The sequence below is a fragment of the Ottowia thiooxydans DSM 14619 genome (assembly GCF_000422885.1).
Lineage (GTDB): Bacteria > Pseudomonadota > Gammaproteobacteria > Burkholderiales > Burkholderiaceae_C > Ottowia > Ottowia thiooxydans.
In genome coordinates, this window is record NZ_AUGX01000032.1 from 1 (window position 1) to 57289 (window position 57289).

The following is a 57289-nucleotide window of genomic DNA, read 5'->3' on the forward strand; positions in this document are numbered from 1 at the left end:
CGCCAGGTTACCCCGCGCTGCCGCTCGACTTGCATGTGTAAAGCATTCCGCCAGCGTTCAATCTGAGCCAGGATCAAACTCTACAGTTCGATCTTGATAAATTTATACTCTTTCGAGTTACTCATAAAAAAGGAATTGAAGTGAACTTCACTTCTATTCTCATGAGCGTTTGATAGTCTAAAAGACTTGGCAATTAACCCACCAAACGCTCACGCTTATCGGCTGTATATTTTTAATGAACCCAGCAGCAAACTTGTCGTTTTCTGCCTGACTCGCTGCGATCAGCGAAGCCTTGAATTATCGCACAGATTTTAAAGACCTGTCAAACTCTGGGGTTTTTGCAGCCGAGTCCGAAAACTCAAAACCACCTAAACCCACCAGCAATTCAGTTAACTCGTTAACCTCCTTGCCACCCCACCGAACAACTTAGTTGTTATCAGCGAAGCCCTCGATTATGGCACAGTATTTTATAACCTTGCAACAACCGGGGTCTTTGTGCAGCTAAGTCCGAAAACTTAATACCACTAAAAACCCTGGCAATTGAGTTAACTTATTAACTCAATTGCCGGCTCACTTAATAACTTACTTGTTATCAGCGAAGCCCACGATTATGGCACAGTTTTTAAGTACTTTGCAACAACCCGGGGAGTTTTTTGCAATCCGGCCTAAACCGAAACACATCTAAGCTACCCCACCCGCAGACTTCGCCTTTCAGCTAGTGCCTGCTTCGCTCCCCATCCAACTGCTTGCAGTCATTGGGGAGGAGCGAGACTATAGCACCGATTTATGACCCTCTTCCTATAGATTGAAGAAATATCCGGTAGGCCGCTGATATACCTCTGGTCATGTGGGGTGGGGCCGTCGTGCGGGACAGAGTTCCTTCTAACTACGTTGTTGTTGCGATAGAGAAGGCTCTACTATCGCGATATCAACATTAGAAGGAGTGAGAGGATGAGCTTATTCAGCTGGCAGGAGAGGCCTTCGGCCGCGTTGCAGGAAGCGGGAGTGATCGGCCCAGATGAGCGTTTGCCCTGGCCGCAGACCACGGCCATGGGTCTGCAGCACGTGGTGGCCATGTTTGGAGCCACCGTGCTGGCCCCCATTCTGATGGGGTTCGATCCCAATCTGGCCATCTTGATGAGCGGCATCGGCACGCTGATCTTCTATTTCATCACTGGGGGCAAGGTGCCCAGCTACCTGGGATCCTCGTTCGCCTTCATCGGCGTGGTGATTGCGGCCACGGGCTATGCAGGCAGCGGGCCCAATACCAATATAGGTGTCGCGCTGGGAGCCATCATTGCGTGCGGCTTGCTCTATACCTTGATCGGTGTGGCGGTGCAAGCCGTGGGTACAGGCTGGATTGAGCGCTTCATGCCGCCAGTGGTAACCGGCAGCGTGGTGGCGGTGATCGGCTTGAACCTGGCTTCTATCCCGATCAAGAACATGGCCGCCAGCAATTTCGACAGCTGGATGCAGGCAGTTACCTTCATTAGCGTGGCCCTGGTGGCTGTGTTCGCTCGCGGAATGGTGCAGCGCCTCTTGATCCTGGTGGGCCTGGCACTGGCCACCGTGATCTACTTGGTACTTACCAATGGCATGGGGTTCGGCAAGCCCATGGATTTCGCGGGCATAGCTAACGCGGCCTGGCTAGGCTGGCCTAAATTCACCGCACCTGTATTTGAAGGCAATGCGATGTTGTTGATCGCACCAGTTGCACTCATCTTGGTGGCGGAAAACCTTGGACACATCAAAGCGGTAACGGCTATGACCGGCCGCAATCTTGATCCCTACATTGGCCGCGCGTTCATAGGTGACGGCATTGCCACCATGGTGAGCGGCTCCGCGGGCGGTACCGGGGTGACGACGTACGCAGAAAATATCGGCGTCATGGCAGCCACACGTATTTACTCCACCGCTGTGTTTGTGGTGGCGGCCTGTGTAGCGCTGGTGTTGGGGTTCTCGCCCAAGTTCGGTGCGCTCATCCAGGCCATCCCGCTGCCGGTGATGGGCGGGGTGTCTATCGTGGTGTTTGGCCTGATTGCGATCGCGGGCGCCAAGATCTGGGTAGATAACAAGGTGGATTTCACCGATCCCGTGAATTTGCTCACTGCGGCTATCACCCTGGTGCTGGGTACTGGTGACTTCACACTCAAGTTTGGCAGCTTCGCTCTCGGTGGAATCGGAACCGCGACATTTGGAGCGGTTCTCCTACATGCCTTGCTGCGGCGACGGTCCTAAGATCGCATTCAAAGACTTTCTCATCCATCAAACCAACGGAGTGCGGCCATATCGGCCCGCACTCCGCGAAAGTTATCACCATGACAGCCATTGCACATCTGGGTCGAACCACCATCATCTGCTCCGCTATTGGTCTGGGGCTGCTTGTGAGTGGGTGCTCCATTGGCCCTAGTACGGGCTCATTGCCTGAACAGGTTGCGCAAGCTCCGCTGCGCGCCACTCAGGTGGATCAACCTCTGGCCGCCAAACCAGTGGAAGGCATGATCCGTTTCGCGGCGATGAAGGACGGTGCCACGCGGATCACAGGAGAAGTGAAGAACCTCAAACCGAATGCGGTGCACGGATTTCACATCCATGAGCGAGGTGACTGCTCTGCCCCTGATGCGATGAGCGCTGGCGGGCACTTCAACCCTACTGGTTCGCCGCATGGAGCGCCGGGGCACGGGCATGTAGGCGACCTGCCCACATTACAAGCTGATGCGATGGGTACGGCGCGGGTGCAGTATGTCAGCCAGAGCGTCAAGCTAACCGGGCCCAATAGCGTTGTGGGCAAAGGCGTTATCGTGCACAAGGACCCTGACGATATCAATGCCCAGCCGGCTGGGAATTCCGGGCCTAGATTGGCTTGCGGGGTGATTGCGGGAAGCTAATTCGATATCACTCGTCGGCTGAGCGGGCGAGTCGCTCGCTTTTCCAATAGACGTCGTCGCCCACACTGCCGTCTGTGCGAAAGCGATTGAGTACGCGCGACAGAACAAACATTAGATCTGACAGCCGGTTCAAATAGTGGCGTGGTACTTCGCGTACGGTTTCGGCTTGGCCTAGCGCGACAACTGCACGCTCCGCACGACGGGCGACTGTGCGACATACATGGGCTTGTGCGGCTGCACGCGTGCCAGCCGGCAAGATAAATTCCTGCAAACGGGGCAGCTGGCTGTTGTGCGTTTGAAGCGCCTCATCCAGAGACAGCAGGGCCTCTGCCTTGAGCAGCTCAAAGCCAGGAATAGATAATTCGCCCCCCAGATTGAAAAGCTGGTGTTGGATATCAATCAACAATTCACGCACGTCGCCCGGCATGTCTTCGCAGAGCAGCAGGCCGATGTGGCTATTGAGCTCATCCACGTCGCCCATGGCGTGTACGCGGAGGCTGTCTTTAGATACCCGGGTGTTGTCGCCCAGGCCGGTAGAGCCATCGTCGCCGGTGCGGGTGGCGATTTGCGTGAGGCGGTTTCCCATATCAGTTCTCCATTGAGCAGGTCTTTGAAACGCGCTCACGTTCCAGGAATTGGTTTACTTTGAAGTCTCAAAAACTTTGAAGTGTGGTCAAACCAGCGGTACGGTCAGCCGCGTGATCACTTCGCGCGTATCAGGGCGTACGCCACGCCACCATTCGAAGGCTTCGGCAGCTTGCTCAACCAGCATACCCACACCATCAACCACTCGCGAGCGGCCCGCATCACGCGCCAAGCGCAGGAACGGGGTGAGCCCCTTGCCGTACACGAGATCGTAGGCCAGCGCGCCGGGCGCAAACACTGACGGTGAAATGACGGGCATCTCGGCGCCGAGCGATGCCGAGGTGGCATTGAACACAATGTCAAACACTTGGTCGTCCAGCGCATCAAGCCCGCAGCCCTGCACGGTCACGCCTTTGGCGTGGGGGGTGAAGTCTTGTGCCAGCGCGCGGGCCTTCTCTGACGTGCGGTTGGCGATAACGATGGTGTTTGCACCCGCGCGCGCCAGCGGCAGCAACGCGCCACGGGTGGCACCACCGGCGCCCAGCACCAGCACGCGTCGGCCGGCAATTGGCAGTCCCAGGTTAAGCTGTACATCGCGTACCAAACCGATCCCGTCAAAGTTTTGCCCCAGCACGCGGCCGTCTTCGAATTTCAGGGCATTCACGGCGCCAGCCAGTTGCGCATCAGGCGAAAGCTCGGTGGCATAGGCAAAGGCATCTGTCTTGAATGGCACGGTCACGTTCATGCCGCTCCCACCTTCAGCCCGAAATGCATCTACCGCACGAGCGAAGCCACCAGGACTGGTCTCGCCCAGCAGCGTCGAGTACTGCATGTCTTGGTCGGCGGCCTTTGCAAACAGGCCATGGATCAAAGGCGACTTGCTGTGGTCTATGGGGTTGCCGATAACGGCGTAGCGGTCAGTCATGCGCGCACTTTAGCGCACCTGCGGCACACCTTGGTCCCCTCCCCCTGCAGTTAGCCGTAAACTGGCCGGTATCTCGCCGATGAAGAGGACACTGTCATGAATGCCCCCACTCAAACCGCCCACATCACCCCTCAGTACCAGCAGCGCGAAGCGCCGCCCGCGTTAGTCGAGGCACTCTCGCAGCGTTTCGGTACCCAGCTGTCCACGGCGATGGCTGTGCGTGAACTGCATGGCAGGGATGAGTCGGCCTTCACCACCGTACCACCCCCCTCCGCCGTGGTGTTTGCCGAAAGCACACAAGATGTGCAAGACGCCGTGAAACTGTGCGCCGCGCATAAGTTTCCAGTCATTCCTTATGGCGTAGGCTCCTCTCTTGAGGGGCACCTGTTGGCGGTACAGGGGGGCATCAGCCTTGATCTGACACGCATGAACAAGGTGCTTTCGGTCAATGCAGAAGATCTTACGGTGACGGTCCAGCCCGGTGTTACCCGTAAACAATTGAACGATGACATCAAGAGCACGAGCTTGTTTTTCCCGATTGATCCCGGGGCAGATGCCAGCATTGGCGGCATGACCGCCACGCGCGCCAGCGGCACCAATGCCGTGCGTTACGGCACCATGCGCGAGAACGTGCTCGCACTGGAAGTCGTGACCGCCAGTGGCGAAGTCATTCGCACTGGCACGCGTGCGCGCAAGAGCAGCGCGGGCTACGATCTGACCCGCCTTTTCGTGGGCAGCGAGGGCACGCTGGGTGTGGTGACTGAGATCACGCTTCGCATCTACCCCCTGCCTGAAGCGGTTTCGGCTGCGATCTGCAGTTTTCCTAGTATTGCCGAGGCTGTGAACACAGTCATTTCCACCATACAGCTGGGTGTGCCTATCGCACGCGTGGAACTGATCGATGCCAACAGCGTGCGGGCCGTCAATCGGCACAGCAAACTCACTCTGCGCGAAGAGCCCATGCTGCTGATGGAATTTCATGGCTCACCCGCCAGCGTGAAGGAACAGGCAGAAACCGTGCAGGAATTAGCCCGCGACAATGGCGGCGCCGATTTTGAATGGGCTGACACGCCCGAGGACCGTACGCGCCTATGGACTGCGCGGCACAATGCCTATTTCGCCGCCGTGCAGAGCCGCCCAGGCTGCCGCTGCATCACTACAGATACTTGCGTGCCAATTTCTCGCCTTTCCGATGCGTTGCTTGACTCCGTGCGCGAGGCCGATGAAAGCGGCATCCCCTACTTCCTCGTGGGGCATGTAGGCGATGGCAACTTTCACATGGGTTATCTCATCGATCCTGATGACGACGCTGAACGCGCTCGCGCTGAACAGCTCAATCATCAGGTCGTGACGCGCGCCCTGCAACTGGGCGGCACTTGCACAGGCGAGCATGGGGTGGGCCTGCACAAGATGGATTTTCTGGTGGAAGAAGCCGGTGTTGGTGCCATCACCATGATGCGCACCATCAAACACTCACTGGACCCGGACAACATCATGAACCCAGGTAAGGTCTTCAACTGAGAAAGGCTTCGCAGAGGGTCCTTACGGGCTCACACTTTCCTGTAGGGAGGAATCGGCGACCGGTTACGAAGCATGACGGGAGTTGCATCGCGGAGATCTGAAATGCGTTTTTCTTGCACCTCTTTGTTCTCTTTCAGGTAGTCATCCACTTTAGCCAAAGCCGCGTCACGTGCTGATCCTGGGCCCATGGACTCATTGATTTCGTCTTTGAGTTTTCCGCAACGTGTTTGCATGAGAGCCCAATCGTCTTCGGCAACTAGACGCTGATGACCGGGCAAGCCACTCAGCACCTTGGCCTCGCCCGTGATGCTTGCAAGCCTGGCTGCGACGTCGACTTCCTTGCCTGTTTGCGCAAGAGCCGGCAGGGAAGAGCCGTGGGCTATACCGCTACTTGGCGAATTGATTTGCATACTGAGCTCCTTTTGACATTTATGGGTTCAAGCCTCATCACATTCAGTGCGCGTTCCTTACGCTCCGTAAAATTGCCCACTCCTTACCTGAGTAACTCACGCCGCGGAATGGTTCCCAAGAAAGTGTTCTAAGAAGCAGTGGCGCAGCGGCACGAGACTATCGTCAGAAAGGTGTCTTTAAGGGCGCCGGACTACTGCAGCAAGCCGGTCAAGCGCTTGGCGATAAGCTCGTGCGCTTGCGCCATGATGCGGTCAATGAGCTCGGCGCAGCTCGGCACATCATGGATGAGCCCTGCGACCATGCCGCAACTCCAGGCGCCCGCGTCCATATCGCCCCCAGTCATCACTTTGGGGTAAATGCCGGCGACCTGATCCATGATGTCGTCGATCTTCAGCGCGTCGCCTTTCTCGCGTTCGATCTGCATCAGCCGTTCCACGCCCACGTTGTTGATCACACGTTCGGTGTTGCGCAGTGAACGCATGATGAGGCGGGTGTCGAGCTCCGAGGCTTTGACGATGGCCTGCTTGACGTTGTCATGCACCGGCGCCTCTTTAGTCGCGATAAAGCGAGTACCCATGTTCATGCCTTCGGCACCCAGTGCGAGCGCCGCCACAAGGCTGCGGCCATCCGCCATGCCACCCGAAGCGACGAAAGGGATCTTTAGCTCTTCAGCAGCGCGCGGGAGCAAGATCATGTTGGGCACATCGTCTTCACCGGGATGGCCACCACATTCGAAACCATCTACGCTCACGGCGTCGCAGCCAATGCGCTCAGCCGTCAAGGCATGGCGCACCGAGGTGCACTTGTGAATTACCTTGATACCAGCCGCCTTTAGTGCAGGCATGTAGGCTTCGGGACTGCGACCGGCGGTCTCCACAGACTTAATGCCCCCTTCGATGATGGCCGCAATGTATTCTGGGTACGGTGGTGATGCGAACGTGGGCAGAAAGGTGAGGTTCACGCCGAAAGGCTGGTCGGTCATCTCGTGGCAACGCGCGATTTCGCGAGCCAGAAGTTCAGGCGTTTTCTGCGTGAGGCCCGTGATGATGCCCAGGCCGCCGGCATTGGAAACAGCGGCCGCCAATTCAGCGAAACCAACATAGTGCATGCCGCCCTGGATGATGGGGTGGCGGATACCGAAGAGCTCAGTAATGCGGGTTTTCAAAGCAGCCTTCCTTTGTTTGAGGGTGGATGCGTGATCTTGGCATAGATCTTCCTGACCTAATCAGGACGCTGACACGCTTCCTGGCTCGAAATTGAGTTGCTTCCAGCCCCCCAGTATCTCAATCTGACGCTCATTCAGCTTGAGAAGTGCATCTTTCATCGTCAACTGATCCTTTGTCTCCTTCAGGCGCTGCGCCAGTTCAGAGGTTGACGTATTGGAGTAATCCACTGCGGAGGGTTTGCCTGTATCGAGCCCAGTATTGCCCATAGCCATTAGCAGGGATCCCCACGTCTTGCTTGCATTGCCCAAAGAGGCATGAATATGCGCAACAGGCTCTTTAAGAAATCGAATACGTAGCCGGGGTGCACCCAGCTGGAGTTTGCCTTCCTGGTCCCGCAAGGGCTGGCCGTGTTCGTCCAGTTTCAGTTCGAACTCCTGTTCGAACTGCATGCTCCTTGCGCCATGGGGAAAACCAGCCCGATGGTCATCGATCATCTGGCTGCCAAGAGGCGCCTGTTCATTTCCCACGCCCACCATACTTCCAGAATAAACCCCCGGTACGCTCATCAAGAAGCCATAGAGCTTCCCATCAGGATCTGCCACCGTCATGGGGTCATCTGATTTTTCAGATAGCGTCTGACTCGATTTCGCAGCCTCGATGGAAAGATGCCAACTCAGCGCACGCGCCAAAGTCAGATTGACGGGCATGGAGTGGTGCGAGCCAACCTGGACGTCGATAAGGACTGGCTCAGAACTGCTGCGGACGAGGTCAGCTAGGCTTGCGCCCAGGCGTGCCTGGTATGCAGTCCCATCAAACGTCGTGTTGCTTCCTGGGTTGAAATGGTTTGCCCGTAGCGCTGCCTGCGTGATGTCTCCATTTGAAACCTCAATGCCGCTCCGGCTCACCAAGTCTTGAATGGTTTGGCGGTAAACCAGCATCTGGGCCTGCTCGAGCTTGTCTGCCTCCCTGCGCGCATAAGCTCGCCGAACGATGTTGGGCAGATCCGTTAGAAACCCACTCAAGGTAGACAATCCGCGAACGAGGGGCGCAAAGAGAGATTGAAACGCTGCCTTGGCTTCTAGTGCTCCGCTCAGAATTTTTTTGCTTAAGCCCCCAGAGCCGGTTTTGACAGCCGTGAATGGAACAAATGGAACACCTGGGCCGCGAACATTCATCTCGGCAGTGATCTTGTCTTTCTCGGCAGTCAACTGCGTTTGACCCAATTTATTCTCACACTCGACCACCTTCGCCAGATCAAGAACGGGCTCGCGCTTTTCCTCCTGCATTTTCAGCAGCATCTTGCTGTTCACCAGGCGAGTGAGCTCGGACATGCGCTGATCCACATGAATCTTGAATCCCTCCTTATTCAAGGCCTGAGGTAGCTGCGTGATCGCTGTGAACCCCTCCTTAAGGACACATCCCACCCCGACGGCCGTCAGCCCCATCGTGGCCAAGCCGCCAAACGTATAGGAAGCGAGATAACCGGCCACGGCAGTCGCCGTCGCGATGGCCCCTGCCTTGATGGTGGAGTCCAGGGTCTTGCCGACGGTTACCTGCAAACCAGCACTCCAGTCCCCCCAAGACAGCGTGTTGACTTCAGAGGATGCGTTCGTCGTAGCCAGGCTCCCGCTCTTCTGGAAGTGGCCAATCCCGTCCTTGATGCCTGCTTTCAAGAAACCATTTTCAAGATGCGCCCTCAGTTCCGGGTCGTCCTTCAGAACACGCAGAAGCGCGATCAGCTGCTTTCCCTCGTTGAGAATCTGCTGTTCGATCTCGTGGCTATTTTGTACGGCACTCTCAGCGGCGTTCGATTCGACCGGGATAGCGGCTGGCTGGACACTCGCAGCCACCTCGTGCTCCCCCACGGATTCGATGATTTCCAAAGGCCTCGCAGAACAACCGAGCAGACTCCTGCACCACGCACTCCAATCAGGCTGCACGCCGTCTTGGCGTGGACCCATGTTCTTGTCGCTCACCGTTGCCAGGCTGGTCACCGCACCTCGGGTCGAAGGCTTGGTACCGCCCGTGGAAACCCCGGCGAAGCGCGAGGGCAACAAATCGAAGGTCAAATCATGGAGGGGCATGGTGGATCTACTTCAAGCCAATTGCAGTTGCGGCTTTACTTTGCCCAGCACCACCTCACGCCACAAAGTGGCCACTGTCGCAAATCCCTGCAGTGCGGTGGAAAGTGATGCCGCGTCGGTCACTTCCAAGGACAAGCGTGCGCAGAGCAACACGACGCCCGTGCCCGCTTGCAGGCCCAGCGTGCAGCCTCCCGTACCCACCCAGAGGCCGTTGGCTTCCAGCATCAGTTGCATCAGCTGCGCTCGGTCGACCTCGGCCGATGGGCGCCCCAGAGAGGTAAAAAATGTCACGTCTCCAACATCTTCATCGCCTTCCGGCGCCAGGCCGATGGCGATGTCACCGAACACCAGTTCCTGGCTGGCCAGAAACTCCTGGGCCGGCAATCCGGTATGACGAGCGTAATCTTCAAGTAGTGCGGAGTAACGAGTCACGATTCAATGCTCCTGGCATAAAGAACGGAAATGCTTCGATGACCGGTGAACCGGCTATGGGCTCGAAGCGAAGGCCTGTCCTGTAGTGAGTAACCACCAGGAGCGGTCGGTTCCATGTGCCTGCTCCATATGCCACGTAAGAAGCTGCAGCTGTGTGCGCTTGAGTCACGCTGGGGAACGGGCAGGGGGAATGTGAGGTGCACGTGGTTGCCCTCCTCCCCAGGCACTGGCGCAAACCATACCCGGTGGGTTGATGTGCCAGCCGCCGTCACAAATCAGGATAGGAGTCTTCAGTTGCAAACACCTGCGCAGTGACAATGCGCCGAATCACGCAAACCTGACGGAAGACACTCCGCAAACAAAAACTCCCTGCACCGAAAGAATGCAGGGAGTTCTTCACTCACTCAATTGGATGCGTCAATCACGCTTGCGCAAACGCCGCGCGCCCAATCCAGCAGCACCGAGCGCCAGCAGCATGAGGCTCCATTCGCCCAGGGCAGGAACGGCAGTAACGACCGGGGGTGCAACGGGTGCAGGCGGTAATGGCGCTGCAAGACAATTGCCGGTGAACGGGGTCGGGGCGCTCCAAAAAGCGGGGAGCATGCGTATGCCGCCACTGTTGGCATCTACGAAGTTTGTTCCGGTATCCTCGTCGTAGAAGACGCTGTTAGCGTCATTGGCAAACCAATTTACGTAGGAAGTCAATGGAATGCCGCTGACGGTATATTGGCTTGGGGATACAAACTCGCTTGCTACCTCACTGAACAGCAAAGTCAGTGCACCACTGGCATCTGTAGTGACGACACCCGAAGTATCGGAGGCAGGCGCTGTGACGAGGTTCTGCGCGAACACCACGTTGCCCGCATTGTTCATCCGCCAGATCGCGCAGGTCAGGTTAGCCGTGGTCCAGGTTTGACTGTTTGCAGAGTTGCCTTGATTGTCAAAGACAAACGTCACTGTGTATCTTTGACCATTGATGATTTCGGGGAAACCCGAGACACCGATCGTGCCGGTATAGGTGATGGCATACGGAGCGGCAAGAGCGGCTCCGCTGGCGGCGCACGTGAGTGCAGCGGCCACTAAGGCCCGGCGCCAACGTGAAATTGGAGATTTTTTACGAGCAGGCGAGGCAACAGCGATCATCAAAACTCCTCCAAGCCCCAAGGGGGCCGTAGTTGTTACCCTTGCGGGCAGATTTTTTGGAAGCTTCTGCTCAATTCTTGGCGTACGGCGTAGGAGCTTGCGGATTAAGAAGGGTTTGCAACGCTGCAAAACGCTCAACCCCACGACTGCGTGCCCGCATGACGGCTTTGAACAAGCTCAAAAAAGCGCGATCCCAAGTGGCGTTCTTTGAAAGCGACGCTCCACGGTACTTGGCAATGCCCTTGTTGTAAAGCACTCTCCTTAAATGGATCTCTGACCGTTTTTCGTTTCGAAGCGAAGCTTTGCCCTGCGCAGCACAGCCTAAAGGGCCATAAAAAAGGCGATAGAAGCAAAACCTGCTTCTATCGCCCTCATTTCGCACTGCCGGCTACCCGCTATCCGACAACTTCAGGGATTCAACGCTTCAGCGCTTTTTCCGGCGATTCGTAGTGGCCGGTTTAGCGGGAGCGGGTGCGGTTTGCGGGGTATAGGTTTGCTGAGGTGCGGCGCCGCCATCAACACCCAGGCGGCCACCGCCTCCCAGGCCTTGGCCTTGCACGCTTTGCGCCTTGTAGTTGCGCAGTGCACGCACCATCTGGTTGTAGGCGTCCATGAAGGCAGCTGTGATGACCTTGCCTTGTGGGGTGTTCTGGTAGCCACCCAGACCGCCAGCGCCTGCCCAGCCGCCAATGCCGCCGAACAGGTTCATGTCAGTTTTGGAGGCGCTGCCTTCTGAGGCAGAAACCTGCACGCCCGAGCGGTTGTCGACCAGGGTCAGCATGGTGCTGGCCTCACGTGTCTTCATGCTGCCGCCGATGCCCGCCAGAGCGGCGCCACGACCGCCACCGATCAAGCCACCCAGCGCAGCCATGCCACCACCGGTATTGCCTTCGCTGAAGATGATTTCAGGTGACATGCCGTAATCAGAAGCAACCATCTGGCCACCGCCAAAATTACTGCCCTGGCGCGCTTGTCCAGATCCCATCAGTTCGCGCTCGCGGTTCATGGCACGCATGCCGGCGGCACTGCGCTCCACCACCACGAAGCAATTCGACTGCTGCACCAGCAGGCGCAGCAGGTTTGCCGTAGGGGGCAGACGGTATTCGTTGCGCAGGATGGTGTACCAGCCTGCGGTTTCGTTTTCGACCAAGGACACCGTACCGAGCGGAGACGCGCATTTCTCAAGCTGGCTGTTTTCGCCAGAGGTGGCGCTGCCGCCTGCTGCGCCGGTGGCCACAGTCTTGGCCTCCGGGTTACCCATTTTCATGTTGGTGGTTTCGCAGCCAGCCAAGAAAACAGCCACGCCAGCAGCCGCGAGAACGGCCAATTTCCTCTTCAACATCTGATCACTCCCTGTGTCTCTCGCCCGGAGCGCTGAATGCGATAAATCCGAACGATCGCGTTTCGATTCCGGCCCGCGGACGTTTCTATCCTGATACTCGCGGCCGGCCAGTTCCTCCCTCACCCGATCACACGGCCCGGCAAGGACGCTCATGATAGCGTTTACAAGGCGTATGCAGGAGTGCCTTTAGACACAAATCGTATCCGAATATGGCTGTTCTGAGGTGTGAAAAATCACGGCGGGAGGGGTGGGAGTGAGACAGACGCCGGCTGTGTGGTGGCGCTGCTGGCCCTCACCCTAACCCTCTCCCCGCGGGGAGAGGGAATGAAGACAGGCCCATCAAGGAACGAGGAACGATCGCTCCATTGAGGACTTTCCGAGCGGGATGAAGCGGCTGGACTGCTTCAATGAACCCGGTAAGCCCGGTAAGCCCGGTAAGCCCGGTAAGCCCAAAGAGCCTAATTAGGTGCTACGCCCAGTGCGCGCACCGTCTCTACGTCCAGATAGCCGTTCACTGGCAGGCCGCGTGATTGCTGGTACCGGGCGACGGCCTCCAGGGTGGACTGCGCCAAGGTGCCGTTTGTTGTACCTGGATCGAAGCCAGCGCTTTGAAGTGCCAACTGGATCTCCATGATCTTGAGCGGCGATGCGTTGGTCTCGCACAGAACCGAGCGCCGATCTTCACGCGCTTCCGAGACCTTGACCGACCAGGTCAGGTTGTCATACACCGCAGGCACATCGACCCAGCGCTTGCTGGCTGGCTGATCGACCACTTGGCGGGTTTCAGTGCGATAAACCGCAGGCACGATCTCCTCCCGCAGGCCAGCGGGCTGATCGATCACTTGGCGTGCGAGGGTTTGCGTCAGGGCTGGTACGGGAACTGTGCGCAGGGCAGCGGGCTGCTGCAACTCACGCTTGACCACGGTTTGCACCGCGCCCGGGATCATCACCTGGCGCGTGGTTTCGGGCGTATCCACCACCTGCGTGGGCACCATCTTGAAGCTGGCGGGCACAGACACGACCTCCGTGGTGGCTGGCTGCACTTCTACCCGGCGCTTGATGGTGCGGTACGCTGCAGGCACGTCGATCACCCGCACGCTGGATGCCTGCTCTGGCACATACCGGTTGACGTTGCGGTATTCAGCCGCGATCCGTACTTCTCGCACCCAGCCATCGGACGCGGCAGCGCGATCAAGCTGTACGCCGGGCTGCCCCGCCACCGCCGAAGCACGCCACATACGCTCCCCGCCCGGAGTTGCACGGGGTTCGCCGCTCGCATCTATTTGAAAACCAAGCTCGCGTGCGCGCTCAAGATCAATCTCGAGCCGATATACGTTCTGATACACCGCGGGCACTGTATCGATCCGCTGCGTAGCTGGACGCTCGATCACCTGGCGGGTGACCGCTTTGTATTCCGCTGGGACGACGATCTCGCTGGTGGTGGCCGGGGCTTTGAGCACTTGGCGCGTCAGGGTTTGGAATTGCGCCGGAATTTCGACCAGGCACATCACATCGTCTTCGAGCTGTGTGTTGTCAGAGAACGTGGCGCCCTGGTCAACCACCCCGCGGGAGATGCCACCCACTGCGGGAGGAACCGGCGTTTGCCCTGTGGCCACAGGATGGCCTTCAAAGCGCCCCTGGGGATCCACGAGAAAGCCCCGCAGCGGAACCACCTGAATGGCCTGGCCCACCCAGGCACGCCCACGCCGCCACTCGCGATACGCTTCGCTGACTTTGATCTGCTCCTTGACGATTTCATAGGCAGCCGGTATCTCCACGCGGCGCGTGGTGGCGGCGCGCACTTCTACTTGCTCGACATCGCCACGCATGAGCGCAGGCAGGGCCACGATGCGGGTGGTGGCCTCGCTACGCAAGCGCTGCTCGGCCACTTGGCGCATAGGTAAACGTACCGGCACATACTGCACCACTTCAGGGCGCACCAAAACCCGCTCGACCTCAGTTCGATAGCTTGGGGGTGCGGTCTCCGTGCGAGTGGTTGCCGGATGAATCAGCACCTGTTCTTCGATCTCCTTATAGACCGCCGGTATGACGCGTGTGATGTTGTGTTCAGGCACATCCACCACCCGTACCATCTCTGTTCGGTAGGTGGCAGGCACCACTTCCACCCGCGTAGCCGCTTCACGCGTGATGAACTGCTCAGGATTCGTCTTGAAAGCGGGGGCTAGAGGTTCTTCGCGAGTGCCTGCGGGCCGAACCACGACATCCTCCGTCACGGTTCTGAAGGTGGCCTGAACCGGTACCTGGCGACGGATTTCAGGGCTCACCAGCACCTGTTCCGTGATGGTCTTGTAAGTAGCAGGCACCAGCTCTTCGCGCCGTGTGGCTGGCGCCACCAGGACACGTTCGCTACGAGTTTCGAAGCGAGCCGGCGTCAAGATGGTGGCAAAGCATTCGTTGGGCGCAGCCGCCCGAGCGCCTGTTGCGACCACCAAGCCACCTGCGCACAGAACCGCTGCGCGCGCGATCATTCGAATTTTTGTGGGCTTGCTCATAGCGTTATGGTTGAACCTGGAAACGACAGTTGGACGCGCACGTGCGTAACTTCATCACCCAGAAAGTGAGAGCCAGCGAAGCAGCTGAAATTAGTGTTCATACGGCATTCATAAGGATAGCAAGCGGTGAACTGCCGTTTCTGGCTTTTACAGCGAGTGTCGTGAACGAGGAGTTGACTGAAACAGCAAATCGGTCGAGCTGGGGCTGAGGCCAGGCGCAATCCGCAGCCATACCGAGTGGTACGGAGGGGAGTTGCAACTCCTCATGGGGCCCATTCTCAGCGGATTTGTTCAAAGAACTTCCAATTCACGACATGAAGAGCATGTTTTAGATCTCCTGACAGAGAACCAAAACGCGCTTGAAGATGCTCGGAGATTACGCCAAATTGCTCAAATGCCCCGCTCCCCGCGGAAAAAAAACAACAAGTGAAACCCTTCTGGAGTCTGGGTGATTTCAGTGGAAATTCAATTAAATTGCACACAATTTAATTTGACACTACAATTCACTCCATGCCCGAAACAATCCCTGCCGACGATCTGCTCAAGCTGGACAATCAGCTGTGCTTCGCCTTGTATTCGACTTCGTTGGCCATGACCAAGCTCTATAAGCCGCTGCTCGACACGCTGGGGCTCACTTACCCGCAGTATCTGGTCATGCTGGCGTTGTGGGAGAAAGATGCGCAGATGGTTTCTGCTCTGGGACAACGGCTCTCACTGGATTCGGGCACGCTCACGCCACTGCTGAAGCGTCTGCAAACCGCAGGATTGGTTTCCAGAATTCGCGATGCCGCAGATGAGCGCCGTGTGCACATCGTGCTCACTGCCGAAGGCCGAAAACTCAAAGAGCATGCCGTGCAGGTGCCGAAATGCGTACTGGCCGCGACGACACGCTCCATAGACGAACTGGTCACCCTGACGCAGCAGCTGCGCGGGTTACGTGAACAGATCAAAGCCGCTTGAACCCGGTGCGACGCATTGAAAGTTCAAGTGATCCAATTTCTCCCCCGCTTCATCCGAAGCACCTCTCACCACCACTAAAGGAACGACCATGACTACCCAACTCGACAAAGTTCTCTACACCGCACAAGCCCACACCACAGGCGGACGCGACGGCAGCGGCAAGACCAGTGATGGCTCCCTGGATGTCACGTTGACCTCCCCCGGTTCGAACAAGCCAGGCACGAACCCTGAGCAGCTTTTCGCTGTAGGTTACGCCGCGTGTTTCATCGGTGCGATGAAGGCTGTGGGCCCGAAAATCGGCGTGAAGGTTCCTGAAGACGTGGCCATCGATTCCAACGTTTCCCTTGGCCCAACCAATGGCGGCGCAGCCTACGGCATTGCCGTGAAACTGACTATCACCCTGCCTGGCCTGGATGCAGATGCCAAGAAAAAGCTGGTGGATACGGCTCACCAAGTGTGCCCCTACTCCAACGCTACTCGCGGCAACATCCCTGTTGAGTTGGTGATTGCCTAAATAAGAATAGGGCCCCCACGCTTCCCCGCTTCGCGAGGTCCGCTGCCCCCCGAGGGGGCCGCATTTTCATCTTGGGAGCGGCCCGGCGATAAAAAACGCTCAGAACGTTTTCACGTTCTGAGCGTTTTTTCTTGAGTCCTGCCTCAGCCAGGAGCCGATAAGCCCCTAGCGACTTTCGCCGCGCAGACGATCAATCAGCCCATTCAGCTCGTCCAGCGAGCCAAAGTGCACGGCGAGTTCGCCCGACTGTTCAAGCTTGCCAGCGCGTTTGGTTTTTTTCTTGATTCGCACCTCGACCTGCGCCATGAGCAGATCCGAGAGCTCTTCTTCCACGTGGCGCACGTCGCCCGATTTTTCCGCCGCGCCACCTGGCTTGCGAGGAGCCGTGAGATTAAATTCAGCAGCGAGGCGTTTGACCAGGCTTTCGGTTTCCCGCACCGACATCTTCTTGGCGTTGACCTGATTGGCCGCCGTGATCTGCGCTGCGCCTTCTAGCGCCAGCAACGCCCGTGCATGGCCCATATCGATGTCGCCCGCCATGAGCATGGTCTGCACTGGCTCTGCGAGCTGCAGCAGGCGCAACAGGTTGCTGGCCGCGCTGCGGCTGCGTCCCACCGCTTTGGCGGCTTGCTCGTGCGTGAGCGAAAACTCGTTCACCAAACGCTGCAAGCCCTGCGCCTCTTCCAAGGGATTCAGATCTTCGCGCTGAATGTTCTCGATGAGCGACATCGCGGCAGCGGCTTCGTCGGGCACCTCGCGCACCAGCACGGGCACCTCCGTGAGGCCTGCCAGACGAGCGGCTCGAAAGCGGCGTTCGCCTGCAATGATTTCGTAATTCGCTCCTGAATTAGGAGCAGAAGATGTACTGTTGACCGAAGCCTGGGACCTTCCATCCAATCGCCGGACGAGAATGGGCTGCATGATGCCTTGCGACTTGATCGACTCGGCCAATTCATACAGCGCACCTTCGTCCATGCGGGTGCGGGGCTGGTATTGGCCGGCGCACATATCCGCCAGCGCCAACATCATGGGCGTGCCCGCCGGTGTAGCGGGTGGGCTGTCAGCGCCGGTGAGGGACAGGCTGGGGCCGAGCAAGGCATCGAGGCCACGGCCGAGGCCTTTGGGTTTTTTGGTAACCATGTAACTGAACCTATGGTGAATTCGGGGCGCAAGCGTCTGCGGCGCGCGAGGCGCAACTATACCTATGAGTCAACTGCACGCGTGATGGTCAAGCTCTCAACGCACGCAAGATCGCCTCGGTCGGCCAGGTTTGCACGCGGGGGCCGAAGCTGGAAATAGCCGTGAGAGTGGAGTTGTGATGGGCGATGACTTGCTCCGGCGTCAGCACCAGGTTGCCGGCAGAGGTATGTGCGTCCTGCGCCAGGATCACTGGCCATCCGAGTGCCAGAGCGCGGCGGCAGGTGGTGTCCACACAGAACTCAGTGTGCATGCCGCAAACGATCAAGGTGTCTACAGCGAGCTCTTTCAACAGCGCTTCCAGGTGGGTGCGGTTGAAAGAGTCTGGTGTTGTTTTGGGAACGCGGTGATCGCTGGCGTCTACCGTGAGGCCCTGGGCGATCTGCCAGCCTGGGGAGCCGTCACGGAGTTGACTGGAGTCTGCGTGCTGGACCCAGATGACCGGGACGTGTGCGGCGCGTGCGGTATGAGCCAAGGCATTGATGCGCTCGATGATGCGGGCACAGGCGAATGCGGCCCCAGAGCCCTCGCAGAGGGCCTGTTGCATGTCGATGATGAGCAGGGCTGGTTTCATAGGGGTTCTGGGGACACCATAACGCATAGTTTGATTTTTGGGTATTTTGTTGGTTACGGTCTGCTGATTGCGAAAAGGTCCTCGTCAGCTGAAGGGGTACGCGAGGCACCACCTTGGATAGGCCGCTTGCCCCCACCGGTTGGCCGGCCCCGCCCAACCTTCGCCTATGCCGGGCGCCCCCAGCGGGGGAAGGAGTAAATACCAGCCCACAGCCGCAGGGTTCCGGAGCTCAAATCGACTGGCACGTTTGCATCAGACCCTACATACGGCGGCAAGTCATGCGCGCTAATGGACACTCACTCTGAATGGATGCGCCTCCCCTCACCCCTACCCTCTCCCGCCTGCGGGAGAGGGGGAAAAACCCAGACAACCGCAGAGCAGGCCATGCGCGGAACGCCGTGGACGGACCCGCGCCGGCCATCAGCGTTGTCCCCCTAGGGGGAAGGCACCAAAGGTGACTCAGGGGGGAGCTAAATTCCAAAGGCCGCGGAGCAGGCCATGCGCGGAACGCCATGGACGGACCTGCGCCGGCCATCAGCGTTGTCCCCCCTAGGGGGAAGGCACCGAAGGTGACTCAGGGGGGAGCTGAATCCTTTCAGGGGGGAGCAGCAAGCTACGTCCCTCTTCCCAATCACCCAGACCCGATTCCGCATTGATATGCCCTTTGGCACCCAGGTCGTGAAAAACAGCGCCCCAATCCGCAGCAAGCCTTCGAGAATTTTCCAGGCTGCTGAAGGGATCGTTGCTACTGGCGACCAAAATGCTCTTGAACGGCAATGGCCGGCGTTGAACCGGAGACCAACCAGGGAGGACTTGGCGGAGATCCTCGCGCTCGATATCTGGAGGAGCCACCAAGAGTGCACCAATCACACGATCGGTGTGACGGGAATGAGCGGCCCACCACGCGGCAAGAATACAACCCAGGCTGTGAGCGGCCAGAACAATGGGGGCTTCCTGGCTGAGCACCACTTCTTCCAGCCGCGCCGTCCAGTCCCCTCGCAGTGGACGCATCCAATCATGCTGCTCTACACGCTGGTAACCATACAAAGACTCCCAGCGGCTTTGCCAGTGCTCTGCTCCACTGCCTTGCCAGCCGGGAAGGACCAATACCTGAGGGTTCATCGTACTAGGCACCGATTGCTACCAATTCAATAGCAAAATCAATCCTGCAAACCCCGCGCCACCATCTCTTTGGCAAAAGCCAGAAAAGCTTGACTGCCCTTGGCGGAGGGATCGAACAGTACGCCGGGCAAGCCATAGCTGGGCGCCTCGGCCAAGCGCACATTGCGCGGGATGACGGTGTCAAATACCTTGGAGCCGTAGTGGCTCTTGAGCTGATCGCTGACTTGCTGCTGCAAGGTGATGCGCGGATCGAACATGACGCGCAGCAAGCCGATCAAGCGCAGATCGCGGTTCAAGTTGGCATGTACCTGCTTGATGGTATTGGTGAGATCCGCCAAGCCTTCCAAGGCAAAGTATTCGCATTGCATGGGCACCACCACGCCCTGGGCTGCGCACAGGCCATTGAGTGTGAGCATGCTGAGAGAAGGTGGGCAATCGATGAGAACGAAGTCGTAGTCAGCGTCTACTTTAGCCAGGGCGTCCTTGAGGCGCCGCTCACGGCGGGCTTCTGCCACCAGTTCGACCTCTGCGCCGGCTAATTCCCTATTGGCACCCAACACGGCATACCCTGCCCCGGCATCCTTCAGCTTGGCTGGTACAACCGCGGCTTCAGCCACACTGGCCGACTCCAGCAGTACGTCGTAGACCGAGAGCTCCATAGACCGTTTGTCTACCCCCGAGCCCATGGTGGCATTGCCTTGGGGATCAAGATCGACCATCAAGACACGCTGACCAATCTTGGCTAGCCCCGCAGCGAGATTAACGGTGGTGGTCGTTTTGCCGACGCCGCCCTTTTGGTTTGCGATGCAGAAAATTTGCGCCATGGCTTATCCTGAAAACGGCAGTTGGATAGGCTCGCCCTTGCCGGCAAGAACGAACGACTCGGCACGGTGCAAAGTGGCCTCACCCTGTAGGTGAGTGGCAACGAAGCCAACAAAATTAGTGTTCATGCGGCGTTGATAAGAATAGCGAGCAGACAACTGCTGTTGCCCGGATCATTTGGTTAAAGCCAACCGAACGCCGAAACCGATCAGGAATACCCCGGCGAGTTTAGTAATAGCGCCCGACAGACGCGGGTTTGCACGCACGCGCTCAGCCATGAAATGAGAAATCAACGTGGCACCCAATCCGTACATGAACGTCAATACAGCGATGGTCAAGGCCATGACGCCAAAGGTCATCAAACCAGGCTGCCGAGCAGGATCAACGAACAATGGAAAGAAGGCCATGTAGAAAACGATCGCCTTGGGATTGAGCAATGTAATGAAAAAAGCCTGCTTGGCAAAATGATGAGGCGCGATCTTTAGGACACTCCCCTGCCCTGGCTTGGCCAACAACATACGAATACCCAGCCAAGCCAGATAGGCGGCGCCCAGCCACTGCACGAGTGCGAAAGCCGTGGGGTACGCCTTGAGCAAAGCCGCCACCCCAGCCACGGCGCACCACATCAAAATCTGATCGCCTGCAATTACCCCGAAGGTCGCTGCCAATCCACCCCTGATACCGCCTTGAGCCGTGCTTGAAATCAAGGCTAGATTCCCCGGGCCGGGAATAGCCAGGAATATCAATATGGCGAGAACAAACGCGGGGTAGTCGGTAATGGCGAGCATGGAAGTCGACCTGAAATAGATTGATCTCGGTCGAGCAAGTGTAATGGCCGCAGCCACCTGCACTCGCCGGCGTTCCGGCTTTTATCGCGGTCTCATCCAAATCAAACACCTTTCGGCGTCCAATCCAGGCACTTCAAGTTGTTCCACGTGAAACACTGAGACATCGGCAGGCAAGGCCACCAGCTCCTCATCCGGGTGCTTGCCTTTCATCGCCATCCAAACACCCTCTTCCGCTAATGCCCCCTTGGACCACTGGGTGAAGTCTGACAAGGATGCAAAAGCCCGAGAGGTAATCACCTCAAACTTATCTGCGATAGATTCAACCCGCGCATGAACACCACGGAGGTTGGGAAGTGCCAAAGAGACCGCCGCTTGCTGAATGAAGGCAGCTTTCTTGGCCACGGCATCTACGCACACCACATTGATCTCTGGGCAGCACACGGCAATGACCACACCCGGCAGGCCACCGCCCGACCCTACATCCATCAACTGAACAGGCTCTCCTTGTGTATGGCGGCGCAAAGGCGTGATGGATGTGAGGCTGTCTAGCAAATGATGCGTGAGCATCTCTGCGGGATCGCGCACTGCCGTTAAGTTATAGACCTTGTTCCACTTGGATAACAAGTCAAGGTAAGCCAGCAGGTGCTGTTGCTGGGGAATGGTCAGCGGCAAATTGAGCTGAGCTAGACCTTCCACAAGGCGTTGTTGAAACGGATGCGTCACAGGTGATTGCGCTTGAGCGTTTGAGTTATTGGGCTATCCATAAGCCGACCCTGTTGATGCCAGATGAACGGCTGGTGGAGTAGTTGGTAGTGTTCACAATCACCACAGAGGTGCCGACTTGGTATGCAAACCAGTGAATCCTGGGGCCATCACTGACGGTCATCCCCGACGTGGACAGAACAGCATCCACTTCGGCAGGTGTATTAGACGGGCCGTTAGATATCCGCGACCCCGTCTCATCCACCACCATTGAGATCGCTTCAGCACTCAAGGGTGGCGTGAGTGATGTACCAGTGGCGGTTAGGTAAGTACAATTCTCCGCGTAGTAGAAAATCTTGCCCGCGCCGGCAGCCGCCAGAGCGTTTGCATTGGTGAGGGCTGTTGCTCTGCTGGATAACACACCTACTGCGTCACTTCGCTGCGTTTGAGCACCCGAGCTGACGGGCACCGAAACACAATGCATCAGAGCGTCGTGCGTTTCAGTGCCATCCGGCCGGGTTCGGAAGATGCCAGTCGCTGGGATTTCACCAGAGATTGGTGCGTACGCGACGCCGGCCCCGGGAACGTAAAAGGTGTAATCGGCCAGTGTGGGCGCGGTCGGAGTATCGCCCCCTCCTCCACAAGACGAAAGCGCCGTACAGAATCCGAGGCTGGCCAAGCGGCCCACGGTTTTCAGCCAACCGTTATGCATGGGCAGAATCTACAGCCACCACTCCCTTGAAGCCGCTCTTCTTCAGGTGTATTAAGAGTAGGGACACCGCTGCGGGCGTGACGCCCGATATACGCGATGCCTGCCCCAACGTCTCCGGCCTATGCTTCTGGAGCTTTTGCCTAACTTCGAACGAAAGTGCGGACACACTCAGGTAGTCCAGATCTTCAGGCAAGCGGAGGCCTTCGTAGTGCGCGGCGCGTTCGACTTCGTCTTTCTGGCGATCAATGTAGCCCGAATACTTGGCTGCAATCTCAATCTGCTCAATCACCGAATCCGAAAGATCCCCCAATGTTTCACGTGAAACATCGGGCACGGCGTGCTTTCCATCGTCGAGCGACATGAGCTGGGCATAGCTGATGGCAGGCCGGCGAAGCAAATCGAAGAGGTTGTGTTCGTGTTCGATGGCCTTACCCAGCACCCGCTCCGATTCGGATGCAGGCAAATTCTTGGGATTCACCCAAGTGCTCTTCAGTCGCTCTGTTTCACGTGAAACAGCATCACGCTTACGGCAAAACGAATCCCAACGGATATCGTCCACCAAACCCAGGCGTCGGCCAGTTTCGGTCAAGCGCATGTCCGCATTGTCTTCACGCAGCTGGAGGCGATATTCCGCGCGGCTGGTGAACATACGGTAGGGCTCAGTGACACCCTTAGTGATCAGATCATCGACGAGCACGCCAAGATAGGCTTCGTCTCGGCGTGGCAACCATGCTTCCTCTCCCCTGCACTGCAGGGCCGCATTGATGCCAGCGAAGAGCCCTTGCGCCGCAGCCTCCTCATAGCCCGTGGTGCCGTTGATCTGCCCAGCAAAAAACAATCCTGTGATTTGCTTGGTTTCGAAACTGCTTTTGAGAGAGCGTGGGTCGAAGTAGTCGTATTCAATGGCGTAGCCCGGCCGCAGGATGTGCGCGTTTTCCAGGCCTTTCATGGAACGCACCAGTTCGTACTGGATATCGAAAGGGAGGCTGGTGGAAATGCCGTTTGGATAGATTTCGTGCGTATCCAAACCCTCTGGCTCCAGAAAGATCTGATGGCTTTCTTTATCAGCGAAGCGATTGATCTTGTCTTCTACGCTGGGGCAATAACGAGGGCCAATGCCTTCAATCTTGCCCGTGAACATGGGGCTGCGGTCGAAGCCACTGCGGATGATGTCGTGCGTACGGGAGTTGGTATGCGTGATCCAGCACGGGACCTGCCTGGGGTGCATGTTGGCGTGACCCATGAAACTGAAGACTGGCACCGGATCAAGATCGCCCGGTTGCTCTTCGCATTGACTGAAGTCGATGCTGCGGCCATCCAGCCTTGGAGGTGTGCCGGTTTTCAGGCGACCCTGGGGCAACTTCAATTCCTTCAAGCGCGCTGAAAGCGAAACCGCAGGGGGATCACCGGCACGCCCGGCTTGGTAATTGTCTAGCCCCACATGGATTCGCCCATCCAGGAAGGTACCTGCGGTGAGCACTACCGTACGGCTGCGGAAGGCAATGCCCACTTGCGTGACGGCGCCCACAACCCTATCGCCTTCTACGAGAAGGTCGTCTACCGCCTGCTGGAATAGCCACAGGTTGGGCTGATTTTCCAGGCGATGGCGAATGGCCGCTTTGTAGCGCACACGGTCAGCCTGCGCGCGGGTTGCCCGCACGGCGGGGCCTTTGCTGCTATTGAGAATGCGAAATTGAATGCCGCCCTCGTCTGTGGCAATGGCCATGGCGCCGCCCAGTGCATCCACTTCCTTGACCAGATGGCCCTTGCCAATGCCACCTATGCTGGGGTTGCAGCTCATCTGGCCCAGGGTCTCGATGTTGTGGGTCAACAGCAGCGTTTTGGCGCCCATGCGGGCAGAAGCCAAAGCGGCCTCGGTGCCAGCGTGCCCGCCACCGACTACGATGACATCGAAAGTTTGAGGGTAAATCATGCTCATGCGCTCACCATTTCTACGGCCAGACCGGCCTGCTCCGCCGCCCGCGCTTGATCGCGATCGGCTGTAACGAATAAATCTACGCCTGCTGCCTGCGCCGTACCGATGTGCAGCGCATCCATGGCCTGCAGGCGGCTGCGCTGCATGGTCTCGATGGTGTGGCGCTCGGTGGCAGGGTTCAGGGGTTGTACATCGAATTCGGAGAAGTCGCCGGCGACCATATTCAAGGCTTCCTGGCACTCTGCCTGCGTGATGGCACCATCATGAAAATGGCGGGCAAAGACGGAAGCGATTTCGGTCATGCAATGAGCGGCCAGCACAATGCCATCCGCCTGCTCACAGACCTTCTGCACTTGCTCGCTGCCGCCTTCCTGGGCGTACCGCTTATAGAGTGCTGACGTGTCCAATAAAATTCTCATAATTAAAAAACCTAAAGACTGAAGGGCAAGCGCGAGAGCGACTCACCGACCTTGCTCTCACATCAACGCCTTACCCTCACCCTACCCTCTCCCGCGAGCGGGAGAGGGGAAAAGACAAACGGCTGCGGAGCAAGCCATTCAAGTGCCACCACGGAGCGGGCTTGGCCCGGCCGTCAGTGGTGTCCCCCGGGGGAAGGCGCGTCAGCGACTCAGGGGGTGCTCTAGTTCTGGCTTGGCCCGGCCGTTGGTGGCGTCCCCTGGGGGAAGGCGCGCCAGCGACTCAGGGGGCACTCATCTACCGTCCCTCAATAATGAGCTGCGCGCCAGACTTGCCGTCAGGCCGCTGGATGATTAACGGGTGCTCTATGGGTGTCTTCCAGCGGGGGGGCTGTGCGCGCTCCACGCTAGGGGCCACCAGCTCAGCCACCGGCTTGCCATGACGCAAGATGCGTACGGTTTCACCGTTTTGCACGAGTTCCACCATTTCGGCGGCACGGGCACGGAATTCAGTCACGGAGATCGTTTGCATTGTACAAATTAGTATATTTTGTACATTTTATATGAAGATACTTTTGAGGCCGCGCGCAAGGGCATTCGGGACAAGCGCCGTGCGCGGCGGCCGGCGCCAACGCGAAATGTGCAAAACGAGGGCTGTCATGGGGATACCGAGAAGCCTTGAACCTAAGCGACGAGTAGCAGGAGTTAAGACTGCAATGCACGGTTTTATCGCGCTTTGCAGCGGACGTTCCTGTTGCCGCTCTTGCTCCCGGCGCATAGCTCGGGCAAACCGCAGCTCAAGCCCCTTCTACCTACCTTGGTGCTTACCCTAGAGTTCGTCTACACAGGTAAGCTCATGGTCTCAATAATGAGGAGAAGCCTAATGGCCATCAAGAAACCCGCCGCAAAAACCCCTGCGGCGCCTAAAGCGCAAACTCACGCGCTGCCCTCTTACCTGGATCCCCAGCACCTAGGTCCCTGGGGTGTCTACCTCCAGCAGGTAGACCGAGTGACGCCTTACCTTGGCCACCTGGCTCGCTGGGTGGAAACACTCAAGCGCCCCAAGCGCGCCCTGATCGTTGACGTGCCGATTGAAATGGACAACGGCACCATCGCCCACTTTGAAGGCTACCGCGTGCAGCACAACGTGAGCCGCGGCCCCGGCAAGGGCGGCGTGCGTTTTCATCAGGACGTAACCCTCTCTGAGGTGATGGCCCTGGCGGCATGGATGTCGGTCAAGAACGCCGCCGTCAACGTTCCTTACGGCGGCGCCAAAGGTGGCATTCGGGTCGACCCCCGGAATCTGTCGCAAGGCGAGTTGGAGCGCATGACCAGGCGCTACACCTCAGAGATCGGGATCATCATCGGCCCCAATAAGGATATTCCAGCTCCGGACGTCAATACCAATGAAAAGGTGATGGCCTGGATGATGGATACCTATTCCATGAACACGGGTGCCACTGCCACGGGCGTAGTCACCGGCAAGCCTATCGACATGGGTGGCTCGCTGGGCCGGCGTGAAGCCACAGGTCGGGGCGTGTTCACCGTGGCTGTTGAGGCAGCCGCGCAAATTGGCCTGGCGATAGAAGGTGCACGCGTGGCCGTGCAAGGCTTCGGCAACGTGGGCGGCATTGCGGGCAAATTGTTTGCCGAAGCGGGCTCACTGGTGGTGGCGGTGGAAGACCACACAGGTGCCGTCGCGAACGACAAGGGCCTGAACGTTCCCAAACTGCTAGAGCATGTGGCCAAAACGGGCGGCGTGGCCGGTTTCAAGGGCGGCGAAGCTTTGCCCCTGGGCGATCTCTGGAGCTACAAGTGCGACATCCTGATTCCTGCCGCTCTGGAAGGGCAATTGACCAAGGCCAACGCCGGCAAAGTCAAAGCCAGGATGGTGATCGAAGGCGCCAACGGCCCGACCACCCCAGAGGCTGACGACATCCTGGGCGACAAGGGCATCCTGGTCGTACCTGATGTGATCGCCAATGCGGGCGGCGTGACCGTGAGCTACTTCGAATGGGTTCAGGATTTCTCCAGCTTCTTCTGGAGCGAAGACGAAATCAACCAGCGCCTGGTGAAGATCATGAAGGACGCTTTCGCCACTGTCTGGCAAACCGCACAGCAGCACAAGGTGAGCTTGCGCACAGCAACGTTCATCGTCGCCTGCACGCGCATCCTGCACGCGCGCGAGCTCCGCGGACTGTATCCTTAGCCCCCCCCTGAGGCGCTTGCGCGCCTTCCCCCCAGGGGGACGCAGTCAGCGGCCTGGCAGAGCCAGCTCCGCGACTGCCTTCGACTTGGCCTGCTCCGCGGCCATCTGACCTTGAATGTCTCGCCTGCGCCTGACATACGGGGCCGAGCGAAGCAATGGCCCGGTTCGGGATCCCACCCCTTTGGCCGTGCCGAGGAGCGCAGAGCGAGGGGCGGGCAAGGGCACTGCAAGATGCCCTTGCTTCGTGATCTAGCTTGCTGCGGATGTCTGAGCGGCGTGAACGCAGTGAACAAAGCGAGTTCCGCAGCGCCGCCTCTCGCTTGAGCACCGGAGGGTGCCCGGAGCGCAGCGCAGGGACACGGACTTGGGGTCGCCTTTCTTTTGCCTACTTTTCTTTGGCGAAGCAAAGAACAAGTAGGTGCGCCGCCGGGCGCACTCCCCGGCCTCCGACCGTAGTTCAATAGCAGAAGCCCAAGTATGACGACTATGATCGCAACGCATTCCAGGGGTTTATGCGACCTGAGCCAGCTGCATTTTGAAATGACGACCACCACTATTTCCTGCAAGCCAAGATGCGGAGCATGCTGTATCGCCCCATCCATTAGTTCGGCGATTCCAGGCATGCCGCATGGCAAGCCAGCAGGGGTACCTTGCATTCAGCTAGATGAGAACCTCGGGTGCCGTATTTTTGGCCAGCCTGAGCGCCCCGCAGTGTGCGGAGGCTTGCGGCCTTCGCTGGAAATGTGTGGCGCCAAAGAAGACGACGGCGTGCATGCGATGCACTACCTTGATAGCCTGGAGCGGGCTACCGCAGCTTGAGGGCTGCTGAAAACAAAAAATCCCCCTTGCCACTACGACAAGGAGGACAAATCGGGCCAGCCTGAACTGGCCCGGCCCTAGCGCTTGATTCGCTTACCGGCCAATGCCGGGAGCCAATTGTTGTGACCGCGGTGCGCTGTCTCTGCTCGCGAGGCCCAGCACGACCTGCCAGGCCATGGCCATGGCACCCACGATGAACACCACATCGCCGAAGGTACGTATCCAGCGCAGGTTCTGTAGCAGAGGTTGCTGCATGAACGCTTCGCTGCGGGCATACCAGAGGCCCTCAGAAACGCTGGCGTGGAACTGAATGAGGCCAATGGGCAGCAAGCTTGTGGCGATCATCAGTACCAGGCCACCGTTGAGGCCCCAGAAAGCGGTTTTCATCAGGCCATCGCTGAACACCAACTGCGGACGCACATAGCGCAGCACCATCAGGGTGAAGCCGAGTGCCAGGAACCCATAGACACCAAACAGCGCGGCGTGGGCATGCACCGGCGTGGTGTTAAGGCCCTGGATGTAGTAGAGCGAGATGGGAGGGTTGATCATGAACCCGAACACACCGGCGCCCAACATGTTCCAGAAAGCCACTGCCACGAAGCAAGCCAGAGGCCACCTCAGTTTGGCCATCCAGGGTGCGCGGTCCTTGAGACGCGAGTTCTCCCACGCTTCGTGACCCAGCACGATGAGTGGCACCACTTCAAGTGCACTGAACGCGGCGCCCACGGCCATCACTGGTGTGGTGGTGCCGGCAAAGTACAGATGGTGGAAGGTGCCGGGGATGCCGCCCAGCAGGAACAGCGAGGCAGAAGCCAGGCTGGCCGAAGTCGCCATGCTGCGCGAGACCAAGCCCATGCTGCTGAATACGAAGGCCAGCGCCGTCGTGGCGAAGACCTCGAAGAAGCCCTCCACCCAGAGGTGGACCACCCACCAGCGCCAGTATTCCATCACCGAAAGGTGGGTACGCTCGCCGTAGAACAGACCTGCGCCGTAGAACAGGCCAATGGCACCCACGGAAGCCGTGAGCAGCGCCAGCAGGTTCTTGTCTTCCTTGTTACGTGCAAAAAGTGCCGGCAACACGCCGCGCAACATCAGCACCAACCAGAGCAAGATGCCCACCCATTTGAGGATCTGCCAGAGCCGGCCTAGATCGACGTACTCATAGCCTTGATGGCCCAGCCAGAAACTCCACTCGGCGGGCATTGTCTGCGCGATGGCAAAGTAGTTACCCACGAACGAGCCGACGCAAACGATCACCAACGCCCAGAACAGCACGTCAACACCTAGCCGCTGAAACTTGGGGTCCTTGCCGCCATTGATAACGGGCGCCAGGAAAAGCCCCACCGCCAGAAAGCCGGTGGCAATCCAGAACAGCGCGCTCTGGATATGCCAGGTGCGTGTGAGTGCATAGGGGAACCACTGCGACACATCCACGCCGTAGAACTTCTGGCCTTCAATGGTGTAGTGCGCCGTGAAACCGCCAATGAACACCTGGAACACGAACAGTGCCACCACGAGGAACAGATACTTGCCCAGGCCTCGCTGTGAAGGCGTGAGTGCAAAGCTGGTCAGTGGATCTTGCTTCGGTGCAGCGGGCAAGGGTTCATCATGCTTGCGCAGGAATGACCAGCCCCAGATCAAGAAGCCCACGCCTGCAAGCAACACCACCACGCTGACAATCGACCACACCACGTTTTCGCTGCTGGGGGTGTTGCCAATGAGGGGTTCATGCGGCCAGTTGTTGGTATAGGTGACCTGGCTGCCCGGACGTTCCGTAGCGGCAGCCCACGCAGTCCAGAAGAAGAAGTGCGTGAGTTGCTGACGGCGCTCGGCACTCGGCAGCGTGTTCTCTTTCATCGCAAAGCTCTCGCGGCTCTTTTGGAACGTGGGAGCATCGGAGAACAACTGCTCATAGTAGGCACCGGTCTGAGCCATAGCTTGCGCACGGCGCTCGCTCACGACCAGGTTTTCCGTCTGATTGACGCCATTGCGCCTGTACTCTGCCTTAAGCTCAGCTCGCAAGGCACCTTGCTGGCCCTCTGTGAGGCCGGCATAAGGTTTTCCATGACGCTCCTGCGCCCCCAGATCGAGCCAGGCCGAGAGTTCACGGTGCAGCCAGTCGGCCGTCCAGTCGGGCGCTTGGTAGGCGCCATGGCCCCAAATAGAGCCCAGCTGCATACCACCCACCGACTGCCAGGCGGTCTGGCCATCCAGGATGTCTTCTCGGCCAAATAGTGCCTTGCCATCGCTGCTCGACACCTGTGCAGGAATTGGCGGCGCTGAACGGTAGATGTCCACGCCAAAGTAACCCAGCACCGAGAACATCACGATGCATAGCGTGATCAGTGTGAACCAGTGTTTCTTATATTGCCCCATGAGGTGCCCCTAGTGGATCTGTGCAGGCGCAAAGCGCTCGAACAGGATGTTATTTTCGGTGTGGATGTGCGCCATCAGGTCTTCCCGGAAAGTGCGCAGACCCAGGTACAGCGCACGCCAGGTGTTGCAGGCGTCACGTGGTGTGGTGATGTCGTTGGTGAGCTCGGACAGCCGGCGCAGCTCCGCCCCATGGCTGTCGTGCTCCATGCGCATGACCGCGATGGGCATATCGGGTATGCCCCCCTGGCTATGCGTGATCATGGGAAACAGCACCAGCTCTTCCTTGCGCATATGGCTGTCCAGCTCCTGCGCCATGGCTTCTAGGTGATCGGCCAGGCCGTGTGGGCAATTCGGACGCTCACCGTGTACGTGTTCAACGCGGCGCGCCAGGCGAACCAGCTCGGGCAATTGCTCGCGGTGTACGGCGTGGTAGCGGACGAGAATGTGGTTGATCAGCTCCGAATCGGAGGCTCCGCCCCAGTCACGGTCTGCATGGTCATCAGTGCGTTGCTGCAAGACATGCAATTCATTGACGATAGGCTCTGCCTCAATGCCTGCCTCCTCGGCCGCCGTGCGCAATGTGCGATTACCGGCGCAACAGAAATCCAGGTGATGTTGATCAAACAGGCGGGTAGCGCCTGGAATGCGGCGGGCCAGCTGGCCCAGCGATTGATCCAGATAAGTCATAGCGTGGGTTCCTCCTTTTGGACAAACAAATGAATGGATGGATGGTTAAACCAAAGCAATCACTGGGCCAGAAAAATTTCCATACATTTCAATAACTTAAAAAATCAATGGTCAAAAATACCCTGCATAATGATGGTTAAATAAACCATCAAAGGGTATTTATTACCATTCACACGACTCAAGCACTTTTGCTGGCCGATCTGGCCGGCGAGTTGCCTATGGCCGTCCGCCAGCAGCGTCTGGTGGAAACGCTGCGTCTGCACTTTCGCTGTGGAGCAGTAGCCCTGCTCCAACAAGACGGCCACGGCGAACTACTTCGACCTGTGGCGGTGGATGGCCTGGTCAACGAAGCGCTGGGCCGTCGCTTTGCCATCAAGGAGCATCCGCGCCTGGCTGCCATCCTGCAGCGGCGTGAAGTGACCTGCTTTCACCATGACAGTGGCCTGTCTGACCCCTATGACGGACTGGTGATCGAGCGCCCCGGCCAGCCACTGCAAGTGCACGATTGCATGGGCGTGGCACTGGACCTGGAAGGTCAGCGCTTTGGCGTACTGACCTTGGACGCCCTCACCGTGGGGACGTTCGACCCCACGGCTCAGCGCGAGCTGGCGCAGTTGTTGCCATTGATTGAGGCCGTGGTGCGCGTATCTCAGCTGGAAGCCGCGCTGCGGGCTTCTCAGCACTCCGGTGGCACGCCAGCAGACAGCGCGCCGAAGGGCGAGGAAGGTGAGATTGTTGGCCATAGTGAGGCCATGTCGCGCTTGCTCAATGAGCTGCGGGTGGTGGCCGATAGTGAGCTGCCCGTGCTGCTACTGGGCGAAACGGGCGTTGGCAAAGAAATGTTCGCCCATCGGCTGCATCGGCTTTCTCGGCGCGGCAACCGCTCTCTGGTGCATGTGAATTGCGCCGCACTGCCTGAATCCCTGGCCGAGAGCGAATTGTTTGGCCATGTCCGTGGCGCATTCTCCGGTGCGGTGAGCGATCGGCCTGGTCGCTTCGAGGCCGCCGAGGGCGGAACTCTGCTTCTGGATGAGGTAGGCGAGCTGCCCTTGGCCATTCAGGCCAAATTGCTGCGTGTACTGCAAAACGGAGAAATCCAGCGCCTGGGCGCTGACCGCCCACGCAGAGTGAATGTGCGCGTGATCGCCGCCACGAACCGCAATTTGCGCGAGCAGGTCGCGGAAGGGAATTTTCGCGCTGACCTGTACCACCGCCTTTCGGTGTACCCCATCCCGATCCCACCATTGCGTGAGCGCGGAAACGATGTGCTGCTGCTCGCCGGACGTTTTCTGGAACTGAACCGAACCCGCCTTGGCTTGCGCAGCCTGCGCCTGTCACCTATGGCCGAGGAGGCACTACGCCGTTACCGCTGGCCGGGCAATGTGCGCGAGCTGGAACACGTGATCAGCCGCGCCGCACTCAAGGCGCTCAGCCGAGGCGCGCGGCGCAGCGATATCGTGACGCTGGAGACCGATCTGCTTGATCTCGATGATGGCGTGCCAGCGCCGCCCACGGAGCAGGTCCTCGCTCCCAGGCACGATGACCGGGAGTTGCCTCTACGCGATGCCGTAGACGCCTGCGAGAGAGAGTGCATCCGGGTAGCGCTTCAACGCCATGATGGAAATTGGGCACGGGCGGCCAGGGGGCTGGGAATAGACGCAAGCAACCTGCATAAGCTGGCGCGGCGGCTGGGGATGAAACTTCCTACTTAGGATAAGAGGATTGCGAGCGAACGGAAGGGGCGAGCAACATCAGCCGGGAAACGACGGGGCAGATTGTTTTGCTGCAAGATGGCCTCGGGTTTGGTACGCTCTCGGCCGCGGCATCTAGTGTCGTGAATGGAATTTTCCTCAAACCTGGGAACATCATGAAGCTCTATTACTCTTCCGGCGCCTGTTCGCTCTCTCCTCACATCGCACTGGAGGAAGCCGGCCTGAAGTACGAAGCCATTTCCGCCCCCACCAAAACCAAGGTCCTGCCCGATGGCAGCGACTACCGCAAGGTCAACCCGCTGGGCTACGTGCCTTACCTCGTGCTGGATGACGGTACCGGCTTCAGTGAAGGCCCTGCCATCGTGCAGTACATCGCCGACCAAGCCCCCGCCAAGAAACTCGCACCTCCCAACGGCACGGTTGCGCGCTATCAGTTGCAGAGCCTGCTGAACTTCATCGGCACCGAAGTTCACAAAAATTTTGGCCCTCTGTTCAACCCGGGCATGCCCGATGAAGCCAAGCAATCATTCAAGGCCAAACTGCTGGACCGACTGCAGCACTTGGACACCCTGCTGGCCGGCAAACAATATCTGATGGGAGACGATTTCACCGTGGCCGACGGGTATCTCTTCACCGTGACCAACTGGGCCAAACCCATGGGCATCGACCTCTCGGCATTGACGAACCTGGTGGCCTTGCGTGAACGCGTAGCCGCTCGCCCTGCAGTGCAGGCGGCTATGAAGGCTGAAGGACTGATCTGATCGCTCGTTGGCGCCAAGCCAACAGCGCGCCTAACCACAGCGCGCCAGCTGAATACAGCAGACCACGGGCCAGGCCACCTGGCCCGTCAGCTACCCACCCCACGACCGTGGGGCCAATGATCTGGCCCAGGGCAAACACAATGGTGAAGGCACTGATGCCTGCCGCCCATTGGGGCTCAGGCAGGTTGTGGCGCACAAAAGCCGTGGTGGATGCCACCAGCGACAGGAAAACCGCCCCGAACAGCAGGCCCGAAGCCAACACGATGGGCCACGCGCTGGTCAGCGCGGGCATGATCGTTGCCACACCCAACACCGCATTCAGCAGCGCCAGCGCGCCGCCGCCTTTGGCACGGTCCAGAAGACCCGCCCAGATGCGGGCCGATGCCACCACCGCCAGCCCCAAAAGCGCATAGAAAGCCGTGATGGCGCCAGGGCTCACGCCTTGCTCTCGCAACAAGGCGATGACGAACGTCATGTAGCCAATGTATCCAACGCCGAACAACGTGTAGCCCAATAGCGCCGGCACCATGGCACGCAGGGGAATGGCGGCCTGGCTCGATGCCGCCGCTGAACCTGAGGGGTTTGGCAAAGACGCCTGCTGGGAATGCAGCACCCGCGCAGGCCACACCATGATGGCCGTGCCCGCAAGGCAGGCCAACGCCAGCCCCCACCAAGCCCAGGCCCAGCTATGTGGCACGCCTTGTGCGGCGTTCAGGATGGCCGGCACACCCAAAGCCGACACCACAATGCCCCAGCCGGTACCGCCGTAAACCAAGCCAAGCAACAGCCCTGAATGCGCGGGTGCCTGCGCACCCAGGCGGGCTGCCATCAACCCACACGCGACGAACACGAAAGCACTCGTGACGCCAGCCATGAGGCGCTGCAGCAGCAGCGGCCCCGCTTCGGTAAAAAAGCCGGAAGCGGCCATGAATGCGCTGGCCAGCACCGCGCCCCCCAACAGAACAACTGAGGCCCCAAAACGCCGTATGAGCTGCGGCGTGACCAGCGCGCCCAGCAGATAGCCCGCCGCATTGGCCGTATTCATCGCCCCGGCCAAGGTATAGCTCCAGCCCAGGTCTTCACGCATGACCGGTAGCAACAGGCCGTAAGCAAAGCGCGTGATGCCCAGCGACACTGCGGCGCCAAACGACAAAGCGAGCGCAATCAGCAGCAGGCGGCGCAAGGGCGGGACAGTGGTGGGCATGTGGTCATTGTCCTGCAGCAAACGCCAAGGTGGCGCAAAATGCGGACTCTCTTTTCGCCATTCTCCTACCGAGCTCCTCCCGGCATGAAACCTACGCTGTTCACTCCCACTCAGGTTGGGGCCATTGAGGTGGCCAACCGCATTGTCATGGCCCCGCTGACGCGCAACCGCGCACCGAATGCGATTCCCACTCCCACGATGGCGGAGTACTACGCTCAACGCGCGGATCCGGTCACGGGTGCTGGCCTGATCGTTACTGAAGCGACTGCCATCACCGCAGAGGCCCAGGGCTACGCCGACGTACCGGGCCTGTATGGCACCGAGCAACTCGACGGTTGGAAGAAAGTCACGCAGGCCGTGCACACCGCCGGGGGCAAGATCGTCTGCCAGCTGTGGCACGTGGGCCGTGTGTCTCATACCGCCCTGCAGCCCAACAACCAAGCGCCGGTGGCTCCTTCGGCGATTCAAGCCAAGACCAAGACCTACCTGATCGATGAAGCAGGCAAAGGCAGTTTTTCGCCTACCAGCCAGCCCAGAGCGCTGCACCGCCACGAGATCCCACCCATCGTGCACGAGTTTGCAGCTGCCGCGCGCAACGCAGTCAAATCTTGCGGCTTTGATGGTGTGGAAATCCACGGGGCCAATGGCTACCTGCTCGATCAATTCCTCAAGACCGGCGCCAACGAACGGCAAGACGACTACGGCGGCGGCATCGAGAACCGCGCCCGTCTAATGCTCGAAGTGACCCGTGCAGTAGTAGATGCTGTTGGCCACGGCCGCGTGGGCATTCGCCTCTCCCCTGTTACGCCCGCCAACGATATCGTCGATGCTGACCCGCAGCCCCTCTTCGACTACCTGATCCGCCAGCTGGCCCCCCTGGGCCTGGCCTACGTCCACGTGATCGAAGGCTCCACGGGCGGCCCGCGTGAAGTGCAAGGCCGACCCTTCGACTACGCCGCACTCAAATCCGCCTACCGCGAGGCCGGAGGACACGGCGCCTGGATGGTCAATAACGGCTATGACGCCCCCCTGGCCGAGGAAGCGATCGCCAGCGGCAAAGCCGACCTGGTAGCGTTTGGAAAGTGGTTCATCAGCATGCCTGACCTGGCCGAGCGGCTGCGCCGCGGCGGCCCCTACACCGAGGTAGACAAAGCCACGATGTATGGTGGCGGCGCTCACGGCTATACCGACTATCCCACGCTAGCCGCATCCTCCTGATGCCTAGCGGTATTCAGGCAAGCCCGCCTGCCAAGCAGGACGGTCTGCCTTATCCACAGCGCCGGCACGCCATTGTCGTCATGATGCTGGGCCTGATGGTGTCGGTGCTTGATGGCAGCATCATGAACCTGGCATTGCCAGGTATTGCGCGAGACTTGAACTCCACCGCGGCGCATTCGATCTGGGTCGTCAATGCGTACCAGATCGCCGCGCTGGCACTGTTGCTGCCATTCGCGAACCTGGGTGATCTACTGGGGTACAGGCGTGTGTACCTGGCCGGCATGGCCTTGTTCACGCTGGCTTCTGCCATGGCCATGTTTGCCCCGAACCTGGGTGTGCTGATTGCCGCACGAGCGCTCCAAGGGGTTGGTGCGGCTGGCGTCATGAGTGTGAATACCGCGCTGGTGCGCCTGACTTTTCCGTCTTCGCAGCTAGGCCGAGGCGTCGCACTCAATTCCATGGTGGTGGCCACCGCATCCGTGGCGGGTCCTTCCTTGGCAGCGGCCATTCTTTCAGTGGCTTCATGGCCATGGTTGCTCGCCTTGAACCTGCCGCTGGGGGTGATGATCATTGTGCTCGGCAGGCGCGTGCTTCCCTCCAACACGGCTGCGGCCGCAGTGGGCTCGCGCATTTCACCGGTGGATGTGGTGCTGAACGTGCTGATGTTCTCGCTGGTGTTTGTCGGCGCGGATCGCCTGGGTGTCGTCAGTGGCGGGGGCGGCCCGGTGCCGCTCGATGGCTTGGCCATGCTCGCTGCGGGTATCGTGGTGGGTGTGGTGTATGTGTACCGCCAAAGAACCCGGGTAGCACCGCTCTTCCCGGTCGATTTGCTGCGGCTGCCAATATTCGGGTTGTCCATGTGCGGATCAGTGTTTGCCTTTTGTGCGCAGATGCTGTCTTATGTGGCCCTGCCCTTTCTGCTGCTCGAAAGCTATGGCTTCACGCCCTTGAAAGCAGGCCTTCTGATTTCCGCCTGGCCGCTCGCGATCGTGGTCACGGCACCTGTCGCTGGCCGTTTGATCGGACGCATCCCCGATGGACTGCTGGGCGGTATTGGCATGCTCGCCATGGCCACTGGCCTCACGCTGCTGGCCGCGCTGCCGGAGTCTCCTTCTGACATCAACATCGCTTGGCGTCTGGCTCTATGCGGAATGGGATTTGGTCTGTTCCAGTCGCCTAACAACCATACCATCGTCACCTCTGCACCGCCGCACCGCAGCGGCGCCGCCAGCGGCATGCTGGGCACCGCGCGGCTGACTGGGCAAACCTTGGGCGCCGTCCTGGTGGCCTACATATTCAGCATGTGGCACCCGCACGATGGCACGCTGGGTCCGGTGATCGCCTTGTCGCTGAGCGCTGCCTGCGCACTGACTGCAGGCGTATTCAGCGTACTGCGCGTGCGGCAGATGAAATCAGCGCCCGGCTGATGAAGGCTGGGCAGTCTTGAGCTCTACCAAGCCCCGCACCCGGCGTGCCCTGCCCGAAATTGACCCCGGGCGTTGCACCGGGTGCGGCTGGTGCGTGGCGGTATGCGAGCCACGGGTGCTCTCCCTGCAGACCACGGGCTGGCGTAAATCATCCAACCTGGACGATGCAGCAGCCTGCACCGGCTGCGCACTTTGTGCAGTCCGCTGCCCATTTGACGCTATCCGCATGGTCCGCGTGCAAGCCTCGCCCCACAGTTTTCAGGTGAAACTTTAGTGCAGACGCGTGGGGTCAAGATCCGTCACCTGAGGCTCGTGGAAACGCTGAGCAACGTGCAGAACCTGTCACAAGCCGCCGAACGGCTGCATGTGTCAGCGGCGGCCGTCTCCAAGGCGGCGGCAGAGCTGGAAGAGGTCTTTCAGGGACCCGTGTTCGAACGTGGCCGAGGCTGGCTGCGTCTCACGCCTCTTGGCGAAACGATTCTGGCCAGCGCCCGCGCGATCAACACCGAACTCGACAACCTTGTCGATGCAGTGGATGGCTTGCACGGAGGCTACAGAGGGGAGTTGGTGATTGGCACCAAGGCCGTCTCCCTGCACCCATTCCTGGCGGCCACGATCGCCGCCTTCGCGCAGTTGCACCCGTTGGTGCGGATCAGGCTTGTAGACGGCAGCGCCGAGCATCTGCAAGATCAGTTGAAAAAAGGGCACATCCAGCTGTTGTTCGCACGGCTGAGTGCCGATATCGTTCAGTCTGGCCTGCGCACAGCGCCCATCCTGAGTGACGATGTGGTGCTGGTGGCCAGCCATGATCATCCGTTTGCTAGCCAGGCCCGAACGAGCTGGCGCGAACTGGTGAGCCAGCGCTGGTGCCTGCCCGCCCCCGGCACCCTGATGCGCGATCATCTGGAGCAAATCCTCCACACCCGGCGCCTGGGCCTTCCGCGTGAGTACGTGGAGACCAGCGACATGACCATGGTGGGCCCGCTTTTTACACTGGGCCACTATGTGACGATCGTGCCACGCAGGGTGGCCAGACAGCATCTCGCGCCGCCCATAGGCGCCATCCTGCCCGTAGCCGTGCCACCAGTACGGGATGCGGTGGGCATCATCTGGAACGACGCCCTGCCGCTGCGGCCAGCGGCCCTGCACTTTTGCCGCCTGGCATTGGACAGGGCGAAGGCCTGAGAGCCTGAGAGTCTTTTCGGGAGCGTAGAACGGGTTGAGACGTTACGCCTTACTCGAAACGGATTTTCTTCTCCCGGATCAGCTTGCCCCATTTAGCCAGATCCTCCTTCACCCGCCGATCCTGGATATCCAACCCTCCCAGGAGGGGCTCGTAGCCCTGACGACGCAGCGCCTGCTGTACCTTTGCGTCGCTTAAAGCGCCTTGCAGTGCTTCATGAAACCGGCTGACGATGGCCGGTGGCAGGCGAGCCGGCCCCACCATGGAGAACCAAACCGTTGCGTCGTAGCCAGGGTAGCCCTGTTCCGCCACGGTGGGCACGTTCGGCAGCGAGCTTGAGCGCTTAGGGGAGGTAACAGCCAGCGCACGCATGCGCCCTTGTTCGATGAATGGTAATGCGGTGCCGGTGGAGGCAAACAGCATGGGAATCTGTCCGCCCACCAGGTCCGTTGCCGCCGGCGCGCCACCACGGTAGGGCACGTGCACCAACTCGGTCCCGGTCATAACCTGGAACAGCTCGCCGGCCAGATGAGCTGAGCCGCCCATGCCCGAAGTGCCGAAGGTCAGCGTTCCCGGTTTGGCGCGGGCCATTTTCACCAGGTCTGCGAGATTTTCCACAGGCAGCGATGGGTGCACGGCAATCACCGAACAGCCCTCGCACACCATGCCCAACGAGCTGAAAGCTGTCAGGGGGTCATAGCCAACCACTTTGCCATTGGGCAGGATGGTCATGGGACCACTGTCGGTAATGTGCAGGGTGTACCCGTCTGGCGCGGCCTTGGAGGCGAGAGCCGCTGCCACAGTGGCGCCGGCGCCCGGCTTGTATTCGAATATGAAGGGTTGGCCCAGTGTGGCTTGAAGCTTGGCCTCAATGGGGCGAGCCACACCATCCGTGGCACCGCCGGTGTTATAGCCCACGAGCATGCGAATGGGCCGCTCCGGCCAGGTCGCGGCCTGTGCGGCGCCTGCCCATCCCACTACACCGGTCCCCAAAAGAGGGGCACAGGCAGATGCGCGCAGCATGCGGCGGCGAGAAATATCAAACATGGAAAGTCTCCTTGATGTTATTGAATCAGTTATGTGGAAGGCACAGCTGGCGGCTAGCGGGAAATAGAAGCTGACGAGGAAGCCAACGAGGGAGCGAGGAGCGCATCAATGCCTTGCTCCAGCATGGCCCGCGCCTGCTGCTGATGCCCCAGCGTGACCGCCAGCCAGCGCTCGTCTTCGGCAAGTGCCGCCGCGTGCATGAGCAGGGCCTCACTCACACGTTCAGGCGCCGGACCACCCGGAAGCTTGTGCCGCGCTACGGATGCCGTTGGGTCCATGGCGGAAGCCAGCACCGCTGGCGGTAGTCCGATGTCGCGCCCAAAATGCGTACGTGCAGCCTGGTCCACAAGCGCTGTGTTGATCTGGCCGGGCGAAAGGCCCGCGTCAATAGCCAGCCTCACTGTGATGCCGGTAATCTGATGGGCCGCACGCCACGGTATGTCGGCATGGCGAACGATCGCGGCCGCGAGATCGGTGGCCGTAGCCCAGAACGCACCTGCGCGTTCGCGCATCCGCTCGTCTCGCACGATCAGGGTTTTCAGCACGGCGGTCATCAAGGGGAGCGCTGAAGCCATCTCGTCGTAGCCGCGCCAGGCATCTGACATGGAGCGGACCCATTCGAACACCGGAACAGTGGATGGATTTTTGTGCACCATCACCGTACTCACCAGATGGCCAGTGCAAGTCGCCACCATGCCCTTGAGGCATTCAAGTGCATTGGGGTTTTTCTTCTGCGGCATAATGCTGCTGGTGCCGCAAAAGCCGTCCGCACATTCCACCAAGCCGAACTCCGGCGACGACCACAACATCAGGTCTTCCGCCAAACGATTGAAATTGCTGGCCAACAACATGGTGAGCGTATGGGCTTCGATCTCAACATCGCGCCCCCACACCGCATCCCGTGTATTGAGCGCCAGCCCATCAAAGCCAAGCAACTCGCCCACGCGCTCCCTGTTCAGCGCAAACTCCGAACCGTTCAGGATGGCAGCACCTGCCGGGCTCAAATTCAGGCGAACAAAGTATTGGCGCAACCGCTCCGCATCACGATCGAATGCGCTCGCCCACGCCAACAGGTAGTGGCCAAAGGTATCCGGCTGTGCATGCTGCAGATGCGTGCTTCCAGGCATGACGGTGTTGACATGCTGGGCAGCCAAGTCGTTCACCACTTGGCGCAACGCGTTCAATTGGGCGGCGATGCGCAACAACTTCTCGCGCAAGGTATAGCGAAACGACACCGTCAGCAGATCGCCAGAGCTGCGTCCCAGGTGCATCTTTCCGGCAATCTCTCCGCCCAGCGCGTGGGTCAGCAGAGCCTCGCCAGAATGCATATTTTCCGCCGTGGCCGCTCGTGCGGCAATCGCTCCGCCACTCTGGCCCTCCAAGGTACGCAACACGCGCAGCATTGCCGCCGCGTCCTCACGTGGCAACAGCCCTTCTTCAGCCAGCATCACGATATGAGCTTTGTCGAAGGCATGAAATGCTTCGAGTTGGGGCCGCATGCGCGCGTACTCGCCCAGAATAGTTTCGTCCGGGCCCGGCAAGCAGACATCGGCCAACTCTGGGCGCACGGCTTCATTCAAACGCACGTTCGCGGCGCGGTAAACAGACATCAGATTTTCCTGGGACTAATGAGAACGATCGAAGTCTAGGAACTTGAAAGCGAAAGCAAAAGCGAAATAAATTCGCTGTTGTTTAACCAAAAGTTAATCACCCTGAGCGCCTCGCACTCCCCTTGCCCACGCGTGACCATTTGAGTCCACACACCCCGGGGAAACGGTGGATCGGTGTACTTTCATGTAGAGCTAATACAGGATGTCAGCCAGCACTCACATCATTACAACTTCAACGTTTCAGACCACCATGTAACCGGCTCGGATGGCAGACTGGCATCGTGTTCAACACCTGAAAGGGTTCACCCTGATGACCAATCGACGCATGCGCCATCTCCCCACAGTCTTGTTAATGACCACGGCACTTGCCTGGAATCTGCCCGCCCTGGCCCAAACCGGCACCAGCGGTAGTGCGCAAATGCCACCGTCCTCAAGTGCAGGCACCCCACCGGGCGGCTTAGCCCCTCAGGGCTCGGGAACCGGCTTGGGGGTAAACCCAGCACGCCCGGCGCCAGGCAACGTAAACAGCAACGGTCTGCCTGCGGATCTGACGCCTGCCATGCCGCCTCAAAGCCAACCCCGGACAGCGCCTGCTTCGCGCCCTGGACAAGGTTCGGGCATGACCCTGCCGCCAACCCAGCGGCCTTGATCGTTCTCTCTACAGTCTTCGCAAACTAAAGCTTGTCGCCTTGACGAGCCTGACGCCCGGCCCCTTCTCGGACCGGGCGTTTTTTCTTGATGCAGACGCTCGGGCGTCAGATGTCATCGCGGCGTCATTGAAGCGTCGCCTGGATGTCACTTCGCGCAGCTAACTTGCGCGTACTGATCTCCGGAGTCTTATGCAATCTTCCTCAATGTTCTCGCTCGAAGGCGGGCATGCGCTCGTCGTTGGCGTTGCCAACCGGGACTCCATTGCGTGGGGGTGTGCACAAGCGCTGCACAGCCAAGGTGCGAAGCTGGCCATCACCTGGCTCAACGAGAAGGCTGAACCCCACGTTCGCCCACTGGCTGAATCATTGGGTGCAGAGATCCAGATGCCGCTGGATGTGAGTTGCCCCGGCCAGCTAGAAGCGGTTTTTGACACGATCACCCAAAAGTGGGGGCGGCTCGATACGTTGCTGCATTCGATCGCTTTCGCACCCCGGGCCGATCTGCATGGCCGCGTAGTGGATTGCTCGGCAGAAGGATTTTCCCAAGCCATGGATGTGTCCGTGCACTCGTTTCTGCGCATGATTCGCTTGTCGGAACCACTGATGCAGGACGGCGGTACCTGCCTTTCGGTCTCTTTCTTCGGATCCTCGCGAGTGGTGCGCCACTACAACATGATGGGGCCGGTCAAGGCTGCCCTGGAAGGCGTGGTGCGCTATAGCGCCGCCGAACTGGGGAGTCGCGGCATCCGCGTGCATGCGTTGTCGCCTGGACCGATGGCGACACGGGCTGCGTCTGGAATCGACCATTTCGACGAATTGCTGGACGCAGCGACCAAGCAAGCACCTACCCATCACTTGGCCACGATCGAAGACGTCGGTGCCATGGCAGCTTTCCTCGCCTCACCCGCTGCCCGAAATCTCACCGGCGGCGTACACGACATCGACGGCGGTTATTCGATCGTCGCCTGACCCCAAAACCCATTCCGGACCAAGCTTTCTCCATGGCCAATATCTTTGATCTGCTGGATTCCAGGCAACCCTCTTCGAGACTTCGACCTGAAAACGACGTGATGGACATCGCCCGCCAAAACGCCGAGAACATGCAACAAGCACTGGACGCCAGCACCTACAACGCGAACGTACTGTCCGATGCCGCAAGCCAAAACGGGAGGCGCATTCTGAGCGAGCACGGCAAGCGGGGCTCCGAACTGCTGGAAGCTGTCCAGACGTTGGGGGGCTCTATTCAGCAGCAGCAAGCCGGGCCTTTGGCCGAAGCTTGGCTGGAATACCTGCGTGACGCCGGCGAACGCGCTTTATTGAGCATGGACACGCTGCGCAAACGCGGCGACATCTTCCTTGAGCACGAAGCTGCCGATTGCCCGCCGGTGCTGATCTACGACTACGAGGTCGTCATGGATGGCAAGGATCTCCCTTATCCCTGCAACTACTTCCTGCTGAAGATACTGCCTCCTGACGGCGTCACCATCGACGATGCACGCCGACCTTACATCATCATCGACCCACGTGCCGGTCATGGCCCAGGTATCGGCGGCTTCAAGCCCGACAGCCAGGTGGGCGTGGCGCTACACGACGGGCACCCTGTGTACTTCGTGGCCTTTCGCAGCCGGCCAGAACCCGGCCAGTACCTGTCCTACGTGACGCGTGCCGAAGCCGCCTTCGTACGAGAAGTCATGCGCCGCCACCCGACGGCCTCCAAACCCGTCATTACCGGAAACTGCCAAGGCGGCTGGGCCACCTTGCTGCTCGCGGCCATGAACACGGATCTGACGGGTCCCATCGTCATCAATGGAGCGCCTGTCGCCCCATGGGCCGGCAAAGTGGGCCAGAACCCGATGCGTTACAACGCGGGTGTCATGGGGGGCACCTGGATCCCGATGTTCCTGTCCGATCTCGGCGGCGGCATCTTCGACGGCGCGAACCTGGTCCAGAATTTCGAGCTGCTGAATCCGGCGCGCACCCTGTACCGCAAATACACGGACCTGTACCGCGACATCGACAAAGGCGACCAGGCTTTTCTCGAATTCGAGAAATGGTGGGGTGGCTACTTCTTGATGACAGAAGCCGAGATCCGTTGGATCGTGGAGCAACTCTTCGTTGGCAACCGCCTGTCCAAGAACGAGGCACGGCTGGAACCAGGCCGCCATGTAGACATCAAGGCGATTCGCGCGCCCATCATCGCCTTCGCCAGCCACGGTGACAACATCACACCGCCACAGCAGGCATTGAACTGGATCGTAGAGACCTACGCGGACGTGCAGGAAATACGCATCCGCGGCCAACGCATCATCTATATGGTGCATGAGCAGGTTGGTCATCTGGGGATCTTTGTGTCCTCGCAGGTGGCCAAGCGCGAGCATACGCAGGTCAGCTCCACGCTCAAGACCATCGAGGCACTCCCCCCTGGCCTGTACGAGATGCTGATCCAGGACCTGGTCGACGAAGACGGGAAAAAGACCTTCACCGTAGACTTCGCCGAGCGCACACTGGACCACATCCGCGCACTGGATGATGGTATGCAGGACGAGCGTCCATTCGCCGCCGTCGCCCGCACCTCGGAAGTGCAAGCTCAGATGTACGACGCCATGCTGCGCCCCTTGGTCAAGGCCGTCGTAACGCCGACAAGCGCTGAACTCAGCCGCGCACTCCATCCCAAGCGGCTGGAGCGCGCTCTGGTGTCATCGCGAAACCCGGCCATGGAGCACATCACCAAGGCAGCGCAAGCGGTGCGCGAAGACCGCCGCAAGGCGTCTCCGGACAACCCCTTCGTGGCAAGCGAAAACCTGTTGTTCAACGCCGTAGAGCAGAGCATTGACTTCTGGCGCGATACCCGTGACATGGCCTATGAGATGAGCTTCTTCTCGATGTGGAATTCGCCGTGGGCACGCACCTTCGGCCGCACCCACGAGACGCGGCGTACCCTGAAGAATTCAGATGAGCTGCGCAGCCTGCCCGAAGTCTCGGCTGCGCTTTACAACGTGGACCGAGGCGGCTTCGCCGAGGGTGTGATCCGCATTCTGATTTTGCTGGCAGACAACCGTGGTGATGTACGACGCGACCGGCTCGAACGTTCCAGCAAAGTATTGACCCAAGACGAACCCTTCACATCTCTGGGCGCCGAGCGGCGCGCCATGATCATCCACGAGCAGACCCTGATCGCAAGCTACGAAAGTGAGCGCGCCATCGAGACTCTGCCTCTGCTGTTGCCGACACAGGAAGAACGTGAGCTCGCGGTCAAGACCGTGCAGTTCATCGCCGGCCCGCGAGCCGAGATGGCAGACAGCACGATTGCCTTGCTCGATCGATTGGGAGAAATATTCAAGCTTCAGCCACTGCTGGACGACGTCAGTGAAGACCCGCTCGAGCATCATTCAGCTCGCGAAACCGTGGCTGCTGAAGTTGAAATCGTTGCGAAAACTGCACGTGCTGCCAGCGCAGCGCGCGGCATAACTACGCCCAAACCGAGGGCACGCGTCAAGCCTTCAGCCGCCAAGACCACATCGACACGCAAGGTTCGTTGAGATGCGTTTGGTCAACCGAATCTTTGACGAACTGCAGATCGGCGATCGTGCTGATCTGCAGCGCCTGGTCACACAAGATGACCTATACGTGTTCGCTGCCGCATCGGGTAACTACAACCCCATGCATTTGCCCAGCATAGACACCGATGGCGATGGTCACCCTGAGAACGTCGCGCCCTCCATGTTCGTGGCCTCGCTCACCGCCAGTGTCCTGGGCACCAAGTTGCCCGGTCCGGGCACATTGTTTCGAAGCCACCGTTTCGAAGTTCATAACCGGCCCCACGTCGGTGACGAACTCCTGTGTGAAGTGCGGGTGCTCGAAAAATCGTCCGATGGCACGGTACTTCTCTCCACTCAAGTAAGCCGCCCCTCGGATGGCATGCTGATCATCAGTGGTGAAGCGCGGGTGATTGCGCCTACCGTAAAGTTTGACCGGTCAGACATCGAGGTGCCGGGCCTGGTGGTGCAACGCCACCGGCATTTCGAGGCCCTGATCGCACGCGCACGCGAGCTGCCTCCAGTACCGGTGGCAGTGGTATGCCCGGACGATCCCAATTCGCTAGGCGGTGCCATCCTGGCCGCGCGAGAAGGCATCATCAAGCCCATCCTGGTGGGCTCCATCACCGGCATTCGCACCACTGCGGATGGTTTGGGCGCGGACCTTGGTGACATGGAAATCGTGGACGTTTCTGGCGGTGATGCAGCCGCCGCCGCCATGGCCTGCACCCTGGTGCACCAGGGCCGCGCCGGTGCCGTGATGAAGGGACATCTGCACACGGACGACCTGCTGCGTGCCATGCTGGACAAGGCCAACGGCCTGCGTGCCGGCAGACGCTTCACGCACGTGTTCGTCATGGACGTTCCCGGCCGGAACGAACCCTTGATGGTCACAGACGCCGCCATCAATATCGCACCAGATCTGGCGACCAAGGTGGATATCGTGCAAAACGCCATCGACCTCGCACTGGCGCTGGGCATCGAGCCACGGGTTGGCGCGCTGTCGGCTGTGGAAACCGTCAATCCCGCCATCCAATCGTCGGTAGACGCGGCTTTGCTTTCCAAGATGGCCGAGCGCGGCCAGATTCGGGGCGGCGCGGTTGACGGGCCCCTGGCCATGGACAACGCCATGGACATCGGGGCCGCACGCACCAAGGGTCTCACCGGGCGCGTGGCCGGCCATGCCAACATCCTCGTCGTGCCCGGTATAGACGCCGGCAACATGCTGGCCAAGCAATTGACCTACGTGAGCCATGCCGAGGGCGCCGGCCTGGTGCTCGGTGCCAGTGTGCCCGTGATCTTGAACTCCCGCTCCGACAGCCCGATGGCACGACTGGCCTCGTGCGCCATTGCGGTGCAGCACCATATGCACAACAAGAAAGCGAAGGTGTCAGCGTGAACCCACCGAACAACTCCGCATTTCTGACGCTGAACGCAGGTTCATCCTCACTGAAGGTGGCCTTGTTCTCCGCCGATGACGACCACGCGCTGGTGACGGGCCAAGCCGAACGCATAGGCGCCGAAGGCAGCCTGGTGCTCAAGGATGCCCTCGGCCGGCCCTTGCCCCTGGCCGAAGGCTCGCTCACCAATCACAGCGATGCCTTGGCTATGGTGATCGCCACGCTCCAGCAAACCCGCCCGGACCTGGACCTTGCGGCTGTGGGCCATCGTGTCGTGCACGGAGGTACGCACTACGACCAACCTGTCACGATCACGCCCGAAGTGCTAGAGACCCTGGAAGCGCTTTCCCCTTTCGCACCGCTGCACCAGCCGCACAACATTGCCGGCATCCGCGCCGCGCAAGCGGCCTTTCCCGGTGTGCCGCAGGTGGCCTGCTTTGACACCGCTTTTCACCGGGGTCAGCCTTTCGTCAACGACAGCTTCGCGCTGCCGCACCGCTACTACCAGCAGGGCGTGCGCCGGTACGGCTTTCACGGACTTTCCTACGACTATGTGACTGGCGAACTGCAGCGTATGGCGCCGCATCTGTTTGCGGGCCGCGTCGTGATCGCGCATCTCGGAAACGGTGCCTCCATGTGCGCCATTCACGGCGGACATTCAGTGGCTTCGTCCATGGGGTTTTCAGTACTCGATGGCCTGCCCATGGGTACACGTTGCGGCAACATCGATCCTGGCGTTTTGCTCTACATGCTTGAGCAGGAAAAGTTGAATACCGCTCAGATCCGGCAAATTCTTTACAACGAATCAGGGCTGCTCGGCTTGTCCGGCGGATTGTCAAACGACATGCGCACACTGGAGCAAGCCGATAACGCTGAATCGCACCGCGCCATAGACTACTTTGTCTTTCGCGTACAACGCGAGCTTGGCGCCATGGCAGCAGCCATGGGTGGCGTCGATCTGCTGGTGTTTTGCGGCGGCATCGGAGAGAACTCGCGCGTGGTACGACGGCGTGTGTGCGAACGCCTGGGCTGGATAGGCATTGAGATCGATCATGGCCGCAACGCGGAAAGCGCGATGGTGGTCTCGTCTGAATTTTCACGAACCACGGTCATGGTCATTCCTACACGAGAAGACCTTGTGATTGCGCGCGCAGCACGAGCCGCCGCTGGTGTTCAGAAGAAGGAGACCGCATGAAAGGAGCCCTTCGTGCCGCTCAGGCAGCCGAAAGCATCCCGGACGGCGCCAGCCTGCTGATTGGCGGCTTTATGGGCGTAGGCACGCCCGAATACCTCATCGACGCACTGGTGGCACGAGAGGCGCGCAAGCTCACGGTCATCGCTAACGACTCCGCCCTGCCGGGGCGTGGTATCGGCAAGCTGATCAGTGCCGGCGCTGTGAGCAAACTCGTAGCCTCGCACATTGGTCTCAACCCTGAAACCCAGGCCAAGATGATCACCGGCGAGATCGATGTTGAACTGGTCCCGCAGGGCACCTTGGTCGAACGCATCCGGGCAGGTGGCGTAGGCCTCGGAGGGGTGCTTACCCCGACAGGTCTCGGCACTGAAGTCGAGCAGGGAAAGCGTGTGATCGAGATCGAAGGACAGTCGTTTCTGCTGGAGCTTCCCATTAAGGCCGACTTTGCGTTGCTGGGAGCCTGGCAGGCCGACTATGTCGGTAACCTGGCCTATCTGCTGACAGCGCAAAACTTCAATCCAGTCATGGCGCTGGCCGGACAAACCGTGATTGCCGAACCCGAATCCATCGTGCCGGTAGGTGTGATCCCGCCCGACGCGGTGAAAACACCCGGTGTCCTGGTAGACCATCTCGTAGTGCGTTCAGTTTGACACGAAAGACGACCCCATGGACGCCAAGGAACTGATCGCGCGCCGCGTGGCGCAGGAAATTCAACCCGGTATGCTGGTCAATCTAGGCATCGGCCTGCCCAGCCTGGTGGCAGGCTACGTGCCAGCCGGCAAGGGCGTGTTCTTTCAGGCGGAAAACGGTGTGATTGGACTAGGTGCCCGTCCCCCCGAAGGTATGGCGGATCCGCATCTGACTGACGCTGGCGGCGGCTTTGTCAGCGCCGTGCCAGGTGCGGCCAGTATTGACAGCGCGATGAGCTTCGGTCTGATCCGTGGCGGGCATCTGGATGTCACCGTTCTGGGTGGTCTGCAGATCAATGCCCAAGGCCAGCTTGCGAACTGGAAAGTGCCTGGCAAGATGGTACCGGGCATGGGTGGCGCCATGGACCTGGTAACCGGCGCGGCACGCGTGATTGTGGCCATGCAGCACAGCGCCAAGGGTCAGTCCAAGATCGTAGCCGAATGCACACTACCGCTCACCTCGCTGCGCCGCATCGATCTCATCATCACTGATCTGGCGGTGATTGAACCCACCGAAGCTGGCCTGCTGCTGCGTGAGCGCGCGCCCACCATCAGCGTCGATCAGATCATGGCGGCCACCGACGCACACCTCATCGTGCAGAGCGAAGTGCCCGAAATGACGATCCCCTGACTGAACTCGGCAAGGCGCGCCTCAAGAAGGTACTGGATTTTTACTCATAGGTATTTGCGATAGTGGTCGATTTTGTCGACACCACTTCCTCAGACAGCCGTAATTGGGAATAATATCGATAAAGCATATTATTTATCCACTTAGGCGACATATGATCGATTTGAATTCAATTACCGATGAAGTTGTTGGGGAATACGATCTAAAAGATGACCGCGCCAACCAACTGGTGCATACGCTCATCCGTTATTTGCACGGGTACGCACGAGAGGTACAACTGACGCATGCGGAATGGCGTGCCGCACTGTCTTTTCTGACCCGCGCGTCGCAGAGCACCAACGAATCTCGCAACGAATTCAGCCTGATTTCTGATGTGCTGGGCGTGTCATCCCTGGTGGACCTCATGGCCAGCGCAGAAGGCGCTACCCCTGGCAGCGTCCTGGGACCGTTTCACGTACACGATTCAAAAGAGCAAGCCAACGGCTTCGATCTGCGTGGCGAACAGGCGGGAACGCCCACGCTGTTTCGCGGCCGCGTGATGAGTGCGAGCGGCCAGCCACTCCAAGCCCTGATCGACTTCTGGCAGAACGCGGACAACGCGCTCTACCCGCAGATGGATTCCACGCAGGACTATCACAACCTGCGCTGCAAACTGCGCACGGATGCGGACGGAACATTCGCGTTCCGCACCGTATTGCCGCAGCCCTACGGCATTCCTGAAGACGGCCCCGTAGGGGACCTCGTACGCCAAGCCGGCCGCACCTGTATGCGCCCTGCGCACTTCCACACCATCGTCATGGCCGACGGGCATCTGCCCGTCACCACCGAGATTTTCTTCGACCACGACCCCTACCTGGAGACTGATGCCGTCTTCGGCGTGCGAGAAAAGTTGATCACCCACGTTCACACCGTCACAGACAGCGCTCAAGCGAGCGCAGCGGGCATGCCCTGCCCCTTCTCGCTGGTGGAGTTCGACTTCCATCTCGCCCCGCAAGCGCCAGCCACTCGCTAAACCATTTCTATTTCGTAGCAAGACAATGAAACTGATTTCCTACATCTCTCAAGGTAGCGCCAACATCGGCGCCATTCATCCCCAACAGAACGAGCAGTTCATACCGTTGGCTGCGCTGGATGTCACTTTACCGACTAGTCTGCGCAGTCTGCTCACGCAAACTGGCGGCGATCTGGGGGCCATCGGCCACAAGCTGCAGGCGGCCACACAAGACAGCGCCAAGTGGCTGGCCCTTTCGTCAGTGCAGTTAGCTCCGCTCGTACCTGATGCCGGCAAAATCATTTGCGTAGGCCTGAACTACGCAGAGCATGCCAAGGAGGGTGGCAACGCACGCCCCGAGTACCCAAGCCTCTTCATGCGTGGCACCACGTCATTGGTTGCGCATGGTGCCGCCATCGTTCGTCCACCAGTGTCCGACAAGCTGGACTACGAGGCCGAACTGGCCGTGGTGATAGGCAAGCGCGTACACCGTGCCAAAGCCGCAGACGCTCTGGAAGCCGTGGCCGGATATGCGTGCTTTAACGACGGCACGCTGCGTGACTATCAGCGCAAAACCACGCAGTGGACCATTGGCAAAAATTTCGACCTGACCGGCGGCTTTGGACCGTGGTTGGTGACACCAGGCGAACTGCCACGCGGCGGCAAGGGACTATCCATCGTCTCGCGCCTGAATGGCCGTGTCATGCAAAACGCCAACACTGACGACATGCTGTGGTCAGTGGCTGAACTGATTGAGATCATCTCCGAATGCACGACCCTGGAGCCTGGTGATGTCATTGCCACAGGCACACCCTCAGGCGTGGGTTACGCGCGCACACCACCGGTATTCATGAAGCCTGGTGATGTGGTGGAGATCGAGATCGACGGCGTGGGCTGCCTGCGCAATCCCATTCGTGACGAAGCCTGACCCAAGGACTTAACCCATGAGCTCTACGCCCATGATGCCGTCCGTGCCATTCCTGGATCATGTGTTCAGCCAGGCCAGAACGCGCAGCAGCTTCCTGGATAGGCCGGTTCCTGCCGAAGTACTTCGGCAAATCTACGAGCACCTCAAGTGGGGTCCCACCTCCATGAACTGCCAACCCATCCGCATTCAATGGCGGGTGTCGCCACAGTCGCGCGCGGAGCTGGCAGATTGCGTGAACGAGGGCAACAAGGCCAAAGTGCTCGGCGCCCCGGTGTGCGCGGTGATCGGCATGGACATCAACTTCGCATCCCGACTACCCACCGTCTTTCCACACAAGAAAGACGCTCAGAGCTACTACGACGGCAAGCCCACTTTTACAGAGCAAACCGCACTGAGAAACAGCAGCCTTCAAGGCGCGTACCTCATCGTCATTGCGCGTGCGCTCGGCTTGCACTGCGGCCCGCTTTCGGGCTTCAAGGCAGATCGTGTCGATGAGCTGTGTTGGGCCGGCACCACCGTGCGAACCAACTTTCTATGCAACCTGGGATATGTGGAATCCGATGTCGATCCCTCGTATGCACGCCATCCAAGGCTCGACTACGAAGACGTTTGCGACACGAGATGACATTGCCCTGACAGGCCATTAGGCCATTCAACACAAAGAAGGAGACAAACCATGACCCGAACAACAACGATCAGCGGACAATCCACTCGCCGCACCCTCTGCGCTGCACTGGCCCTAGTCGCATCGGCGCTGGTGTCGCCCCAGGCTTCGGCACAAGCATGGCCGCAGCGACCGGTCACCTTCATCGTTCCATTCGCGGCCGGCACAGCCACCGATGTCATGGCGCGCTTCATTGCAGAGAACCTGACCAAGTCGCACGGCATGACGGTGGTCATTGATAACCGTCCCGGAGCCAGCGCAAGTATTGGCGCTTCTGCGGTGGCCCGCGCCGCATCGGATGGCTACACCATCCTTGTTGGATCAAGTACGACGCATGCAGCCAACGCGGCACTATTCACCAAGCTGAGCTATGACCCCGTGAAAGATTTCAAGCCCATCACACTGCTTGGCTATGTGCCCCAGGTGATGATGGTGAATGCACAGTCGCCCATCCGCACTATCGACGAATTCATTGCCCACGCAAAAACCAACCGCGGCAAGATCAACTATGCACAAGGCTCCAGCGGGAACTTGCTGCCGGCCGAGATCCTCAACCGCCGCAAGGACCTGGGCATGACCATGGTCTCGTACAAGAGCCCGCCACAGGCGATGCAGGATTTGCTGGGCAACCAGGTGGACATGATGTTCGGCGATCTCTCAGTATCCATTGCCAATATCCAAGGCAACAAGCTGAGGCCGCTGGCGGTCACGTCCAAGGCGCCTCATCCACTTCTGCCCAATGTCGCGCCGCTCGCCAACACCATTGAGGGATTTGAGTTGACCACGTGGATGGCCATGTTCGCGCCAGCCGGCACACCAGACCAGATCGTGGGGCGCCTGCGCAGTGCAGTACATGCCGCGTTGGCTGATCCTGCCACCGCAACACGTATCTCAGACGCCGGCATGCGCGTGCAAGTGTCCACTGGCCCAGAACTGGGCGCCTATGTGGAAAGCGAAACCCGTAAGTGGGCAGGCTACGTCAAGGAAGCTCAGGTTCAGCCGCAGTAAGGTAAGCCGCCAAAGCGGCTCTCTCCACCAACAATAGAGCTAGAGCGTGTGCGCCCTAGCTCTAATACGCTTCGCGGAAAATGCCGGCGGTCCGTTGGTAGTGCTCACCTACGAGACGCTTGGCTTCGTCAGCGCGTCCGTTGATCACGGCTTCGAACAGGGCGCGATGCTCTTCCAGTACATCCCGTTCCTTGTAGGAAACGCGGGCAGTCAGCTGCCTGTACCAGTAGGCCTGATCGTAGAGCTGATCGCAAAAGTCCAACATCAGTCTTGACTCGCAACCTGCCAGCAGTGCCCGGTGGAAATTCCGATGCAGTCGCTCCCATTCCGGATTTTCTTCGTAGGAGTCAGTCGATATGGAACGAGACGCGCGGGATAGCCTATGGAAGGCCAGCACCAGCGTTTCTTCCCAGGCTTGCGCTTTGTTCTCAATCGATTGACTGATCGCGAGCGATTCGATCGCTATTCTGGTGCGCACCAGGTCATCAAGGCGCTCCTGACTGGCTTCAACGACGGTAAAACCGCGTTGGTCGCTGTGCACCACCCAGGCTTCGCTCGCCAGCCTGTTGAGTGCCTCACGAAGTGGACTGGCGCCCACGTCATAGCGCTCTCTCAGCTCGTGCATCAGCAGCTTGCGGCCAGGCACCCAATACCCATTCAACACGTCCGAGCGGAGCCGGTCGTATGTCATGCGGGCAAGCGTGGGGGTGGGGCCGTTTTCCATGGGTGTGTGCAATATGGCGCCTATTTTTATCGACAAACTTAAAATCTGAAATGAAAACAGTGCTTAACTGGTTCATGTAGACGCTTGTCGAAATTATGCCCAGATTTGACGTAACCAACACACTCCCCGGCCAGTCCGAGGTCCTTTAAGTGTTCATCATGAACCGGCGGTTGTACCGGCACCAGCCAGCCACAGAAGATGTGTGGCACACCTTCTGAGCACGGTGATGCCCCGTCATGGCATCACCGCATGGAAGCCATCATGCTGGTGAGATCAGGCGGTCAATGCGCGCGCATGATGCGCGATGTGCTCGCCAATGAAGCTGGCGATGAAGTAATAGCTGTGGTCATAACCCGGACGCAGATTCAATGTCAGCGGATGGCCCGCTTTTTCGCAAGCGGCGCGCAGCAACTCAGGCTTGAGCTGATCGGCCAGGAACTCGTCTGCTTCACCCTGATCCACAAGCAGCGGAAGGCGCTCCTGGCTCCTGGCAATCAACTGCACGGTGTCGTGAGCCTGCCAAGCCGCCGGATCATCGCCCAGGTAGGCGGCGAAGGCCTTGCTGCCCCACGGCACGCTCGCAGGCGCCACGATGGGAGAAAACGCCGAGACGCTGCGGTAGCGGCCAGGGTGGCGAAGCGCCAGCGTCAATGCACCGTGCCCACCCATGCTGTGACCCGAGATGCCACGCGCATCGCTGGCAGGGAAATGCTCTTCGATCAACTTGGGCAATTCCAGAACCACATAGTCTTCCATGCGGAAGTGTTGGGCCCAAGGTGCCTGAGTGGCGTTGAGATAAAAGCCAGCGCCCTGACCCAAATCGTAGGCCCCATCATTAGGTACGCCTTCGCCACGCGGGCTGGTGTCAGGCGCCACCAAAATCAAGCCATGCTCCGCCGCATACTGTTGAGCGCCGGCCTTGGTGATGAAATTCTGTTCGGTACAAGTCAGGCCTGAAAGCCAATACAGCACCGGGCACTTCTGCCCCGCCAAGGCAGCAGGGGGCAGATAAACGCCTATCTTCATTTCGGTACCCGTGCTGGTGCTGGCGTGTTTCCACACCTCCTGGCGGCCACCGAAACTGGCGTGATTTTCAATACGGAGCATGTAAAAACCTTCTCGCTCAGGCGTAATGAACCACGGAACGGATCGACTTGCCTTCGTGCATCAGATCGAACGCGTCGTTGATACCGGTCAGAGGCATGGTGTGCGTGACGAACGGAGCCAGCTGAATCTTGCCGGCCATGGCATCTTCCACCATGCCGGGCAGCTCGCTGCGGCCTTTTACGCCGCCAAAGGCTGTGCCCAACCAGCGGCGGCCGGTGACTAGCTGGAATGGCCGGGTACTGATTTCCTGGCCGGCACCAGCCACGCCAATGATCACGCTCTGTCCCCAGCCACGGTGTGCGCACTCCAGTGCGGCGCGCATCACGTTGACGTTACCGATGCATTCAAAGCTGTGGTCTACACCCCAGGTCGTCATCTCCACAATGACTTGCTGAATGGGTTTGTCATGGTCTTTGGGGTTGACGCAATCGGTCGCCCCAAAGGTCTTGGCCAGATCGAACTTTCCGGGGTTGGTGTCAATAGCGAAGATGCGGCCTGCACCTGCCAGCTTGGCGCCTTGGATCACCGCCAGACCGATCCCACCCAGGCCAAACACGGCCACGCTATCGCCCGGCTGCACCTTGGCGGTGTTCTTCACTGCACCCAGACCGGTGGTCACACCGCAGCCAAGCAGACAGACCTGCTCAGGATTGGCTTCGGGGTTGACTTTAGCCAGAGACACTGCAGCGACCACGGTGTATTCGCTGAACGTGCTGCAACCCATGTAGTGATAGATGGGCTGGCCGTTGTAGCTGAAGCGTGTCGTGCCATCGGGCATAACGCCCTTGCCCTGGGTGGCGCGCACGGAGACGCACAGGTTGGTCTTGCCGCTTTTACAGAACAGGCATTCCCCGCATTCGGCGGTGTAGAGCGGAATCACATGATCGCCCGGCTTGACGCTGGTCACGCCCTCGCCGCATTCCACCACAATGCCTGCGCCTTCATGCCCCAACACCGCAGGGAAAATGCCCTCAGGATCATCACCGCTCAAGGTGAACGCATCGGTGTGGCACACGCCGGTATGGGTGATCCTGATCAGCACCTCGCCAGCCTTGGGCGGCGCCACATCAATCTCGACGATCTGCAAAGGTTTACCGGCTTCAAATGCAACTGCGGCACGGGATTTCATGGAATTCTCCTTAAGTTATTGATTCGAAAAAATGCGGTTAAAGGAAGTGGTGTGGGCTAGTGGACTACTCAAACCTGATTGATCAGGAGGCGCCCCTACCCTCACCCCAACCCTCTCCCGCATACGGGAGAGGGAGTAAAAACAAGAGGCCGCGGAGCAGGCCATACGGGTGCCACCGCGGAGCGGGCTTTGCCCGGCCGCCAGTGGCGTCCCCCTGGGGGGAAGGCGCGCAAGCGACTCAGGGGGGATCCTCAAGTCAGATACCTCCGGACTAAAGCAGCCGCCTCGCCGATGGCCTGGTGCATATGCGCGTGCTCGGGATCATCAATACTCGCGGTGTCGCAATCCGCATGGCCAAAGGTTTCGCGCAGATGGCCTTCCAGGACGTCTGCCATCAGCCCATTCACAGCCCCACGCATGGCAGCGAGCTGCTGCAGCACTGGACCGCAGTCGCTGCCTTCAGCAATGCTGCGCTCCAACGCTTCAGCCTGACCGCGAATGCGGCGCAGGCGCGTAATGGCGCGTTTTTTGTCTTCAGCGGAGTGGGGCATCAGGCGACTCGTTGGATACTAAGGGGGAGTTTAATTCATGACGCGACGGCAGGTCATAAACAGAGCGGTTTCCGGGGAGATCATCAAGATGCCATAGTCCGCTGTTAGAGTGCCGCGCAGATTTCATTTGACTGATCCCAATCCGAAAGGTCTGCACCATGGACCCCTACTCTCTCGCTCTTCTGACTCGGCTTCGCGCAGCCGGATTGGTGATAGCGCTCTTGGCGCTCATGCTGACGGCCACCGCTTCACATGCAGCGCGGCCAATGAACACAGATGACGCGCGAACCGTAGATCCAAAAGCCTGCCAGGTCGAAAGCTGGGTGCGTCAGAACGCTGATTCGACTGAGTTGTGGGCCATTCCGGCCTGCAACCCCACCGGTAATCTTGAGATCGCGGCAGGCGGATCACATGCGCGTGGTGATATTGAAGGCAGTCGCAACACCGTGGTGCTTCAAGCCAAAACCCTTTTCAAGCCGCTAGAACCCAATGGCTGGGGTTGGGGCCTGGCGGTTGGCACGGCGCAGCACGCCAGGCCGCCGAGCGGACGAGACTGGTATGCCTACATCCCGGTGAGCCGTTCGATATTGGACGACCGAGCCGTGCTTCATCTGAACGTAGGCTGGTTGCGTGAGGGGCTATCACGGCGCAACTTCATGACCTGGGGAATTGGCTCCGAAACCCAGCTCAGCGAAAGAGTTTGGTTGATTGGAGAGACCTTCGGCCAGAACGAAGGTCGGCCGCTTTACCAAGCTGGGCTCCGCTACTGGGTTGTGCCCAATCGCGTGCAAGTGGATGCCACTTATGGAAACCGTTTGGGCGGAGGGGAGCGCTGGTTCTCGATAGGCCTGCGCTTGTTGTCGCCCGCGTTCCTGCCTTAGGGCGTGTTCAAGGTCTCTTCCATGGCCCATCCCAGTCGCGGCATGTTGTTGAACAGAGCCAAAGAACAACTCTGTGGATAAAAATGGGATAACCCCCTGGTTATCCACAGCCCGCCACCAACACGCGAAGTTGTTCCCTCTCGGCACTTTTGCCCAGGCCACTTTGCGCACAGGCCGAATTCGAGGGCAAGCTCTTGTCACG

At 59.4% G+C, this 57289-nt stretch carries 54 protein-coding genes and 1 rRNA gene; 25 read left to right on the top strand and 30 right to left on the bottom strand.

Annotated features, from left to right (window positions below; genetic code table 11):
* Positions 1-89, bottom strand: a 16S ribosomal RNA gene (locus G518_RS0120215); the annotation flags it as partial.
* 862 nt (positions 90-951) lie between these two features.
* Between G518_RS0120215 and G518_RS0120220 the strand changes: the two genes are divergently transcribed.
* Both G518_RS0120220 and G518_RS36070 read left to right on the top strand, forming a co-directional pair.
* A complete protein-coding gene (locus G518_RS0120220) occupies positions 952-2238 on the top strand; it encodes a solute carrier family 23 protein (RefSeq protein WP_028604095.1) in 1287 nt (428 codons plus the stop codon).
* A gap of 80 nt (positions 2239-2318) precedes the next feature.
* Positions 2319-2888 (top strand): superoxide dismutase family protein, encoded by a 570-nt coding sequence (locus G518_RS36070; protein ID WP_051237115.1) that lies wholly within the window; start codon positions 2319-2321, stop codon positions 2886-2888.
* A 7-nt stretch (positions 2889-2895) separates the two neighbouring features.
* Here G518_RS36070 and G518_RS0120230 read toward each other — a convergent pair whose 3' ends face one another.
* Both G518_RS0120230 and aroE read right to left on the bottom strand, forming a co-directional pair.
* A complete protein-coding gene (locus G518_RS0120230) occupies positions 2896-3474 on the bottom strand; it encodes a cob(I)yrinic acid a,c-diamide adenosyltransferase (RefSeq protein ID WP_028604096.1) in 579 nt (192 codons plus the stop codon).
* An 87-nt stretch (positions 3475-3561) separates the two neighbouring features.
* Positions 3562-4398 (bottom strand): shikimate dehydrogenase, encoded by an 837-nt coding sequence (gene aroE / locus G518_RS0120235; protein ID WP_028604097.1) that lies wholly within the window; start codon positions 4396-4398, stop codon positions 3562-3564.
* A gap of 96 nt (positions 4399-4494) precedes the next feature.
* Between aroE and G518_RS0120240 the strand changes: the two genes are divergently transcribed.
* Positions 4495-5919 (top strand): FAD-binding oxidoreductase, encoded by a 1425-nt coding sequence (locus tag G518_RS0120240; RefSeq protein ID WP_028604098.1) that lies wholly within the window; start codon positions 4495-4497, stop codon positions 5917-5919.
* A 29-nt stretch (positions 5920-5948) separates the two neighbouring features.
* Here the strand turns inward: G518_RS0120240 and G518_RS0120245 are convergent, their stop codons facing one another.
* The 7 genes from G518_RS0120245 to G518_RS0120280 form a co-directional block, all read right to left on the bottom strand.
* The gene (locus tag G518_RS0120245; protein ID WP_028604099.1) at positions 5949-6329 is read right to left on the bottom strand and encodes a hypothetical protein; all 381 of its coding nucleotides are present in this window, start codon (positions 6327-6329) and stop codon (positions 5949-5951) included.
* 191 nt (positions 6330-6520) lie between these two features.
* On the bottom strand, positions 6521-7495 hold the full coding sequence (locus G518_RS0120250) for an NAD(P)H-dependent flavin oxidoreductase (protein WP_028604100.1): 975 nt from the start codon (positions 7493-7495) through the stop codon (positions 6521-6523).
* A 60-nt stretch (positions 7496-7555) separates the two neighbouring features.
* Complete coding sequence (locus G518_RS0120255; protein WP_028604101.1) at positions 7556-9580, bottom strand: hypothetical protein; 2025 nt, start codon at positions 9578-9580, stop codon at positions 7556-7558.
* Between the two features lie 12 nt (positions 9581-9592).
* Positions 9593-10012 (bottom strand): type III secretion system chaperone, encoded by a 420-nt coding sequence (locus G518_RS0120260; protein WP_169457975.1) that lies wholly within the window; start codon positions 10010-10012, stop codon positions 9593-9595.
* A gap of 417 nt (positions 10013-10429) precedes the next feature.
* Positions 10430-11155 (bottom strand): IPTL-CTERM sorting domain-containing protein, encoded by a 726-nt coding sequence (locus tag G518_RS0120265; RefSeq protein ID WP_028604103.1) that lies wholly within the window; start codon positions 11153-11155, stop codon positions 10430-10432.
* A 424-nt stretch (positions 11156-11579) separates the two neighbouring features.
* Positions 11580-12497 carry a CsgG/HfaB family protein gene (locus G518_RS0120275; RefSeq protein ID WP_028604105.1) on the bottom strand — a complete coding sequence of 306 codons (918 nt, stop codon included), beginning with the start codon at positions 12495-12497 and terminating at the stop codon, positions 11580-11582.
* 458 nt (positions 12498-12955) lie between these two features.
* A complete protein-coding gene (locus tag G518_RS0120280) occupies positions 12956-15010 on the bottom strand; it encodes a peptidoglycan-binding domain-containing protein (protein ID WP_028604106.1) in 2055 nt (684 codons plus the stop codon).
* Between the two features lie 510 nt (positions 15011-15520).
* On the opposite strand from G518_RS0120280, the gene G518_RS0120290 reads away from it, so the two are divergent.
* Together G518_RS0120290 and G518_RS0120295 are read left to right on the top strand one after the other, a co-directional pair.
* The gene (locus G518_RS0120290) at positions 15521-15970 is read left to right on the top strand and encodes a MarR family winged helix-turn-helix transcriptional regulator (RefSeq protein WP_028604108.1); all 450 of its coding nucleotides are present in this window, start codon (positions 15521-15523) and stop codon (positions 15968-15970) included.
* Positions 15971-16058: 88 nt separating this feature from the next.
* A complete protein-coding gene (locus tag G518_RS0120295; RefSeq protein WP_028604109.1) occupies positions 16059-16484 on the top strand; it encodes an organic hydroperoxide resistance protein in 426 nt (141 codons plus the stop codon).
* Positions 16485-16649: 165 nt separating this feature from the next.
* On the opposite strand, the gene G518_RS0120300 is transcribed toward G518_RS0120295, so the two are convergent.
* The 11 genes from G518_RS0120300 to G518_RS0120350 form a co-directional block, all read right to left on the bottom strand.
* Positions 16650-17624, bottom strand: a complete 975-nt coding sequence (locus G518_RS0120300; protein ID WP_028604110.1) for a ParB/RepB/Spo0J family partition protein — start codon at positions 17622-17624, stop codon at positions 16650-16652.
* 88 nt (positions 17625-17712) lie between these two features.
* A complete protein-coding gene (locus tag G518_RS0120305; protein ID WP_028604111.1) occupies positions 17713-18255 on the bottom strand; it encodes a cysteine hydrolase family protein in 543 nt (180 codons plus the stop codon).
* 549 nt (positions 18256-18804) lie between these two features.
* Positions 18805-19377, bottom strand: a complete 573-nt coding sequence (locus tag G518_RS36075; protein WP_051237117.1) for an RBBP9/YdeN family alpha/beta hydrolase — start codon at positions 19375-19377, stop codon at positions 18805-18807.
* A 38-nt stretch (positions 19378-19415) separates the two neighbouring features.
* A complete protein-coding gene (locus G518_RS0120315; protein ID WP_028604112.1) occupies positions 19416-20201 on the bottom strand; it encodes a ParA family protein in 786 nt (261 codons plus the stop codon).
* A gap of 3 nt (positions 20202-20204) precedes the next feature.
* A complete protein-coding gene (locus G518_RS41330; protein WP_281170550.1) occupies positions 20205-20327 on the bottom strand; it encodes a hypothetical protein in 123 nt (40 codons plus the stop codon).
* 45 nt (positions 20328-20372) lie between these two features.
* Complete coding sequence (locus G518_RS0120325; RefSeq protein WP_028604113.1) at positions 20373-20987, bottom strand: LysE family transporter; 615 nt, start codon at positions 20985-20987, stop codon at positions 20373-20375.
* Between the two features lie 81 nt (positions 20988-21068).
* Positions 21069-21710 (bottom strand): 16S rRNA (guanine(527)-N(7))-methyltransferase RsmG, encoded by a 642-nt coding sequence (gene rsmG, locus G518_RS0120330; RefSeq protein WP_028604114.1) that lies wholly within the window; start codon positions 21708-21710, stop codon positions 21069-21071.
* A 25-nt stretch (positions 21711-21735) separates the two neighbouring features.
* Positions 21736-22401, bottom strand: coding sequence for a hypothetical protein (locus G518_RS0120335; RefSeq protein ID WP_028604115.1), 666 nt, complete (start codon positions 22399-22401; stop codon positions 21736-21738).
* Entirely contained in the window at positions 22394-24334 is a 1941-nt protein-coding gene (gene mnmG / locus G518_RS0120340) for a tRNA uridine-5-carboxymethylaminomethyl(34) synthesis enzyme MnmG (protein ID WP_028604116.1), read from the bottom strand. The genes G518_RS0120335 and mnmG overlap by 8 nt, the downstream gene beginning before the upstream one ends.
* A gap of 2 nt (positions 24335-24336) precedes the next feature.
* Positions 24337-24756, bottom strand: a complete 420-nt coding sequence (locus G518_RS0120345) for a type II toxin-antitoxin system VapC family toxin (RefSeq protein WP_084652039.1) — start codon at positions 24754-24756, stop codon at positions 24337-24339.
* Between the two features lie 295 nt (positions 24757-25051).
* Positions 25052-25285: a type II toxin-antitoxin system Phd/YefM family antitoxin gene (locus G518_RS0120350; protein ID WP_028604118.1), complete on the bottom strand. Its 234-nt coding sequence runs from the start codon at positions 25283-25285 to the stop codon at positions 25052-25054.
* 351 nt (positions 25286-25636) lie between these two features.
* Here G518_RS0120350 and G518_RS0120355 point away from each other — a divergent pair, with 351 nt between their 5' ends.
* A complete protein-coding gene (locus G518_RS0120355) occupies positions 25637-26962 on the top strand; it encodes a Glu/Leu/Phe/Val family dehydrogenase (protein WP_028604119.1) in 1326 nt (441 codons plus the stop codon).
* A 540-nt stretch (positions 26963-27502) separates the two neighbouring features.
* A complete protein-coding gene (locus G518_RS0120360; RefSeq protein ID WP_084652049.1) occupies positions 27503-27781 on the top strand; it encodes a YkgJ family cysteine cluster protein in 279 nt (92 codons plus the stop codon).
* Between the two features lie 93 nt (positions 27782-27874).
* Here the strand turns inward: G518_RS0120360 and G518_RS0120365 are convergent, their stop codons facing one another.
* Both G518_RS0120365 and ytfE read right to left on the bottom strand, forming a co-directional pair.
* A complete protein-coding gene (locus tag G518_RS0120365) occupies positions 27875-30157 on the bottom strand; it encodes a nitric-oxide reductase large subunit (RefSeq protein WP_028604121.1) in 2283 nt (760 codons plus the stop codon).
* Between the two features lie 9 nt (positions 30158-30166).
* Positions 30167-30844: an iron-sulfur cluster repair protein YtfE gene (gene ytfE, locus G518_RS0120370; protein ID WP_028604122.1), complete on the bottom strand. Its 678-nt coding sequence runs from the start codon at positions 30842-30844 to the stop codon at positions 30167-30169.
* A gap of 167 nt (positions 30845-31011) precedes the next feature.
* On the opposite strand from ytfE, the gene norR reads away from it, so the two are divergent.
* Positions 31012-32556, top strand: coding sequence for a nitric oxide reductase transcriptional regulator NorR (gene norR, locus G518_RS0120375; RefSeq protein WP_036595430.1), 1545 nt, complete (start codon positions 31012-31014; stop codon positions 32554-32556).
* Between the two features lie 155 nt (positions 32557-32711).
* Positions 32712-33317 carry a glutathione transferase GstA gene (gene gstA, locus G518_RS0120380; protein ID WP_028604124.1) on the top strand — a complete coding sequence of 202 codons (606 nt, stop codon included), beginning with the start codon at positions 32712-32714 and terminating at the stop codon, positions 33315-33317.
* Here the strand turns inward: gstA and G518_RS0120385 are convergent.
* Positions 33292-34521, bottom strand: coding sequence for a YbfB/YjiJ family MFS transporter (locus G518_RS0120385; protein ID WP_028604125.1), 1230 nt, complete (start codon positions 34519-34521; stop codon positions 33292-33294). The two genes, gstA and G518_RS0120385, sit on opposite strands and share 26 nt — an antisense overlap.
* Positions 34522-34605: 84 nt before the next feature.
* Here G518_RS0120385 and G518_RS0120390 point away from each other — a divergent pair, with 84 nt between their 5' ends.
* The 4 genes from G518_RS0120390 to G518_RS0120400 are packed head-to-tail and all read left to right on the top strand — an operon-like array spanning position 34606 to position 38351.
* Entirely contained in the window at positions 34606-35739 is a 1134-nt protein-coding gene (locus G518_RS0120390) for an alkene reductase (protein ID WP_028604126.1), read from the top strand.
* The gene (locus G518_RS0120395; RefSeq protein WP_051237118.1) at positions 35739-37166 is read left to right on the top strand and encodes an MFS transporter; all 1428 of its coding nucleotides are present in this window, start codon (positions 35739-35741) and stop codon (positions 37164-37166) included. Before G518_RS0120390 ends, G518_RS0120395 begins: the two co-directional genes overlap by 1 nt.
* Before the next feature lie 16 nt (positions 37167-37182).
* Complete coding sequence (locus G518_RS39440; RefSeq protein ID WP_084652041.1) at positions 37183-37440, top strand: ATP-binding protein; 258 nt, start codon at positions 37183-37185, stop codon at positions 37438-37440.
* Positions 37440-38351 carry a LysR substrate-binding domain-containing protein gene (locus G518_RS0120400; RefSeq protein ID WP_084652043.1) on the top strand — a complete coding sequence of 304 codons (912 nt, stop codon included), beginning with the start codon at positions 37440-37442 and terminating at the stop codon, positions 38349-38351. The genes G518_RS39440 and G518_RS0120400 overlap by 1 nt, the downstream gene beginning before the upstream one ends.
* Before the next feature lie 49 nt (positions 38352-38400).
* Here the strand turns inward: G518_RS0120400 and G518_RS0120405 are convergent, their stop codons facing one another.
* Both G518_RS0120405 and argH read right to left on the bottom strand, forming a co-directional pair.
* Positions 38401-39396 (bottom strand): Bug family tripartite tricarboxylate transporter substrate binding protein, encoded by a 996-nt coding sequence (locus G518_RS0120405; protein ID WP_051237121.1) that lies wholly within the window; start codon positions 39394-39396, stop codon positions 38401-38403.
* A 53-nt stretch (positions 39397-39449) separates the two neighbouring features.
* Positions 39450-41006 (bottom strand): argininosuccinate lyase, encoded by a 1557-nt coding sequence (gene argH / locus G518_RS36080; RefSeq protein WP_051237125.1) that lies wholly within the window; start codon positions 41004-41006, stop codon positions 39450-39452.
* A gap of 310 nt (positions 41007-41316) precedes the next feature.
* Between argH and G518_RS0120415 the strand changes: the two genes are divergently transcribed.
* From G518_RS0120415 to G518_RS0120465, 11 genes are all read left to right on the top strand, one after another.
* Positions 41317-41655: a hypothetical protein gene (locus G518_RS0120415; RefSeq protein ID WP_156909480.1), complete on the top strand. Its 339-nt coding sequence runs from the start codon at positions 41317-41319 to the stop codon at positions 41653-41655.
* Between the two features lie 190 nt (positions 41656-41845).
* Complete coding sequence (gene fabI / locus G518_RS0120420; RefSeq protein ID WP_245598053.1) at positions 41846-42625, top strand: enoyl-ACP reductase FabI; 780 nt, start codon at positions 41846-41848, stop codon at positions 42623-42625.
* A 32-nt stretch (positions 42626-42657) separates the two neighbouring features.
* Complete coding sequence (locus tag G518_RS36085) at positions 42658-45195, top strand: DUF3141 domain-containing protein (RefSeq protein WP_084652045.1); 2538 nt, start codon at positions 42658-42660, stop codon at positions 45193-45195.
* Position 45196: 1 nt separating this feature from the next.
* Positions 45197-46591, top strand: coding sequence for a bifunctional enoyl-CoA hydratase/phosphate acetyltransferase (locus tag G518_RS0120430; protein ID WP_028604132.1), 1395 nt, complete (start codon positions 45197-45199; stop codon positions 46589-46591).
* On the top strand, positions 46588-47787 hold the full coding sequence (locus G518_RS0120435; RefSeq protein ID WP_028604133.1) for an acetate/propionate family kinase: 1200 nt from the start codon (positions 46588-46590) through the stop codon (positions 47785-47787). Before G518_RS0120430 ends, G518_RS0120435 begins: the two co-directional genes overlap by 4 nt.
* The gene (locus G518_RS0120440) at positions 47784-48437 is read left to right on the top strand and encodes a CoA transferase subunit A (protein ID WP_028604134.1); all 654 of its coding nucleotides are present in this window, start codon (positions 47784-47786) and stop codon (positions 48435-48437) included. The genes G518_RS0120435 and G518_RS0120440 overlap by 4 nt, the downstream gene beginning before the upstream one ends.
* 16 nt (positions 48438-48453) lie before the next feature.
* Complete coding sequence (locus G518_RS0120445) at positions 48454-49107, top strand: 3-oxoacid CoA-transferase subunit B (RefSeq protein ID WP_028604135.1); 654 nt, start codon at positions 48454-48456, stop codon at positions 49105-49107.
* A gap of 151 nt (positions 49108-49258) precedes the next feature.
* Positions 49259-50116, top strand: coding sequence for a dioxygenase family protein (locus G518_RS36090; RefSeq protein ID WP_036595432.1), 858 nt, complete (start codon positions 49259-49261; stop codon positions 50114-50116).
* A gap of 25 nt (positions 50117-50141) precedes the next feature.
* Positions 50142-51023 carry a fumarylacetoacetate hydrolase family protein gene (locus G518_RS0120455; RefSeq protein WP_028604136.1) on the top strand — a complete coding sequence of 294 codons (882 nt, stop codon included), beginning with the start codon at positions 50142-50144 and terminating at the stop codon, positions 51021-51023.
* Positions 51024-51039: 16 nt separating this feature from the next.
* Positions 51040-51648, top strand: coding sequence for a malonic semialdehyde reductase (locus G518_RS0120460; protein ID WP_245598055.1), 609 nt, complete (start codon positions 51040-51042; stop codon positions 51646-51648).
* 51 nt (positions 51649-51699) lie between these two features.
* Complete coding sequence (locus tag G518_RS0120465) at positions 51700-52695, top strand: Bug family tripartite tricarboxylate transporter substrate binding protein (RefSeq protein WP_051237129.1); 996 nt, start codon at positions 51700-51702, stop codon at positions 52693-52695.
* 61 nt (positions 52696-52756) lie between these two features.
* Here the strand turns inward: G518_RS0120465 and G518_RS0120470 are convergent, their stop codons facing one another.
* The 4 genes from G518_RS0120470 to G518_RS0120485 all read right to left on the bottom strand — a co-directional run bounded on the left by G518_RS0120470 (position 52757) and on the right by G518_RS0120485 (position 56206).
* Positions 52757-53419, bottom strand: a complete 663-nt coding sequence (locus G518_RS0120470) for a GntR family transcriptional regulator (RefSeq protein WP_028604139.1) — start codon at positions 53417-53419, stop codon at positions 52757-52759.
* Between the two features lie 273 nt (positions 53420-53692).
* On the bottom strand, positions 53693-54526 hold the full coding sequence (gene fghA, locus G518_RS0120475) for an S-formylglutathione hydrolase (protein ID WP_028604140.1): 834 nt from the start codon (positions 54524-54526) through the stop codon (positions 53693-53695).
* A gap of 16 nt (positions 54527-54542) precedes the next feature.
* Entirely contained in the window at positions 54543-55655 is a 1113-nt protein-coding gene (locus G518_RS0120480) for an S-(hydroxymethyl)glutathione dehydrogenase/class III alcohol dehydrogenase (protein ID WP_028604141.1), read from the bottom strand.
* A 251-nt stretch (positions 55656-55906) separates the two neighbouring features.
* The gene (locus G518_RS0120485) at positions 55907-56206 is read right to left on the bottom strand and encodes a metal-sensing transcriptional repressor (RefSeq protein ID WP_028604142.1); all 300 of its coding nucleotides are present in this window, start codon (positions 56204-56206) and stop codon (positions 55907-55909) included.
* 230 nt (positions 56207-56436) lie between these two features.
* Between G518_RS0120485 and G518_RS0120490 the strand changes: the two genes are divergently transcribed.
* Complete coding sequence (locus G518_RS0120490) at positions 56437-57087, top strand: hypothetical protein (RefSeq protein ID WP_156909481.1); 651 nt, start codon at positions 56437-56439, stop codon at positions 57085-57087.
* Positions 57088-57289: the final 202 nt, after the last annotated feature.

Coding starts and splice junctions, on each gene's coding strand:
- G518_RS0120220 (WP_028604095.1), top strand. CDS start 952: ATGAGCTTATTCAGCTGGCAGGAGAGGCCTTCGGCCGCGTTGCAGGAA.
- G518_RS36070 (WP_051237115.1), top strand. CDS start 2,319: ATGACAGCCATTGCACATCTGGGTCGAACCACCATCATCTGCTCCGCT.
- G518_RS0120230 (WP_028604096.1), bottom strand. CDS start 3,474: ATGGGAAACCGCCTCACGCAAATCGCCACCCGCACCGGCGACGATGGC.
- aroE (WP_028604097.1), bottom strand. CDS start 4,398: ATGACTGACCGCTACGCCGTTATCGGCAACCCCATAGACCACAGCAAG.
- G518_RS0120240 (WP_028604098.1), top strand. CDS start 4,495: ATGAATGCCCCCACTCAAACCGCCCACATCACCCCTCAGTACCAGCAG.
- G518_RS0120245 (WP_028604099.1), bottom strand. CDS start 6,329: ATGCAAATCAATTCGCCAAGTAGCGGTATAGCCCACGGCTCTTCCCTG.
- G518_RS0120255 (WP_028604101.1), bottom strand. CDS start 9,580: ATGCCCCTCCATGATTTGACCTTCGATTTGTTGCCCTCGCGCTTCGCC.
- G518_RS0120265 (WP_028604103.1), bottom strand. CDS start 11,155: ATGATCGCTGTTGCCTCGCCTGCTCGTAAAAAATCTCCAATTTCACGT.
- G518_RS0120275 (WP_028604105.1), bottom strand. CDS start 12,497: ATGTTGAAGAGGAAATTGGCCGTTCTCGCGGCTGCTGGCGTGGCTGTT.
- G518_RS0120280 (WP_028604106.1), bottom strand. CDS start 15,010: ATGAGCAAGCCCACAAAAATTCGAATGATCGCGCGCGCAGCGGTTCTG.
- G518_RS0120290 (WP_028604108.1), top strand. CDS start 15,521: ATGCCCGAAACAATCCCTGCCGACGATCTGCTCAAGCTGGACAATCAG.
- G518_RS0120295 (WP_028604109.1), top strand. CDS start 16,059: ATGACTACCCAACTCGACAAAGTTCTCTACACCGCACAAGCCCACACC.
- G518_RS0120300 (WP_028604110.1), bottom strand. CDS start 17,624: ATGGTTACCAAAAAACCCAAAGGCCTCGGCCGTGGCCTCGATGCCTTG.
- G518_RS0120305 (WP_028604111.1), bottom strand. CDS start 18,255: ATGAAACCAGCCCTGCTCATCATCGACATGCAACAGGCCCTCTGCGAG.
- G518_RS36075 (WP_051237117.1), bottom strand. CDS start 19,377: ATGAACCCTCAGGTATTGGTCCTTCCCGGCTGGCAAGGCAGTGGAGCA.
- G518_RS0120315 (WP_028604112.1), bottom strand. CDS start 20,201: ATGGCGCAAATTTTCTGCATCGCAAACCAAAAGGGCGGCGTCGGCAAA.
- G518_RS41330 (WP_281170550.1), bottom strand. CDS start 20,327: ATGAACACTAATTTTGTTGGCTTCGTTGCCACTCACCTACAGGGTGAG.
- G518_RS0120325 (WP_028604113.1), bottom strand. CDS start 20,987: ATGCTCGCCATTACCGACTACCCCGCGTTTGTTCTCGCCATATTGATA.
- G518_RS0120335 (WP_028604115.1), bottom strand. CDS start 22,401: ATGCATAACGGTTGGCTGAAAACCGTGGGCCGCTTGGCCAGCCTCGGA.
- mnmG (WP_028604116.1), bottom strand. CDS start 24,334: ATGATTTACCCTCAAACTTTCGATGTCATCGTAGTCGGTGGCGGGCAC.
- G518_RS0120345 (WP_084652039.1), bottom strand. CDS start 24,756: ATGAGAATTTTATTGGACACGTCAGCACTCTATAAGCGGTACGCCCAG.
- G518_RS0120350 (WP_028604118.1), bottom strand. CDS start 25,285: ATGCAAACGATCTCCGTGACTGAATTCCGTGCCCGTGCCGCCGAAATG.
- G518_RS0120355 (WP_028604119.1), top strand. CDS start 25,637: ATGGCCATCAAGAAACCCGCCGCAAAAACCCCTGCGGCGCCTAAAGCG.
- G518_RS0120360 (WP_084652049.1), top strand. CDS start 27,503: ATGACGACCACCACTATTTCCTGCAAGCCAAGATGCGGAGCATGCTGT.
- G518_RS0120365 (WP_028604121.1), bottom strand. CDS start 30,157: ATGGGGCAATATAAGAAACACTGGTTCACACTGATCACGCTATGCATC.
- ytfE (WP_028604122.1), bottom strand. CDS start 30,844: ATGACTTATCTGGATCAATCGCTGGGCCAGCTGGCCCGCCGCATTCCA.
- gstA (WP_028604124.1), top strand. CDS start 32,712: ATGAAGCTCTATTACTCTTCCGGCGCCTGTTCGCTCTCTCCTCACATC.
- G518_RS0120385 (WP_028604125.1), bottom strand. CDS start 34,521: ATGCCCACCACTGTCCCGCCCTTGCGCCGCCTGCTGCTGATTGCGCTC.
- G518_RS0120390 (WP_028604126.1), top strand. CDS start 34,606: ATGAAACCTACGCTGTTCACTCCCACTCAGGTTGGGGCCATTGAGGTG.
- G518_RS0120395 (WP_051237118.1), top strand. CDS start 35,739: ATGCCTAGCGGTATTCAGGCAAGCCCGCCTGCCAAGCAGGACGGTCTG.
- G518_RS0120405 (WP_051237121.1), bottom strand. CDS start 39,396: ATGTTTGATATTTCTCGCCGCCGCATGCTGCGCGCATCTGCCTGTGCC.
- argH (WP_051237125.1), bottom strand. CDS start 41,006: ATGTCTGTTTACCGCGCCGCGAACGTGCGTTTGAATGAAGCCGTGCGC.
- G518_RS0120415 (WP_156909480.1), top strand. CDS start 41,317: ATGACCAATCGACGCATGCGCCATCTCCCCACAGTCTTGTTAATGACC.
- fabI (WP_245598053.1), top strand. CDS start 41,846: ATGCAATCTTCCTCAATGTTCTCGCTCGAAGGCGGGCATGCGCTCGTC.
- G518_RS36085 (WP_084652045.1), top strand. CDS start 42,658: ATGGCCAATATCTTTGATCTGCTGGATTCCAGGCAACCCTCTTCGAGA.
- G518_RS0120430 (WP_028604132.1), top strand. CDS start 45,197: ATGCGTTTGGTCAACCGAATCTTTGACGAACTGCAGATCGGCGATCGT.
- G518_RS0120440 (WP_028604134.1), top strand. CDS start 47,784: ATGAAAGGAGCCCTTCGTGCCGCTCAGGCAGCCGAAAGCATCCCGGAC.
- G518_RS0120445 (WP_028604135.1), top strand. CDS start 48,454: ATGGACGCCAAGGAACTGATCGCGCGCCGCGTGGCGCAGGAAATTCAA.
- G518_RS36090 (WP_036595432.1), top strand. CDS start 49,259: ATGATCGATTTGAATTCAATTACCGATGAAGTTGTTGGGGAATACGAT.
- G518_RS0120455 (WP_028604136.1), top strand. CDS start 50,142: ATGAAACTGATTTCCTACATCTCTCAAGGTAGCGCCAACATCGGCGCC.
- G518_RS0120460 (WP_245598055.1), top strand. CDS start 51,040: ATGAGCTCTACGCCCATGATGCCGTCCGTGCCATTCCTGGATCATGTG.
- G518_RS0120465 (WP_051237129.1), top strand. CDS start 51,700: ATGACCCGAACAACAACGATCAGCGGACAATCCACTCGCCGCACCCTC.
- G518_RS0120470 (WP_028604139.1), bottom strand. CDS start 53,419: ATGGAAAACGGCCCCACCCCCACGCTTGCCCGCATGACATACGACCGG.
- fghA (WP_028604140.1), bottom strand. CDS start 54,526: ATGCTCCGTATTGAAAATCACGCCAGTTTCGGTGGCCGCCAGGAGGTG.
- G518_RS0120480 (WP_028604141.1), bottom strand. CDS start 55,655: ATGAAATCCCGTGCCGCAGTTGCATTTGAAGCCGGTAAACCTTTGCAG.
- G518_RS0120485 (WP_028604142.1), bottom strand. CDS start 56,206: ATGCCCCACTCCGCTGAAGACAAAAAACGCGCCATTACGCGCCTGCGC.
- G518_RS0120490 (WP_156909481.1), top strand. CDS start 56,437: ATGCTGACGGCCACCGCTTCACATGCAGCGCGGCCAATGAACACAGAT.